Here is a 57,671-nt window from a genome sequence, read left to right as displayed (position 1 = left end):
CACGCAAGAACATGGACATCCTCGGGCTGGGAATGGCCGACGGTTGCGAATTGCGAATACACCCCACCGGTAAAGCGGTAGTGAGGATTTCGGTTCAGACTCAAGGGCAAGGGCACGAAACGACGTTTGCTCAGATCGTGGCTGAAGAGCTTGGGATTCCGCCGGACGATATCGACGTCGTGCACGGCGATACCGACAACACTCCATTCGGGCTGGGCACCTACGGCAGTCGATCAACGCCGGTTTCCGGTGCCGCCGCTGCGCTGGTTGCACGCAAAGTGCGAGACAAAGCCAAGATCATCGCGTCGGGGATGCTCGAGGTGTCGGTCGCGGACCTCGAATGGGAGAAGGGGTCCTTTCATGTGAAAGGCGATCCGTCGGCAGCGGTCACCATCGCGGAAATCGCGATGCGGGCACACGGTGCCGGCGATCTTCCCGAGGGGATCGAAGGCGGTCTCGAAGCTCAAATCTGTTACAACCCGGAGAATCTCACCTATCCCTATGGTGCCTACTTCTGTGTAGTCGACATCGACCCGGGTACCGCGCAGGTGACTGTTCGCAGATTCCTCGCGGTGGACGACTGCGGAACCCGGATCAATCCGATGATCATCGAGGGCCAGGTGCACGGCGGTATCGTCGACGGTATCGGCATGGCGTTGATGGAGATCATCAGCTTCGACGAGGACGGCAACTGCCTCGGCGGCTCCCTCATGGACTACCTCATCCCGACAGCGATGGAAGTACCCAACCTCGAAACCGGGTTCACCGTGACCCCGTCGCCCCACCATCCCATCGGTGCCAAGGGAATTGGGGAAAGCGCAACCGTCGGCTCGCCGCCGGCCATCGTGAATGCGGTGGTCGACGCGTTGAAGCCCTTCGGGATTCGGCACGCGGACATGCCGTTGACACCGTCGCGGGTGTGGGAAGCGATGAATGGTCGAGGTAGGCCACCTATCTGAGAAAGGCTGGATCTGAGAAAGGGTTGGGCAATGAACGGCACCACTCACGACGTGCGATTGCGCGCCGAGCAATTGATCGGTGAGCGGCGCCCCTTTGTGACCGCAACCGTCGTCCGGGCCCAGCAACCCACGTCGGCACATCCCGGAGATACGGCAATAGTGTTCTCGGACGGAACAATCGAAGGATTTGTCGGCGGGCAATGTGCTCAGAATTCGGTACGCGAAGCAGCGAGAGGTGCTTTGGGCAGCGGTGAAAGTGTGCTGCTGCGAGTACTTCCCGATGGAGCGCCGCCATTTCCGAAAACCAGCGGTGCCGACGTGGTGGTCAACTCGTGTCTGTCCGGTGGCGCGATGGAAATATTCTTGGAACCCACGCTGCCGGCACATGTGCTGTCTCTGTACGGCGATACCCCGATCGCGGATGCGGTGGTCGAGTTTGCCCGTGTGCTTGACCTCGACGTTGTGCGGAGTTCTGCGGCGGAAGCCGTGACTGAGGATGCAACAGCCGTGATTATCGCAAGCCTCGGCGGCGAAGAGGCACTGACGATCCGCGCTGCGCTCGATGCCGGAGTGCAGTACATCGGCCTGGTCGCAAGCCGAGTGCGGGGCGCCGCGGTGCTCGAACAACTGGAGTTGACGGATTCGGAGCGAGCGCGAGTTCACACCCCGGTCGGGATGTACATCGGCGCCAAAACGCCAGCAGAGATCGCACTTTCCATCGTTGTCGACGTGGTCCGCGCTATCCGTCTCGATGGTGTGAGTGTTGCGCGGAATGACCCGGTGGCGAAGACGGCCCTCGATCCGATCTGTGGAATGACTGTCACCATCACTGCTGACACACCACATCTCGAGGATGACGGCGTCGACGTGTGGTTCTGTTCACCGGGTTGTCGGCATAAGTACGAGAAGACATGAGCGGCGAATTCTCCGATGTCGCGGAGTTGATCCGCCGCTTCGACGCATATGACTATCTCTTGGATGTGGGCACGGCAACGGCGTTGTATCTTGCTCTGGAACTGGGGCGGCCACTGCTGCTGGAAGGTGAGCCGGGTGTGGGGAAGACCACTGCGGCAAAGGCTTTGGCGCTCTCGCTCGATGCGCCGCTGATCAGGTTGCAGTGCTACGAAGGGCTCAGCGCCAACGAAGCTCTCTACGACTGGAACTACCAACGTCAGCTGCTGGCGATCAAACTGTCCGAAGCGCGTGGGGATGCGCTCGACGAAGCCGATCTGTTTACCGAGGAGTTTTTGCAGGAACGCCCGATTCTGCGATGTGTGCGGCACCGCGGGCCGGCAGCTCCTGTGCTGCTCGTCGACGAAATCGACCGTGCGGACGACGAATTCGAGGCGTTGCTCCTCGAGTTTCTGGGTGAATCGGCCGTCACGGTTCCCGAACTGGGCACGTTCACAGCCATGCGCCCTCCGGTAGTGGTCTTGACGTCGAACCGCAGCCGCGATCTCCATGACGCGCTCCGGCGGCGTTGCCTCTACCACTGGATCGACTATCCCGAGCCGGAGCGTGCGGTTGCGATCGTACGACGCATGGTGCCGTCGGCGAACCTGGCATTGATCGAGCACGCCACCGCGTTTGTCGGACAGATTCGAGGTGCCGATCTCGACAAGGCGCCGGGCGTCGCCGAAACCATCGACTGGGTATCGGCTCTTGTGACTTTGGGGGTGGCTGATCTGGTTCGGGAGGACGTCGTTGTCAGCTTGGGTGCATTGGCAAAAACTCCGGACGATCGCGCGGTACTGCGCGGCGAGTTGATGAAAGGGCCACCATGAAGATCGCACACGAATTCACCGTCACCGCACCCGTCGAGGAGGCGTGGACAACCCTCACCGACCTCGAAGGAATCGCGCCGCTCCTGCCAGGCGCTCAGATGACCGGACGCGAGGGAGACGATTTCCTGGGCACCGTGACAGTCAAAGTGGGTCCGGTGCTCAGCGAATTTGCCGGCCGCGCAACATTCGTGGAGAGGGACGAAAAAACACACAAGGCTGTGATCAATGCCCGCGGCCGTGACAAGCGCGGATCCGGAAATGCGAGCGCCACCATCACCGCGCAGCTACATCCCGAAGGAGCGCAGACACGAGTGAGTGTGGACACCGATGTGAAGATCGTCGGAAAACTGGCGCAGTTCGGCAGTTCCATGATCACGCAGGTATCGGAGAAGTTGATGGGGGAGTTCGCGGAATCGTTGGAAGAGAAACTAGCCGGACCGGCACAAGCTGTGGAAACACCGAATGCCGAACCTCTCGACTTAGTCGAACTTGCCGGCGGGTCCGTCGCGAAACGTGCTCTGCCACTTCTTGTTGCGGTGGCTGCGGCGATCGTCGTGTTTGTGCTGCTGCGTCGCCGAAGCAGATGATTCCTGACGCGGGCGCGACTTTATTGCGCGGTGTGGATGTTGCTGCCTTCGCGACCGCATTGGTCGACCTGTTGCGTCGGCACGGAGTTGGAGTGTCGGCCGTCGGGGCTGCCAACTTCAGTGAAGCCGTGCATGTCCACTCGCCACGCACCCGGACACAGTTGTACTGGACCGCGCGGATAACTCTGATCAACCGTCAGGAAGATCTCGAGGTTTTCGACGCGCAGTTCGAGCGAGTTTTTGTCGGTGCGACTCTGGGCGTGGACCCGATTGCGAGGCGGGTGGGCAGTGACCGCACGGTCGGCGACGCGACTCTTCCTGTTGCTGGTGTTTCTAGTGGGGGCGCGGACATCATCGACGTGCCGTGGATCGGGCGTGCGACGTCGAGTGGGCGAGAAGCCGTGCCGGACCAGGTTCGGCCGGGTCTACTACTCCCGAGCGCCCTTGCCGGGAAATCCGAGGAGCCTTTTGCTCAGTTGAGCCCGAGCGATCTTGCACTCCTCGGGCAGTGGATCGAACAAGCGGAGTCGGACTGGCCACGGCGCCGCCGGAGAAGACGCAGACTCGGCCGGCGCGGAACCGTCGACCTGCGCGCAAGTATGAGTATCGCGAGGCGCACCGGATTCGAATTTGTTCGCCTCGCCCGTGCCCGCCCACAGCAGCGGCCCCGCACGATTGTGGTGCTGTGCGACGTCAGTCGCTCGATGCACGGATACGCGGACATGTACTTGCATTTGATGCGAGTCGCCGCCCGGCGCGGCGACGCCGAAGTTTTTGCATTCTCGACCACGTTGACCCGGCTCACTCCGATCCTGGCGCATCGAAGCGCCGACGCGGCCATCGCCGAAGCCAATAATCGAGTTGTCGATCGGTACGGCGGCACCCACATCGGAACATCTGTTGCGTCACTGCTCGCCTCACATCACGGACACACCTTGAGAGGGGCGGTAGTCGTCATCGCCTCCGACGGTTGGGATAGTGACGATCCCGACATTCTCGTGCGCGCTCTGGCCCGAGTCCAGCGCCGCGCCCACCGGGTCGTGTGGCTCAATCCGCGTGCAGGTGCGACCGGGTTCGAACCCCTGACCGGTTCCATGGCAGCGGCCTTGCCCTACTGCGACACCGTGCTCCCGGCTGATCGATTGACCGCTCTGCGGGCCTTGTTCACGACCATCTCCGACGCACAGTAGTAGGTGGATTGTCGTCGACGATCCCATAGGTCCTACCCTGGTAGCTATGGCTACACCCGACCTTGCGCAGACGCAGTCCCCTCCACAAACGAGCGTCCGCGCTTCTTCGACCGCAATCTTTGTGGTCTGTGGACTGATTGCCGGGATGGTCGCAGCTCTCGTCGTCGGGTTTTCCGCATCTCAGGCGTTGACCCTGCTCGGCATTCCCGACCCCGGCGCGATCACGACATATGGGCTGCCCGCAGTTCGCGCTGTTGCCGAGGTTGCCGCTGTCATCGCGATCGGCTCCCTCCTGTTAGCGGCGTTTTTCGTGCCACCACAAAAGTCCGGTGTGCTCGACGTCGACGGCTATCGTGCGGTCCGGACGGCATCGCACGCCGCGATCGTGTGGGCGGCATGTTCGCTGGTGCTGATCCCGCTGACGCTCTCCGATACGTCGGGTCAGCCGTTCTCCGAAGCGATCAAACCGGCAAATCTGTGGTCCGGACTCGATCAGGTGGAAATCGCCGGTGCCTGGCGCTGGACAGCCGTCATTGCTGTGGTCCTGGCAATTCTGGCTCGGCTGACACTGCGCTGGTGGTGGACGCCGTTGCTGCTGGTGGTCGGCCTGCTCGGCCTTATGCCCCTCGCTCTCACCGGCCACTCGTCGTCGGGGGGCTCGCACGACATTGCTACCAACAGCCTGATCTTGCACCTCGTTGCGGCGTCGCTGTGGGCTGGTGGATTGTTTGCGCTCCTGGCTCACGCTCGCCGCGGCGGTGACCACACGGACGTCGCTGCTCAGCGCTTTTCGACGGTCGCCACCATTTGTTTTGTCGTCATGGGTTTCAGTGGTGTCATCAACGCGATTGTGCGTCTCCCACTCGACGACCTGTTCACGACGACGTACGGTCGCCTGATCGTCGCGAAGATCGTTGCGCTGATCGTCCTCGGATTCTTCGGGTGGTTGCAGCGCAGTCGCGCGTTGCCTGCGCTCGCCGAGAACCCGAACTCCCGCTCGGCGCTGATCCGTTTTGCCGGCGGCGAAGGCATCATCTTTGCTGCCACCATCGGGCTGGCAATCGGCCTAGGCCGCACACCGCCGCCTCCGCCGACGAGCATCCCGACCATTCCCGAGGTCGAACTCGGCTACAATCTGCCGGACCCGCCGTCGTTCATGGCATTCGTGACCGAGTGGCGTTTCGATTTGATGTTCGGCACAGCCGCGATCGTCGCTGCGGTTCTGTATTTTCTCGGCCTGCGCAAGCTGTCGAAGCGTGGCGATTCCTGGCCCGTCGGCCGCACTATCTCCTGGATGATCGGATGCGCGGTCCTGCTGATCGCGACCTCGTCGGGCGTGGGCAAATACGCGACCGCGGTGTTCAGCGTTCACATGGCCGGACACATGGCGCTGTCGATGCTGGCGCCGGTTCTGCTGGTTTTGGGCGCGCCCATCACGTTGGCGTTGCGCGCTCTCGAACCCGCGGGCAAGGACGGTGTACCCGGCATTCGTGAGTGGATTCTCGTTGCCCTGCACAGTCCGTTCTCGCGATTCATCACTCACCCGATTGTTGCTGCGGTTCTCTTTGTCGGCGGCTTCTACGTGCTCTACCTCGGCGGTATCTACGGAGCCACGGTCGATTCGCACAGCGCGCACCTGCTGATGAACCTGCACTTCATTCTCAGCGGCTATCTCTTCTACTGGGTGGCGATCGGTGTCGACCCGTCGCCGCGCCAACTCCAACCCGTGACCAAACTGGCCATGGTCTTCGGCTCGCTCCCGTTCCATGCGTTCTTCGGTATCGCCTTGATGAGTACCACCACGATCATGGGCGGCGAGTTCTTCCGTTCACTTGGCTTGGGCTGGAACGACGATCTTCTCGGCGATCAGAAATTGGGCGGCAGTATCGCCTGGGCTACGGGTGAGATCCCGCTGATGGTGGTCATGCTCGCCCTGCTGGTGCAGTGGTCACGCTCCGACCGGAAAACGGCCGTGCGAACGGACCGCGCAGCCGAACGCGATCACGACGCAGACCTGGCCGCGCACAATGCGATGTTTGCCGAACTTGCCAGGCGCGACCGTGAGGGCTGGGACCCGCGCTGATCCCTCAGGATTGCGCGACCACGGCTGCGACGAGGCCGTGAACCGAAGCGGCGAGGCGTTCGGTTTGTCGCGTTCGGATGTGGTGAAGGACGACGTCGGGGTTGAGAACGCTCAGTAGCACTCTGGACATCACCACGGCGTCAACATCAGGTGTGGCCACTTTGAGCAACTCGGTGATGTGACGATGCCAGAAGGCATTGATTTCTTCGGCTTGTGAATCGGTGGTGGCGTTGTCGTACGCAATCATCAGTTCGACGTTGTCGACGATCAGCCGGAACATCGCGTCGAAAAAAGCAAGCAATCTGTCGGACGCGGGTGCACCTGGTCCCAGTGGCGGGTCGCCTTCGTTGACCGCGTCGCGCAGAGTCTGAGCGCGCTCGAGAACCAGCGCTCGCATCAATCCCGCACGACTTCCGAATCGATGGAAGATCGTGCCCTTGCCGACCCCTGCCGCTGTGGCTATCTGGTCGATGGAGACGTGTTCGGCCCCGAACTGCGCGAGTAGTGACTCTGTCACGTCGAGAATCGCTCGACGATTTCGAGCTGCATCGCTGCGCTCCCGTTTCAATTCGTGACCCATGAGCACGCCTTTGATTGACAAGTTGACCGGCGGTCCATATGTTACAGGAACCCGTAAGTTGACCGTCGGTCATGTTGTTGGGATTGGAAAGGGACGCACAGATGCCGCATTTTCCGAAGCCGCCCGAGGGAAGTTGGACTGAGCATTTCGGCTTGGATACCGGGCCGATTACGTTCGAGGATTCGATCAGCCCCGAGTATTTCGAAGTCGAGCGCGAAGCCGTCTTCGGCCACACCTGGCTCAACGTAGGTCGAGTCGAGCAGGCGCCTGTTCCCGGAAGTTACTTCATCCGGGTGATCGACGCAGTCCGCGCGTCAGTAGTCGTTACTCGCGGCGCCGACGAGTCCGTGACTGCCTGGTCGAGTGCCGGGAACGGCTTGGTTCCGCTGCAGGTCGATGTGTGGGAAGGGTTCGTATTCGTCAATTTCGATGATACAAACACGATTTCGCTGGATGACTACCTCGGAAAGTTCGCTGCCGGCATGACGGGCTATCCGTTTGGCCGGATGACTCAGGTCTACAAGTATCAGGCGCACGTGCGCAGCAACTGGAAGCTCTATATCGACGCATTCGCCGAGTTCTATCACGCGCCGATCCTTCATTCGAAGCAGTACGTGTCCGACGAGTCGAACAAGCTCAAGAGCTACGGCTTCGAGGCGCTCGCGTACGACATCGACGGCCCACACGGAATGGTGTCTTCGTGGGGAGGCATGGCTCCGCCGAAGGATCCGATGATGGTGAAACCGACGGAGCGACTGTTGCGTAGTGGCAACTTCGGTCCATGGGACAAACCCGATTTCCCCGAACTTGCCACGCTGCCAACCGGACTCAATCCGACGAAGCATAAATCCTGGGGTCTCGACTCCTACGTCCTGTTCCCGAATTTCATGATCGTGGTGTGGGAACCCGGGTGGTACCTCACCTACCACTACTGGCCAACCGCCTACAACGAGCACACCTTTGAAGGCACGCTGTACATGCCGCCACCGAAGAACGCCACCGAGCGTATGCGGCAGGAAATGGCTGCGGTCACCTTCAAGGAGTTCGGTCTCCAGGACTGCAACACGCTCGAAGCTACGCAGACAATGCTCGAGTCGAGAGCTGTATCGCATTTTCTACTGTGCGATCAGGAAGTGCTGGTCCGTCACCTGCACACCGCCTCGCAGCGGTTTGTCGACGAGATTTTGCTACGTACGTAACTCGCCACGGAGTAAAAGGAATCAGGAGAAAAACAGATGCCCAACACTTTGCCCGTTGCCTTCGCGGATCTCGAACCCTTCGCGGAGTGGGCACTGCCCACCGAAGCTGAGCGTTATGCAAAGCGCTTGTCCAGCAACATGACCGAACTGCAGACGTTCTACGACGCAGCCTTGCCTCGATTGTTGGACGCGGGGAGTTATCTCGACGAGTTCCCGCTCGATGCTTTGCCTGACGACGCCTATCGGCTACTGCAACTGTGTTATTCGCTGATCAACGTGTCGTTTCCCATCGAGGCCTGGTCGCAACCGAGGGTGCCGGATACCGGCGCATCAACCATGGATGCGATCTTCGAGCCGGTGCCCTGATGACAAAGACTGCTGTCATTACCGGAGGGGCTTCGGGAATAGGTCAGGCCATCGCTCGGCGTCTGGACTCCGACGGCTATCAGGTTGCCACCATCGATTGGACGCCAAGTGACTCCGAGAATGCCCACACCGCAGACGTCACCAGTCGCGAGCAGGTCGATGCGGCAATGGCCGCGATTCGCGAACGGCTCGGTCCGATCACTGTTCTCGTCAATGCGGCAGGCATCGTCGGAAACGGCCGCTTTGTCGACATCGACTTCGACGAATGGCAGAAGGTCATCGGAGTCAGCTTGAACGGGACCTATCACTGCACCCAGGCGGCGCTGCCCGACATGATCGCGGGAAAGTGGGGCCGGATCGTCAATATCTCTTCTTCCAGTGCACATTCGGGTCAGCCATACATGGCGCACTACGTTGCGGCGAAGTCCGCGGTCAACGGGCTGACAAAATCTTTGGCCCTCGAATTCGGTCCATTGGGTATCACGGTGAACGCAGTGCCACCCGGATTCGTCGACACTCCGTTGCTGCGACGCGACGAGGAACTCAATCGACTCGGTGGAAGCGTCGATGACCATATCTTGACGACGCCGGTCCGTCGGGTCGGCAAGCCCGAAGACATCGCGGCGGCCTGTGCCTTCCTGATCTCGGACGACGCCAGCTACATCACCGGGCAGATCCTCGGGGTCAATGGCGGCCGTAACACCTAGCACCACACACCGACACTGCCCGGACCAACTGGTCCGGGCAGTGCTGTTTTTCCACAGGCACTGTGTTCATCCCCAGGTTCATTTTGATTGTGACGGCAATCCTGGTTTCGATTCAGAATCTTTTAGGTGGGATTCAGTGGGCAAAGAGATTCAAGGGGGATCAAACATGTACGAGACATCTGCAACGGTTGTCGGCACCGTCATCACCAATCCGGTGAAGCGGCAAACCACCAATGGCGAAGAGGTGCTGAGCTTTCGGATGGCCAGCAACGCACGACGCAAGGATGCGGTGACCGGGGAATGGACCGATGGCGCGACGCTCTACCTCACGGTCACGTGTTGGCGACGGCTGGTCACCGGCGTCGGAGCATCCATCATGAAGGGTGATCCGGTGATGGCGACGGGGGAGTTGCGCACAAACGAATACACAACGAAGGAGGGCATTGCTCGTTCCGATCTGGAAATGAGAGCAACTGCAGTAGGGCCCGATCTTGCCCGGTGCATCGCAAAGATCGAGCGGCACAGCAAACCCGTGTCAGGGGACGAACCGACAGAGACAGAGACTGCGGCGGCGTAGGTTTAGGCACGCGTTTTCGGGCAGTCGCGGGGGCGGACGTGGTCGTGCCCCGCGTCTACTCGCTCGAGCAGTTCGGTGAGAACGACCCGTTCTGTGTCGTCGAGGTCGTCGAAGATATCCGAGGATTCTCGCCGTTGCGCCCGGGCGACCTCGGCTGCCAGGGCAGCGCCGGCATCGGTGAGCTCGAGGAGCACTGCTCGTCGGTCATGGGGGTCGGGAGTGCGCTTGACCCATCCCGCCGCTTCGAGGGAATCCACGACATCCGTGGCGGAGCGGGGAACGATGCGCAGCTTTTCCGCGAGAAAGCCCAATCGGACCGGTTCGCCTACTCGGGTGAGCACTCTCAGAGCACGACTCTGTGACGGGGAGAGTCCGAATGGCTCGAGGGCCGCGACCTGGCGTCGTCGAATGGTTCGCGCCACGGACAACACGACATCGGTGAGTTCGCGCTCTCGGGAATGCATGGCGTCAGTCTAGCGTTGTTGGTGTCAGCCTCATAGTGAGGTAACCTCATCAATATGAAATTAAGGTGAGAAAGCCTCCAGGAGGTAAACGTGAAACCAGATCACATCAGAGATTTCGAAAATTCCGCTGTCGAGACCACTCCGGCGGACCCCGTATCACCACGACGTGTCCTCGAGCTGTTCACGCCGTATCGGACACAGATCGCCATCGTCACGGCGGTCATCACGCTCAGTGCCATTGTGGCCTTGGGTAGCCCACTGCTCCTGCGCGAAATGCTCGACAAGGCAATCCCGGACAAGGACCTCGGACTGGTCAGCATCCTGGCAATCGGCATGATCGCGATTGCCGTGATCACCAGTTGTCTCGGTGTTGTGCAGACGTGGATGTCCAACAGCATCGGCCAGAAACTGATGCACCAACTGCGTGTCCGGGTGTACACGCACCTGCAGAATCAGTCGCTGGGGTTCTTCGCGAGAACCAGGACCGGTGAGGTGCAGTCACGTATCGCCAACGATATCGGCGGAATGCAATCGGTTGTCACCAACACCGCCACGTCGATTGCGCAGAACGCGACCACCGTTGCAGCGACGATAGTTGCGCTCTTCCTGCTCGACTGGCGACTGGCGATCTTCTCGCTGGCGATCCTGCCGGTGTTCATTCGGATCGCCCGCAAGATCGGTAACGAGCGCCGCAAGATCTCAGGCAAGCGGCAGAAGTTGCTCAGCGATCTGTCCGTTCAAGTTGAGGAATCACTCTCGGTCAGCGGCATTCTGCTGGGAAAGACAACCGGTGCGAAGTCCGCGTTGACCGACCGCTTCGCCGAACGCTCGGCCGAGGTCGCCGACGTCGAACTCCGAGCGATGATGGCCGGTAAGTGGCGCATGGCGTCGATGTCGATCACGTTTGCGGCCATGCCGGCACTGGTCTACTGGTTTGCGGGATTCACGCTCGACCACGGCAACACCATCACCGTCGGCACGCTGGTCGCGTTCACGACCTTGCAGACTCAGTTGTTCCGGCCCACCATGATGCTGCTCAACACGGGCGTCGAGGTGCAGAGTTCCATGGCATTGTTCAGTCGCGTGTTCGAGTACCTGGACCTGCCGATCGACATCGCTGATCCGGAAGAGTCGAAGGAGTTCGACGTATCGGCACTGTCGGGCGAACTGCGATTCGATCGTGTCGACTTCTCATATCCGGGAACAGAGCGCAAGACTCTCGACAACATCGACCTCACAGTCCCGGCCGGCGGAACACTGGCGCTTGTCGGCTCCACCGGTTCTGGCAAGACCACCCTTGGTTACCTGGCCGCGCGGCTGTACGACCCGACGGCAGGATCGGTCAGGATCGACGACGTCGATCTGCGGGACCTCGATCTGGCGACGGTGTCCGACCTGGTGGGTGTGGTGTCTCAGGAGACATACTTGTTCCACACGACGATTCGCGAGAATCTGCGGTTCGCAAAGCCGGATGCAACCGATGAGGAGATCGAGCAAGCTGCGCGGATCGCCCAGATTCACGAGTTCATCTCCGGCCTGGATGACGGTTACGACACCATGGTGGGTGAGCGCGGTTACCGCTTCTCCGGAGGTGAGAAGCAACGCATCGCCATCGCACGGACAGTCCTGCGGAATCCGCCGATTCTCGTTCTCGACGAAGCGACGAGTGCGTTGGACAACCGCACCGAGCGCGCGCTGCAGGACGCACTCGACGAACTGATGGTCGGACGCACCACTTTGGTTGTGGCGCACAGGCTTTCCACGGTCCGTGACGCGGATCTGATCGCTGTTCTGGATCAGGGTGTTGTCGTCGAGAAGGGCACACACGACCAACTGGTGCAACAAGGCGGACGGTACGCGCAGCTTCTCGCAGCTTCTTCCAGCGAAGCCTTGGAACTGCCGACCGAACTGCAGAGCGTGTGAACCCGTCGACGCAATGTGGGTAATGCGACAAACACCGATAGGCTGGCGGTCATGGCTGAGTTCATTTACACGATGAAGAAGGTGCGCAAGGCGCACGGTGACAAGGTCATCCTCGATGACGTCACGATGAGCTTTTACCCCGGCGCGAAGATCGGTGTCGTCGGACCAAATGGCGCTGGTAAGTCCAGCATCCTCAAGATCATGGCCGGGCTGGATCAGCCGGGCAACGGCGAGGCCTTCCTCGCCCCCGGCGCATCCGTCGGCATCCTCATGCAGGAGCCGCAGCTCGACGAGACCAAGACCGTTCGCGAGAACGTCGAAGAAGGCCTCGGCGAGACCATGGTTCAGCTCAAGCGATACAACGAGATCGCCGAGCTCATGGCTACGGACTACTCCGACGAGCTCATGGAAGAGATGGGTGAGCTTCAGGAGAAGCTCGACCATGCTGACGCCTGGGAGATCGACTCCCAGCTCGAGCAGGCCATGGACGCGCTTCGTTGCCCGCCGCCGGAAGATATGGTCACCCACCTCTCCGGTGGTGAGAAGCGTCGCGTCGCGCTGTGCAAGCTGTTGCTGAGCAAGCCCGACCTCCTGCTCCTCGATGAGCCCACCAACCACCTCGACGCCGAGTCGGTTCTGTGGTTGGAGCAGCACCTCGCTGCATACCCCGGCGCTATCCTCGCCGTCACCCACGATCGCTACTTCCTCGATCACGTGGCGCAGTGGATCTGTGAGGTCGACCGCGGTCGCCTCTACCCGTACGAGGGCAACTACTCCACCTACCTGGAGCAGAAGGCCGCACGCCTCGAGGTTGCCGGCAAGAAGGACCAAAAGCTGCAGAAGCGCCTCAAGGACGAACTCGCGTGGGTTCGTTCCGGTGCCAAGGCTCGTCAGGCCAAGAACAAGGCTCGTCTCGATCGCTACGAGGAAATGGCGAACGAGGCCGAGAAGACCCGCAAGCTCGACTTCGACGAGATCCAGATCCCGGCACCGCCGCGTCTCGGTGACGTCGTCGTCGAGGTCAAGAACCTCGACAAGGGCTTCGACGGCCGTGTCCTGATCAAGGACCTTTCGTTCACCCTGCCGCGCAACGGCATCGTCGGCGTCATCGGCCCCAACGGTGTCGGTAAGACGACGCTGTTCAAGACCATCGTCGGCCTCGAAGAGCCAGACGCCGGTGAGGTCAAGATCGGTCAGACGGTCAAGCTGAGCTACGTCGACCAGAACCGATCCGGCATCGACCCGAAGAAGACGGTCTGGGAGACCGTGTCCGACGGGCTCGATTTCATCGTTGTCGGTCAGACCGAATTCCCGTCGCGTGCGTACATCAGCTCGTTCGGATTCAAGGGCCACGATCAGCAGAAGCCGGCCGGAGTTCTCTCCGGTGGTGAGCGCAACCGCCTCAACCTGGCGATGACGCTCAAGCAGGGCGGCAACCTGATCCTGCTCGATGAGCCCACCAACGACCTCGACGTCGAAACCCTCGGTTCGCTGGAGAACGCTCTCGAAGAGTTCCCCGGCTGCGCCGTCGTGATCTCGCACGATCGCTGGTTCCTGGACCGCACGTGTACTCACATCCTCGCGTGGGAAGGCGGCTTCGGCGACAACGAAGCTGCGTGGTACTGGTACGAAGGCAACTTCGAAGGCTACGAGGCGAACAAGGTCGAGCGTCTCGGCCCCGACGCCGCGCGTCCGCACCGCGTCACGCACCGCAAGCTCACGAGGGACTGATCGGTGTCGGACGTATTCACGTGTGAGGTTCAGGTTCGGTGGGGTGATTCCGACCGGTTGGGTCACGTCAACAACACCAGGTATGCCGAGTACATGCAGGAAGCTCGCATTCAGTTCCTGACGTCGAAGCTTGCCGCCCATGGTGGCCGTCCGGGATACGTCGTTGTCCGGAAGATGTCCATCGAGTTCCTCAAGCCGGTGACGGATCGTTCGGGTCCTTTGAATGTCGAGATCTTCACGACTCATGTCGGGACTTCCTCGTTCACGGTCCGGCACGTCGTCCGCGACAACACCGGTGCGGAGTGCGCATCCGGTGACGCATTGATGGTCGGATTCGACACTGTGTCCGAAAAGTCCAGACCCCTCGCCGACAGCGAGCGTTTGGTGCTGGAAGCAGCGCTTGTTCCGGCGTAGTTCACCCTAGGTAGCGGTCACCGCGGCTAGTCTCGAGCATGAGATTGGCCGCGGTGATCAGAACCCACAGGATGTGAGCCAGGAATGACCGACCGAGCACCACACAATTCCGAAAGCCTCGACGAAGCGACGTTACTCACGCGCCTTCGCGAGGCTTTTTTCACACATATCGACGAGGGTGACAGCGGCGATGTGATCAACGGCCGATCCAATCGCGTACTGAAAGCGCATCTCGAACTCGGGCGCACTCGGGTGCCGGGCACGGCGGTGTGGCGGGTCTATCGTCCCTGGGATCCGGCGAAGTTGGGTGCGGCGATCCAGATCGTCAACGACGACATGTCGCTGTTGGTCGAATCCATCACCGCGCTGCTCAATCGCCTAGGTGTGGGTATCAGTCAGTACGCCCATCCGATCCTTCGAGCGGATCGGGACAATTCGGGCAATTTGAAGTCTTTGGGAGACACCGGTATCCAGGAATCCTGGATGCACGTGCAGTTGGACGCGGCAGCGCAGGATTTCGAACTCGACGCCATCGAAGAACACCTGGGCAAGGTGTTGGCCGATGTCCGCGTCGTCGCCGACGACACCCCGTCCATGACTGCCCTGCAATTGAGTATCGCCGACGAACTCGAGGCGTCGGCAGCCTCGGCTACCGGCCGCGTCTCGTCGGAAGAATTCTCCGACACGGCAGGCCTCCTGCGGTGGATGGCTGCCGGCAACTATGCCGTGCTCGGCTATCGACGGTTCGTCGGCACTGCAGACGGCTCCCGCACGGTGGACGGCAGTGGACTCGGTGTGCTCCGATCCGACGCCGTCACCGACGGTCCGATGAGCCTGCCGCCGGTTGCCGATCTCCCGGATCGGCCGCTGCTCGTCCTGACCCAGGGGTCGTTCCCCGCCACCGTTCACCGCGCCGTGTATCCGTACTTCGTCGGGGTGTCGATACTCGACGACGACGGAAACATCGTGGGGGAGCACAGGTTCCTCGGCGTCTTCACCGTGGTGGCCCTCCACGAAAACGTTCTTGCCATTCCGCTGATCGAGCGCCGGGTGCGCGAGGTGATCAGCCGCGCCGGTGTCGACCTCGATTCGTATTCCGGCCAGGCGATGCTCGAGGTCATTCAGTCCTTCCCCCGCACGGAGTTGTTTTCCAGCGACACCGACACCTTGTTCGAGACTGTTCACGCGGTGCACAGCATCGGCCTGCGTCGTCAGGTGCGGCTGTTCGTTCGCGAAGACACGTTCGGTCGGTTTGTCTCCTGCCTGGTGTACCTGCCACGCGACCGCTACACAACGCGTGTCCGGTTGGCGATGCAGCACACGCTCTGGAGTGAATTCGGTCCAGGCACAGTGGATTACACAGCCAGGGTGAGTGAGAACGACCTTGCTTTGCTGCATGTGACGATCCGGCGTGAGCCTGGCAGCGCACCGATTCGACTCGATGTGTCCGAAGAAAACCGTGAACGCGTTCAGGCGCTGCTGACCGAAGTCAGTCGTAGTTGGGACGACCGCATCACCGATCTCGTCCGTGAGCGCTCCGACCTCGATCTGGAATTGGTGCAGCGGTACATCCGGGTTCTTCCCGACGGATACAAGGAGGACTTCGAGCCCTCTCGCGCGTTGTCCGATATCTCTCGGCTCGAAGCGTTGGCTCCCGGTTCGATCGACGTGTTGCTCTATCGCGGTGAGGATTCCGAACCAGGTCAGTGGCGGTTCACGCTGTTTGTCGGCGGCGACGCCATTTCGCTGAGCCAGGTTCTCCCGGTACTGCAGTCGCTCGGTGTCGAGGTGCTCGACGAACGGCCACACGTGGTCCAGCGACTCGACGGGGTGAAGTGCTGGATCTACGATTTCGGGTTGTCTGTACCGGCGGAATTGCGGGCATCCGTGCAGCCGGATCTCGACACCCAAGTGCCACTCGAAACCAGCACGGTAGCGCTGACCGAGGTGCAGAAGCGGTTCACCGCGGCGTTCGGTGCCGTGTGGTTCGGGCGCGCCGAGGCTGACCGGTTCAACGAACTTGTACTGCGGGCAGGATTGACGTGGCGGCAGGCAGTCATCCTGCGGGCTTACGCAAAATACTTGCGGCAGGCTACTTTTCCGTACAGTCAGTTTCATATCGAGGGGATCGCACTGTCGCACCCGCGGACTGCGGCGGCGCTGGTGGAACTTTTCGAAGCGAAGTTCGATCCGAACTTGACTGGTGGGAAGCGTATCGAGGAGTTGGAGGCGCAACTGCGGGCCTCGATCGACGAAGTTCTCAGCCTCGATGCCGACCGCATCCTGCGGGGAATGTTCTCGCTGGTGAAGGCAACGCTGCGCACCAACTTCTATGTCCTGGATACGGATGGGCGCTCGCGCGGGTATCTGTCGATCAAGCTTGATCCTTCTCGGATCAGTGAATTGCCGAAGCCCAGGCCGGCTTTCGAGATCTTTGTGTACTCGCCGGAGGTTGAGGGAGTGCACCTGCGGTTCGGCGCGGTGGCCCGTGGTGGTCTGCGGTGGTCGGACCGTCGGGAAGATTTCCGGACCGAAGTGCTTGGCCTCGTGAAGGCGCAGGCGGTCAAGAACGCGGTCATCGTCCCCGTTGGTGCCAAGGGCGGATTTGTCGTGAAGAACCCGCCGGTCCCGACCGGAGATCCGGCAACCGATCGCAGTGCCACACTCGAATCCGGCAAAGCCTGCTACCGGACTTTCATCTCGGGTCTGCTCGACATCACGGACAACGTTCATCCTGAGACCGGGGAAGTGGTGACGCCGGATCGGGTCGTGCGACTCGACGACGAGGATCGATACCTTGTCGTCGCCGCGGACAAGGGGACGGCATCATTCTCGGACCTGGCGAATTCCGTTGCTGCGCAGTACAACTTCTGGCTCGGCGACGCATTTGCCTCGGGTGGTTCGGTGGGATACGACCACAAGGGAATGGGGATCACCGCTCGCGGCGCGTGGGAAAGCGTCAAGCGGCACTTCCGGGAAATCGGTGTCGACACGCAGTCCGAGGACTTCACCGTAGTCGGAGTCGGGGACATGAGCGGCGACGTATTCGGAAACGGTATGTTGCTGAGCCGTCACATCCGACTGGTCGGGGCATTCGATCACCGGCACATCTTCCTCGACCCCAACCCGGATGCCGCGCGATCATTTGTCGAGCGTGGCCGACTCTTCGAACTTCCGCGATCGTCGTGGGCGGATTACGACGCCAGCCTGATCAGCGACGGCGGCGGTGTGTGGGACCGTACCGTCAAGTCCGTCCCCATCGCCGAAAGTGTGCGCGTTGCCCTGGGGTTGGACGAGGGAGTCACCAAACTCTCGCCGCCCGAATTGATGCGCGCAATCCTGTCCGCACCGGTAGATCTGCTGTGGAACGGCGGCATCGGTACCTATATCAAGGCGTCGGCCGAAACCAACGCGCAGGTCGGCGACAAGAGCAACGATGCGGTCCGTGTCGACGGCGCTGACCTACGGGTCAAGGTGGTCGGCGAGGGCGGCAATCTCGGTGTGACGGCGCTGGGGCGAATCGAGTTCAGTGCCAACGGCGGACACATCAATACCGACGCGATCGACAACTCGGCGGGTGTGGACTGCTCCGACCACGAGGTCAATATCAAGATCCTGCTCGACACGTTGGTTCGCTCGGGCGCGCTCCCCGCAGATGAGCGGAACCCGTTGTTGGCCTTGATGACCGACGATGTTGCGCGCCTCGTTCTGGCGGACAACATCGCCCAGAATGCTCTGCTGGGTATTTCGCGGGTCACGGCCCCGCAAATGCTTGCCGTCCACCGGCGGCAGATCAGCGATCTGAGCGCTACACGCGGACTCGATCGCGCACTGGAGGCGCTACCGACTAACAAGGAGATCGATCGGCGCCTGTCTATCGGATCCGGTTTGACGTCACCGGAATTGGCGACTCTCACCGCGCATGTGAAGCTCGCGCTCAAGGACGATCTGCTCGCCACGGAGTTGCCGGACAACGAGTACTTCGCGCAACAGATTCCCGGATATTTCCCGAATGCCGTGCGCGATCGGTTTGCCGCGCAGATCAAGGACCACCCACTGCGCCGACAGATCGTGGCGACCATGCTGGTCAACGAGGTCATCGACAACGGCGGAATCACCTACGCGTACCGGCTTGCGGAGGAAACCGGCGCCAGCAGTACGGATTCGATTCGGGCGTACGCAGCCGTCCGTGAGGTGTTTGCGCTCGACGACGTGTGGGGGCGGATTCGTTCGGCCGGACTCGCAGCTGATCTCGAGAACGATCTGATCGTGGAAACGTGCAGACTCCTCGACCGAGCCTCGCGGTGGTTTCTCGCCAATCGGCCACAGCCCATCGCGGTGGGGGCAGAAGTGTCTCGCTACTCCGCGGCCTACCGGTCGACGGCACCCCTTGTTCCCGATTTGCTTGCCGGCCATCAATTGACGGATCTGCTTTCCCGGGCCCAATCAGTCATCGACCGTGGGGCCCCCGAAGCTCTGGCGCTCGAAGTCTTCCGGCTCCTGGACGTGTACTGCCTCCTCGACATCGCGGATATCGCCGACATCGCCGAGCACGACATCGCGGAAGTCGCGCAGCTCTACTACGCGCTTGACGCGCATCTCGGAATCGACTGGCTGCTCACGGCCGTGTCCGGACTCGAGCGTGGGGATCGCTGGCATTCACTGGCCCGGCTGGCGTTGCGTGACGATCTGTACAGCTCGTTGCGGCAGCTCACGATGGAAGTGCTCGTCGGCGGTGAGCCGGGAGAATCGCCGCAGGAAAAGATCGACGAATGGGAAGCGACCAACGCGTCGAGGCTGAGCCGGGCGAGGGCCGCTCTCGGTGAGATCTTCGAGTCTGGGACGCTTGACCTCGCGACGCTCTCGGTAGCGGCGCGGCAGGTTCGCAGCATGGTGCGCAGCATGGGCACCCGATCGGAGGTAGGGCGTTGAGCGAAGGATTTCATGCCGACGTGGCGGTTCGATGGTCCGACATGGACGTCTTCCAACACGTCAACCATGCGCGCATGGTGACACTGCTCGAAGAAGCTCGGATTCCGTGGCTGTTCCACGACGGATGTCCGACGGTGTCATTGCGTGACGGTGCGGTTGTCGCGGATCTGCATGTGCGGTATCGGGGGCAGCTGCGGCACGACGATTCACCGCTCGACGTGTTGATGTGGGTGGAAAAGATTCGAGCCGTGGACTTTACGATCGGATACGAGGTGCGCCCCAAGTCGGCGGGACTCTCGGTCGCGCCGTCCATCGTCGCGTCGACGCAGATCGCGGCGTTCGATATCGATACGCAACGACTGCGGCGGCTCAGTGGTCCCGAGCGTGGGTACCTGGAGCGTTGGCAGCGTGCATGAGCGAATGCTGACCGTGCCCGATGAAGCCGAGCGCAAGAACTTGGCCGGCTTCATCGGGCACGCGTTGCGGTTGGACGAATCGGCCGTCATCAGGATGCGTCGACGCGGCCCGGATCACGTGAGTGTGTGGGCAGCAACAGGGTTCGACGCCCTGGCGACGCGCACTATCGTCGGTACCGTCAATCCCGACGACACCTCGGCGGCCGGGGATACCTTGTTGGCTGCACTGTCCCACGCATCCGGTGAACTGATCGATCCGGGATTCTCGATGGACTCGGCGTGGCGTGGAGCGCTGCCGCCGGCCGAAGGATTCGAGCACCTCGACGATGTCCCGGCGCACGTCTTGATCGAATTGGCCCAGCGCGGAAATGCTTTGGCGCAGGAGCACGGCAGCAGTTCGGGACCGCCCGTCTCGTTGCTCGATCAAGAGGTGCTCGAGGTCAGTGGGCCGAGCATCACGGCCGGGATCTCGATGCGGGCGATATTTGCGCTGACCGCAATGGGATTCGTCGATGTGAACCGAATCAATGAGACGGAGTTGGTGCGGGTTCGGGCCAGTAGATCGTGGATTCGTCTCGACGCGCGCTTCGGTTCGATCTATCGCCACCGCGGCGGGTCGATTCCGCTGATGGTGGCTCGCTAGCTAGCTGTTACGCAGTGTCCCTGCCGTCAACAAGCCGAGGGCCGCGAGGACGGTGGCCATGCCGAGCATGGCCACTGTGGTGATGGTCTCGCCGAGAACCACTGCGCCGAGAATAGCTGCGACTACCGGCTCGAGCAGCGTCAGCGTTGCGACGGTTGCCGGGTTGAGGTGTCGCAGTGCCGCAGCGAAGAGCAGGTAGGCCAACACGGTCGGAACCACAACGAGGTACACCACCGCGGTTGCCCCGGCGCCGGTATCGAGCCCACCTGGCCACTGCCAGATCAGGATCGGTAGTAGGAGGATCCCACCGATGCCGAACATCTGACCCATCGCGCCCTGCGTGGACACTACCGCCGTGATCATGTGTGCGCCGGCAACGGTGTAGATCGCGTAGCCCAGTCCGGCGATGAGTGCCGGCACCGCGCCACCAAGTACTGCAGTACGCCGGTGAACGCCGGACCTGATCCCAGTGCGATCATCGTGCCTGCCGCAACTCCCGCCGCCTGCACTCCGGTGAAGAACCCCAATTGATATGCGGCGACACCGAATCCGCCCGTGAGCGCGGATCGGCTGGTCGAGCGAGTGAACCCGAGGCCGCCGCGCGCGTACGCAAACACCGCGAGGATCAGGCCAGCGAGAACCACCCGCGCGGAACCGACGGCCAGGGGATCGAGGTCGTATCCGAGGCTTTCCGAGGCCAAGGCCTGTGCGGTTCCGGTGGTTCCGAACAGCACGGCCGCGGCTACAACGGCCAGGACCGATCCCCGGTGAGTTGAGGTCCGACTCAGATCAGCCACGCAGCGGTGTTGACGGGCAACAGACCGTCGACCAGGGGAGCGCTGCTGAGGATAACGTCGCCGGCGGGCAGGGAAATAGGCACATCCGACGTGTTGAGGGCACAGATCAGACCGCCCCGTCGACGAAACGCCAGGCACCCGGGAGGGCTCCCGTACCAGTCGATATCCGCACCCGAGATCTCCGGCCGGGACGAACGCAATTCGAGGGCGCTGCGGTACAGCGAGAGCATCGAATCGACGTCCTCGAGTTGAGCCTCGACGGTCAGCGTCGACCACTCGGGCGGCATCGGTAACCACGTGCTCGAGGCGGTGGTGAAGCCGAAGGGCGGAGCGGCTCCTTCCCACGGCAACGGCACTCGGCATCCGTCGCGACCACGCTCGGCGTGACCGGAGCGTTCCCACACCGGATCCTGCAGGGCATCGTCGGGAAGATCGACGTTTGGCAGTCCGAGTTCGGCGCCGTTGTAGATGAAGGCGGCACCGGGCAGTGCAAGCTCGACCAAGGCCATCGCCCGTGCGCGCAGAGTTCCGATCTGGCCTCCGCCGTAGCGGGTGACCTCACGTTCGACATCGTGATTGGAGAGCGTCCACGTGGGAACACCGCCGACCTCGGCTACGGCGGCGAGGGAGTTCTCCACCGCTGCCCGCACGGATTCCGCCGCGAACTCGGTTTCTGCCAACCGGAAGTTGAATCCGAGGTGAAGCTCGTCCGGACGGATGTACTCACCGAAGCGCTCGTTGTCGCGAACCCAGATCTCTCCCACGGTCATAGCCTCGGGGAATTCGTTCATGACCTTGCGGATTCCGCGGTGGATCTGGTGGACCTCCGGATTGTTGAATCGCGGGTCGTCGTCGTCGTTGCGCATGAGCTCGTTGAGATCCCAGTCATGGTCCGGCAAACCCTCCGGCTTGGCCATTCCGTGGGCGACATCGATCCGAAATCCGTCGATACCCCGGCTGAGCCAGAAGCGCAGAGTCTTGGCCAGATCCTCGAAAACCTCCGGGTTGTCCCAGTTCAGATCGGGCTGTTCCTTCGCGAAGATGTGGAGGTACCACTGCCCAGGGTTTCCGTCGGCATCGGTGATGCGGGTCCAGGCCGGGCCGCCGAAGATGCTTGGCCAGTTGTTGGGTGGTTCGGTGCCGTTCTCACCCTTGCCGTCGCGGAAGATGTAGCGGGATCGTTCCGGGGAACCTGGTGCCGAGTCCAGCGCAGCTTGGAACCATTCGTGCTGGTCGCTGGTGTGGTTGGGGACCAAGTCCATCGTGATCTTGATATCGCGCTCATGTGCGGCGCTGATCAGTGAATCCATCGCGGCAATGTCGCCGAACAGGGGATCGATGTCACGCGGGTCGGAGACGTCGTACCCGTGATCGGCCATCGGCGAGCGCATGACCGGACTCAACCAGAGGGCGTCGACGCCCAGCAGTTCCAGGTACCCGAGTTTGTCCTCGATTCCGCCGAGGTCACCGATGCCGTCGCCGTTGGAATCGGCAAAAGATCGCGGATAGATCTGGTAGAAAACTGCCTCGTTCCACCAAGGCGGAGTGGACGGGTTGGTAACGGTCGAATCCGCGGGGCTACTCACAAGTTCTCATAGTGCCAAACCTCGAGCACTCGCACGACTTGGACACGGCTGTTTGGTGGTTCTTTACCTCACCTTGGTGTACTTTCCAGGAGCGAAGACTCTGCCGTCGGCAATCTTTGCGCTACCGATTTCTCGAGGGGGGAAAATCATGAGTTTGTCGGCAATCGAAGCAGTGAGTCTGGACCAACTTCCGTTGAACGACGATCCGATCAACGCGGACTGGATCATTTCCGGGGATCCGGTCGCCCGCGCCGCGCAATGGTCTGCCAGCAAGGACGGCACCACGACAACGCACGTGTGGGACTGCACCAAAGGGCGGTTCCGGTGGTACTTCAGCGCCGACGAGATCGTTCAGATCCTCGAAGGATCGGTGACGGTCGAGTCCGCGGGGGTCGAGAAGCGCACTCTGTCTGTCGGTGACGCCGCGCTCTTCCGCGCCGGCAGTTGGTCGGAATGGCACGTCGAGGATTACGTCCGCAAACACGCGATTCTGAGCGTGCCGCTACACCCGAGCGTGTCGTTCGGTGTTCGGGCTGTCCGCAAGCTCGGACGAATGGTCAGACGCTAGCGGTTCAGATGGCGGAATTGACCATGGACGCTGCAGCAATCTCCATGTAATCGATCAACTGTTGGCGATGTGCGGCGTCCAAGGTCTTCTCGTCGATGGACGCGATCGCAACGTGCATGCAGCGTAGCCACGCGTCCCGCTCGATCGGGCCGATCACGAACGGATTGTGCCGCATCCGCAAGCGAGGGTGTCCGCGCTCGTCGGAGTAGGTGTGCGGGCCGCCCCAGTACTGCTCGAGAAACATCCGCATGCGGCGCTCGGCTGGACCGAGATCCTCTTCCGGATACAGCGGGCGAACAACCTCGTCCCTTGCGACTTCCTCGTAAAACCGCGCGGTGAGCTTGTGAAACGTCTCGGCTCCGCCGACGGCGTCGTAGAAGGTCTGCTGTACGTCATTCATGGCGTGTTCCATTGTGCCTGATGGCGGGCGTGGTCGGTTTCCGGGTCGACCGGAGGTCCGTTCACCCGAAATTCACCGGCAATCCGAGCAATTTTGTGCGAAATGGGAGTGCGTAACCGGAATATCCGTGGTCAACTTGGGGGCAGTCTCCCGGAGGTCGTATGAAGAACCGACACGCTGCACGAAATCACCGACAACTTCAGCCCGCTGGCGGCCGTGGTGCCATCGCTCGCGCAGACGCGCGGCATGAGCACGCGTCAGGGGCTGTTCTGGAAGTTGTTCCTGACGGATTCGGTCAGACCACCGAGTTCGCCACGGATCACGTGGTCCCCGAGTGGATCAAACGCCGAGTGCTACTACTCAATGTCACCTACGAACCGCTGACGGCCCTGCCGGCACGACGGGCCGTGGTCTTGATGGCCTGCGGTAAAGCCGACACGGTTCACGAAGACGAATTCGGACCCATAGTCCACTCTGCGGACTGGTCGGTGCAGGTGCCATCGGTCATTCGCCTACGAACTTATGTGCGCGTCCCGTACCGCGCCCGTATTCCCATGACCCGCGCGGCACTGATGCATCGTGACCATTTCCGATGTGCGTACTGCGGCGCAAAGGCCGAGACCATCGATCACGTGGTACCGCGCAGTCGCGGCGGCGGGCATTCATGGGAGAACTGTGTAGCGTGCTGCGCGCCGTGCAACCACCGCAAAGCCGACAAGATGCTCAGCGAACTGGGGTGGACACTGCGCGCGGAATTGGTTCCGCCCTCCGGTCCGCACTGGCGATTGCTGGCCGCAACCAAGGAACTGCACCCGTCGTGGGTGCCGTATCTCGGTGTCGGTGCCGCCTGACTCGAACTGCCCGGAACAAATTGCTCGATAATTTGTGGCCCTGACGCTGTCCTTCCTGGCGTTCTGGGCTACGTTATCTGGTGTGAGCATTCTCGAGGTAGTACTGATATACGTTGGGATCCCGGCCCTGATCACCGCCTTCTTCGCGGGTGCGTCCTTCCTCGGGAAGAAGACGCCGGGTCCGGTTCCGCCGGCGTTCCATCTGGGTGAGTCGTGGGATCACGCCCCCATCCTGTGGAGTGCTGTCGACGAAGTGACCGTTCGCGGCGGTCACCACGGCAGCGCACACGCGATCGAAGCCGGCTCGGCTGATCTGATTGGAGGAACCGCAAGTGGCAAGTGGTGATCATTCGACAGCGGTCGCAGTAGCGCCCGAAAACCTGCCCGTTGGCAGCGTCATCACGACCAGTGGCCGTATCTCCGGCGTGCATCGTGTGGGAGAGCCGTTCGTTGACGACCTTCCGTTCACGACCAAGGACCTGGTAGCCCTCGACGTCGCGCTGACCGAGGCCACCCGTTCCACCAAGGTGCGTTTCAATGCGTACGTCGGCGACCTGGGCGCAGACCCGGCCGCCGGTGCCGACGCACTGTTCCCGACCACACCTGAGGCGGAGCGTTCGGTTCTCATCGCCGTATCGCCCAACCAGCGTGTCGTCGAGGTCCGCAGTGGCCGCGTCGTTGCCGATCGGGTCACCGACCGCGTTGCGCAGCTCGGCGCAACCGCAGCGGTGAGCTCCATCAGTGAAGGAAACCTGATCGACGGACTGATCAGCGGAATCCGTGTCATGGCAGCAGCAATCTCTGCGCCGTAGTTCCTCTGCGCCGTAGTTCGCAGTCCTTGCAGTAAGGCCGGTGCCCGCCTCGATTTCCTCGAGGCGGGCACCGGCCTTGTGTATCAGCTTGCGTCGAACTTTCGGGCGGTGAGCGATCGAACTACACCGGCCTGGCCCTCTACGACAAGGCGACGCAGCGCGGGAGGAATGTCGCCCTCGAGGAAACGATCAGCCGCTGCGACGGACTCTTCACTGACCGACCACGACGGGTACAGACCGACGACGACGGTCTGCGCTACCTCACTCGAGCGGCGTTCCCACACGCCGGCGATGTCGTCGAAATAGCGCGAGACAAACGGTTCGAGGAGATCGTCCTGTCCTTCGCGGGCGAAACCACCGATGATGGACCGCGCCGTGATGTTGGGCACCGAATCGTCGCCGACCACCTTTGCCCACACCTGCTCCTTCACCGCAGCTTGCGGTCGACCGGCAGCTGCGGCAGCGGCCTGCCTGGCACCTGCCGCAGTCGGGTCGCGCAAGGCCTCGGCGTCGATGAACGGGGTCTCCAGCCCCTCGGCATCCACTTCGCCTGCCGCGGCGAGAGCTCCGACAATGCGCCACCGCAGATCGGTGTCGACAACCAGACCGTCGAGGCCGACGGTCGCGGGGTCGGCGTCGAGCAATTCGTTCAGGACCTCGGTGTGCCACGGGGAGAGTGCAACTCCGGTGAGCGCGTTGACAAATGCGAGTTGGTGATCGGAACCGGCCTCGGCTTCGCGGGCAAGTTCGAGAAGCCGGTTGGCGAAGTCCGCCCAGCCTTCGGCTGCAGCCCAGACCGGATCGGCGTAGCTTCCGATGGCGGTCTGTGCTTGGAGCAGGAGGCGTTGAACCACACCGACCTCGGTTTCGGCGCTGATGCCTCGCTGAACCAGAGCGACAAAATCGCGGGCCTTGAGTTCGGCCTGACGAGTCATCTCCCACGCTGCGGACCAGACCAGAGTGCGGGGGAGTGATTCGGCGATGTCGCCGACGCGCTCGATTGCCGTCGAGAGGGACTGCGGATCGAGTCGCACCGAGCAGTACGTCAGGTCGTCGTCGTTGAGCAGAATCAATTGACCGCGATGAACTCCGAGAAGCTCAGGAACATCGGTGGTTTCGGCGGCGTCGAGATCGAGTTCGACGCGGCGGCTCCGCACGAGCTTGCCGTCGACGTCGTCGTAGATGCCGACCGCGATGCGATGAACACGTCGCTCACCGGCGCCGGGAGCTGCGCCGTCCTGCAACACGGCAAAACGGGTGAACTTTCCGTCTGCGTCGACGTCGAAGTCAGGGCGCAGGATGTTGAGGCCGGTGGTCTTGAGCCACTGGGTTCCCCAGTCGGAAAGGTCGCGGCCGGAGGACTTTTCGAGAGCGCCGAGGAGGTCGTCGAAGGTGGCGTTGCCGAATGCGTGCTCACGGAAGTACTCCCGCAGTCCTGCGAGGAAGGGGTCGAGGCCGACGTAGGCCACCAATTGCTTGAGAACGCTGGCGCCCTTGGCATACGTGATGCCGTCGAAGTTGACCTCGACTGCCGCCAGGTCCGGGATGTCGGCGGCGATGGGGTGAGTGGACGGCAACTGGTCCTGACGGTAAGCCCACGACTTCTCGACGTTGGCAAAGGTTGTCCAGGCGTTCTTGTACTCGGTGGCCTCGGTCTGGCAGAGCACAGACGCGAAAGTCGCAAAGGATTCGTTGAGCCACAGGTCGTCCCACCACGTCATGGTGACGAGGTCGCCGAACCACATGTGGGCCATTTCGTGAAGCACGGTTTCGGAACGACGCTCGTACGAGTAGCGAGTGACCTTGGACCGGAAGACGTAGTCCTCCAGGAACGTCACCGCTCCCGCGTTCTCCATCGCGCCTGCGTTGAACTCCGGGACGAACAACTGGTCGTACTTCCCGAAGGCATACGGCACACCGAAGTTGCGGTGGTAGAAATCGAAGCCCTGCTTGGTTTCGGTGAACAGGCGCTCTTCGTCCATGAACTCGGCAAGCGAAGCGCGGCAGAAGATTCCGAGGGGGATGTTGCCGTGCTCGTCGGAGTAGTTGTCGGTCCACACGGCGTACGGGCCGGCGATGAGCGCAACGAGGTACGTGCTCATCTTCGGTGTTGTGCGGAAGACATGCTTGCCGGGATCGGCGGCCAGGGACTCTACGACGGCGGAGTTGGAGATGACCTTCCACGAGGTCGGCGCAGTGACACGGACATCGAACGTCGCCTTGAGATCCGGCTGATCGAAACACGCGAACATGCGCTTGGCGTCGGCGGTCTCGAACTGCGAGTACAGGTACACGGCGCTGTCCGTCGGGTCGACGAAGCGGTGCAGACCCTCTCCGGTGTGCGAGTACACACAGTCGGCCTCGACCACCAGTTCGTTGCTCGCGGCGAGGTCCGTCAAGGCTATTCCGGTGGCCTCGTCGTAGTCGGAAATATCGATCGGGGTGCCGTTGAGCACTGCGGAATGAACTCGGGCAGCGATGATGTCGATGAAACTGCTCGAGCCGGCGGTGGCCGAGAAGGTCACGGTGGTCTTGGAGAAGAACGTCTCCTCACCAGGGGCATCACTGCCGTCGGTGAGATCGAGTTCGATCAGGTAGTTGTCGACGGTCAGCAGCGCTGACCGTTCGGCTGCCGTCTCGCGTGTCAGGTTCGGTGCGGCCACGAAGATCTCCTCGTCGATGGTGTGGATCTTTATGAGTCCATCCCATCACGGCGGGGACTACTTCGTGATCGCGGACGCCTCCGTCAATGGAACCGAGGGATCTGCCAGGCGCTTCGGATCCACCGGTGCACTCGACGCCACCAACTCCTTGATTGCGTCACCGGCATCCCAGATGTTGACGTTCATTCCCGCCAGAACCTTGTTGTCGCCGTCGAGCCAGAAGGCCAGGAACTCGCGGTTGTCGACGTCACCGCGGGTGACCACGGAGACGTAGCTGCCATGCGGAGCGTGCCCGACGTACTCCATTCCGAGGTCGTACTGGTCGGTGAAGAAATACGGCATCCGCACGTACTCGGCCGGTTTGCCGAGCATGGTGTCCGCGGCTGTCGCCGGTTGGTTGAGAGCATTTGCCCAGTGCTCCACCCGGATTCGCGCGTTCAGGATCGGGTGCGTCGCCGCCGCGATATCGCCGATCGCCACGACGTCTGGGTCGCTGCTCTGCAGACCCGCGTCGACGAGGACTCCGCCGTCGACCTCGATACCGGCGGCCGTGGCCAACTCGGTGTTGGGGAGGGCGCCCACAGCGATCAGGACGGCGTCGGCGGGAACTACGCTGCCGTCGGCCAGGGTGACGCCGGAAGCAACTCCGTCTGTCACCGCGATGGACTTCACGTCGGTGCTCGTTCGTAGGTCAACGCCGTTCGCGCGGTGCAGTGCCGCAAACACTTCGCCCATCTCCGGCCCCAGCGTTGCTTCGAGGGGAAGACTCGCATGCTCGAGGATCGTCACCCCGACACCGAATCCGCGCGCGGACGCGGCGATTTCCAGGCCGATCCAGCCGGCGCCCACCACAACCAGTTTCTTGTCCGCGGACAGAGCCTTCAGCAGCGACGACGCCTGGTCGATGGTGCGGATGTAGTGCACGCCGTCGGCGTCCGCCCCTGGAATGTCGAGTCGCCGAGAACGCGAACCGGTGGCGAGCGCCAGTTTGTCGTACGAGAGCGTGGAACCGTCGGGGAGAGTCACGGTGTGCGCAACGGGGTCGAAAGCGGTTGCGGTTGTTCCGGGCCGCAGGTCCACGTGCTGATCGCGGAACCATTCACCGTCGTGGACCGTGAATTCCGGGAGGGTCTTCTTGCCCGCAAAGAACTCCTTGGACAGCGGTGGACGCTCGTACGGCAGATGGTCCTCTTCGCTCAGAAGGACGATGTCTCCGTCGAAGTCCCGCTCTCGCAGGGCCTCCGCAGTTTTTGCTCCGGCCAAGCCGCCGCCGATGATGACGAATCTCCGATTTGCGCTCATGGTTGAACCACTCCTTCGCACTCGTGTTCTTTCGACATTACTGGTGAGAGAAGGTGGTTCGGGAGTATGTGGGAAGGATTGGTGGGGGATGATTGTTGCCATGGCGGGGTACGCAATTTTTCGTTCCCGCTAGGACCGTGACCGATAGGGAGTTGTTTACGTGAGTGCAGTCGAGAACAAGAGTGCCGACCGAGCTGATTTCTGGTTCGATCCTCTGTGCCCGTGGTGCTGGATCACCTCGCGGTGGATCCTCGAAGCGCAGCAGGTGCGCAACATCGACGCGAAATTCCACGTCATGAGCCTGGCCGTCCTCAACGAAGGACGTGACCTGCCCGAGGAGTACCGCGAGATGATGACCAAGGCATGGGGACCGGTGCGCGTCGCAATCGCCGCTGCGAAGCTGAAGGGCGACGACATCCTGCTGCCGCTGTACACGGCCATGGGAACCAAGATCCACAACGAAGGCAACAAGGACTTTGCCGACGTCATCAAGCGTTCACTCGACGAGGTCGGACTCCCGGCTGAACTTGCCGACGCAGCCGAGTCGACCGAGTACGACGAAGCCCTGCGTGAGAGCCATCATCACGGCATGGACGCGGTTGGCCCCGACGTCGGAACTCCCACCATCCACGTCAACGGCGTTGCCTTCTTCGGCCCGGTTCTCTCGCGCATCCCGCGCGGCGAGGACGCAGGACGAGTGTGGGACGGCGCAGTTGCGCTGGCGAGCTACCCGCACTTCTTCGAACTCAAGCGCACGCGCAACGAAGACCCCCAGTTCGACTGAGTCCAGCAGTGTGAGGGCCGGGTGCGCGCCGGGGGATGAGCCTGAGAGAATTGTCCCCATGCGCGTATACCTGGGTGCCGACCATGCCGGATTCGAACGTAAGAACGAGATCATCGAACATCTCACAGCCAATGGCCACGAGGCCATCGACTGTGGTGCTCACGAGTACGACGCCGTGGACGACTACCCGGCATTCTGCATCGAGGCAGCCAAGCGGGTAGTCGCCGACGAGGGAAGCCTGGGCATCGTCCTCGGCGGAAGCGGCAACGGCGAGCAGATCGCCGCGAACAAGGTTCCCGGCGCCAGGTGCGCTTTGGCGTGGAGCGTCGAAACCGCCAAGCTGGCCCGCGAGCACAACAAGGCACAGCTCATCGGCATCGGTGGACGCATGCATTCCCTCGAGGAATCGCTTGCCATCGTCGACGCCTTCCTTGCCACCGAGTGGTCAGGCGAAGAGCGTCACCAGCGCCGCATCGACATCCTCTCGGAGTACGAGAAGACCGGCGTCGCACCGGCATTGCCGCAGGCCTGATCGAGAAGTAGTCCCGTGCCAGAAGGTCATACCCTGCATCGACTGGCACGGTTGCATGCCAAGAAGTTTGTCGGTTCACCAGTGCGCGTACTCAGCCCGCAGGGGCGATTTGCCACGGACGCGGCTCTGGTGGACGGGCATGTACTCACGTCGTCGGATGCCTGGGGCAAACACCTGTGGCACACATACGACAATGGTCTGATCGTCCACGTACACCTCGGTTTGTACGGAAAGTTCACCGACAGTGCCCTCCCGATGGAAGAACCGGTGGGGCAGGTCCGGATGCGAATGGTCGGTGCCGGCTTCGGCACCGACCTTCGTGGTCCCACCGCCTGTGAAGTCTTGCTGCCGCCGCAAGTAGCCGCTATCGAAGCCAGGCTCGGCCCCGATCCACTGCGCCGCGACGCGGATCCGCAGAAGGCGTGGGCGCGAATCTCGAAGTCCAAGACGGCAATCGGCGCACTGCTCATGGACCAGGCAGTGCTGGCCGGGGTCGGCAACGTCTACCGCGCCGAATTGCTGTTCCGTCACGGCATCAACCCCGAACGCCCCGGCAACCTCGTCACCCACGACGAATGGGCTGCCATGTGGGCGGACCTCGTCGAACTCATGAAGGTCGGCGTGCGTCGCGGAAAAATGCACGTCGTGCGCGCCGAGCACGACAACGGCGATCCGGCCTACGCCAAGGATCGCCCACGCACCTACGTCTACCGGCGCGCGGGATCACCCTGCCGGGTCTGCGGGTCACCGGTCCTGCATTCCGTCATGAAGGCACGAAACCTGTTCTGGTGCCCGGTGTGTCAGGCTGTGTAGACGACCTTGCGGTCTAGAAGTCCATGCCGCCGAAGTCCATCCCGCCTCCGTCGCCGAATCCGCTGTCGCCGAATCCGCTGTCACCTGAGTCGTAGCCCTGGTCGCCTTGGTCGTAGCTCTGATCGCCGGCGTCGCCTTGGCTTTGATCACCTGCATCTGCGCCTTGATCTGCGTCGGTATCACCGCCCGCTGCGAAAGCCTCTGCGCCGTAAGGAACTCCGGCCATCCCGGAGAACATGGTCGAGAACAGCATCATCGAACCCAGGCCCCAGGCGCCTGCGACGAGGGCGGGCTTCCACCACGGCTCGGAGTACCAACCGGCCGGAACGGGCCGGCCGGCGACGCGACCGCCGGGGTAGTAGTTGGGGGTACGCGACGACGGGGTAGGCGATGCCGCGACCTTGCGGCCCTCGAACTCGACCTCGCGGGACTCGGTCACCGCGCCGGCGGCTTTCTGGCCGTCGATGGTGGGAACGTCAGGACCCGGATCCATTCCCATGGCGACTCGTGCCGCGCGAATGTAGTAAAGCCCTTCCAGCGCAGTCTGTTTCGCGAGACGCGCTTGAACCGGGGTAGCTGCCTGATCGATCTGCGAGCCCGCCGCTGTGTAGCGCTCGGCTGCGTCGGCGAGTGCTTGCCGTGACGGTTCGTCGGTGCCGGTGAGGTTGTACACCTGACCGCCGAGACGCTCGATTGCCTGCCTGGCATCAGCTTTGGCGTCGTCGAGTTGTGTCGCGCTGTGGGTGGAACCGCGTTGCTGGCTCTTCATGACCAGGAACACGACAACAGCCAGAACGACGAGAATGAGAAGAATCGTGGTCACGGGTGGCCTCCGAGCAGTATCGATCCGGACAACTCCAGGATACGGATCGCTGCAACAAAAAATCCGCACCGGCGAGGCCGATGCGGATCTTTGTGGAAGTTTCCCTCCGATGGAGGGGATGACGGGAATCGAACCCGCGTGATCAGTTTGGAAGACTGAGGCTCTACCATTGAGCTACATCCCCGTGCACACGCGAACTCGGGATCGCCGTGTTCGTCGTCTGCGATTCGAAACTGTACCCAATGCGGGTGCGGATTTCATAATCGGGGGGCCGAAAGCCTTCTCACCAGGGGAATCTCCGGCGAGGGTGTAGTCGAGGGGTCGGTCGCGCCGGTGCGGCCGGAGTTTCGAGCCGGATGCAGGCTGCACGTGCTTACGGCTATCCGTGTACAAATGGTGGGCGGGTTCGTGAGAGAGTAGTGAGCGCGATAAGGTTTGGCGCAGTCGCAAGTACGCGGCTGTTTTCGCGAGCGTGTTCGTAAGAAGCATGTTTGCGAGTAACGGGATGTAGCGCAGCTTGGTAGCGCATCCGCTTTGGGAGCGGAGGGTCGCAGGTTCAAATCCTGTCATCCCGACAAGTACGTATACGAGACTCCACTACTGCACACGCAGGAGTGGAGTGTCGTGCAAGACCACACGAGCAAGACCGAAAACCTGCAGTAAGCCAGTTATGAGCAAGACCAGACGAAGGAGCGAAGTTTCGTGAAGAGCACCGTCGAGCAGCTCAGCCCGACGCGAGTCCGTATCAACGTTGAGGTGCCCTTCGCGGAACTCAAGCCTGATTTCGACAAGGCCTACAAGGCCCTCGCGCAGCAGATTCGTCTCCCAGGCTTCCGTCCGGGCAAGGCCCCGGCCCGCCTCCTCGAGGCACGCGTCGGTCGCGCCGCTGTGCTCGAGCAGGTCATCAACGACGCTCTGCCGTCGCGTTACTCCGAGGCGGTCACCAGCGCCGGCGTCAAGGCACTCGGCCAGCCCGAGATCGAGGTCACGAAGCTCGAAGACGGCGACGTCCTCGAATTCGCTGCCGAGGTCGACGTGCGCCCCGAGATCGAACTCCCGGATTTCAGCTCCATCAACGTCACGGTCGATCCGATCGAGATCACCGATGAGGCCATCGAAGAGCAGCTGCTCTCGCTGCGTCAGCGTTTCGGCACCCTCACGGGCGTCGACCGTGCAGTCGAGGACGGCGACTTCGTCTCCATCGACCTGTCGGCCACCGTCGACGGCGAGAACGTTGCCGAGGCTACCGCCAGCGGACTGTCGCACGAGGTCGGTTCGGGCCAGCTCATCGAGGGCCTCGACGAAGCCATCATCGGCCTGAAGGCGGGGGAGTCCAAGGACTTCACGTCGACTCTGGTCGCCGGTGAATTCGCAGGCAAGGAAGCCGTTGTCACCGTGACCGTTCAGACGGTCAAGGAGCGCGAGCTTCCGGACGAGGACGACGAGTTCGCTCAGCTCGCCAGCGAGTTCGACACCCTCGACGAACTGAAGGCAGACCTCCGCGAGCGCGTCGGACGCGTCCGCAAGGTCGAGCAGGCCGGCCAGATCCGCGACAAGGTTCTCGAGCAGCTGCTCGAGACGGTCGAGGTTCCGCTGCCCGAGGCCATCGTCAAGGCTGAGGTCGACGCTGCGCTGCACGACGCCGTTCACGGTCTCGATCACGACGAAGAGGCTCTGAACAAGGCTCTCGAAGAGCAGGGCAGCAGCCGCGAAGAGTTCGACAAGGACACGTTGGAGGCCGCTGAGCGCTCCGTCAAGACTCAGCTCCTGCTCGACTCCATCGCGGACGCCAACGACGTCACCGTCGGTCAGGACGAGCTCACCGAGCGCATCCTGTTCCAGGCACAGCGTTACGGCATGGCTCCTGAGCAGTTCATCCAGCAGATCCAGCAGGCCAACCAGCTTGGTGCGATGTTCGCCGATGTCCGTCGCGGCAAGGCTCTCGCAGCCGTCGTCGAGGCTGCCGGCGTCACCGACAGCAGCGGCGCTGCTGTCGACACCGCTGAGCTTTTCGGTAACGGCAAGGCTGACGAGGACGCAGAGGCGTCTGATTCTGCCGAGAGCGAAGACAAGTAAAAAAGCAGGTTATCGGGTGTTTTCACCGCGATCGGCTGCAATGAGTTTTCCGCTTTGAGCGAAGTAGGGCGGCACCGGGACTCCGGTGCCGCCCTACTTGGTTAGTGTCTGTGTCAGCAATTCGTATTTGGCAAAGAAGATCCACATAGAAGGCAGGTACCGTGACTTCCAATCACCTGGAGACTTTGCAGAGTCCCGCCATGACTTCAGCCACCGCTGGGTTGAACCTCAGCGACTCGGTATACGAGCGCTTGCTCCGTGAGCGCATTATTTTCCTCGGCACCCAGGTCGACGACGACATCGCAAACAAGCTGTGCGCGCAGATCCTGCTTCTCTCGGCCGAGGACCCGACGCGAGACATCTCGCTCTACATCAACTCGCCTGGTGGATCCGTCACCGCCGGTATGGCGATTTTCGACACCATGCAGTTCGCGGAGTGCGACATCGCGACGTTCGGCATGGGTCTCGCCGCGTCGATGGGGCAGTTCCTGCTCTCGGCAGGCACCAAGGGCAAGCGTTACGCCCTGCCGCACGCCCGCATCATGATGCACCAGCCGTCCGCCGGTATCGGTGGTAGCGCCAGCGACATCGCCATCATGGCCGAGCAGTTCAAGCACACCAAGCGTGAAATGGCCGAGCTGATCGCTCAGCACACCGGTCAGACGGTCGAGCAGATCACCGCTGACTCGGACCGTGACCGTTGGTTCACGGCGAAGGAAGCCCTCGAGTACGGCTTCGTCGACCATGTCGTCTCTCGTGCGAATCAGGCCGGCGGCACCGGCAACTGAGTCGGTTGATCCGTCCTATTGCTGCCCAATTCATACTTTGGAGAACTGATGACAAACCTTTTCGGAGCTAACTCGCTGGGCGGCCAGGCGCCGTCGGGCCCGCAGTCGCGCTACATCCTGCCCCAGTTCACGGAGCAGACCAGCTACGGCGTCAAGACGTCCGACCCGTACAACAAGCTTTTCGAGGAGCGCATCATCTTCCTCGGCTCGCAGGTCGACGACGTGTCCGCGAACGACCTCATGGCACAGCTGTTGGTTCTGGAATCGCAGGATCCGGACCGCGACATCACGATGTACATCAATTCGCCCGGTGGTTCGTTCACCGCGCTGATGGCGATCTACGACACGATGCAGTACGTGCGTGCAGACATCTCCACCGTCTGCCTCGGCCAGGCCGCGTCGGCTGCTGCTGTTCTGCTCGCCGGCGGTACGCCGGGTAAGCGTTTTGCGCTCCCCAACTCGCGCATCCTGATTCACCAGCCGGCCACCGGCGGTATCCAGGGCCAGGTTTCCGATCTGGAGATCCAGGCAGCCGAGATCGAGCGTATGCGTCGTCTCATGGAGAACACGTTGGCTCTGCACACCGGCAAGGATCCGCAGACGATCCGCGTCGACACCGATCGTGACAAGATCCTCACGGCCGAGCAGGCCAAGGAATACGGCATCATCGACGACGTTCTGGCGTACCGGAAGCTCAGCGCACAGAAGTAGTCGTTTTCCGCCTCGTGTCGACCACCGAAATTCGGTGCGCGACGCGAGGCGGATCGGTCGGGAAGTGCCAGGTGGAAGACATGCCTGAACTATTTCCCCGACAATATTCTTGATAATCCGTCGACGAATCGCCGACAACAGGTCGACCGTGGTTCGGAACAACGGGTACCGTCACATCACGGGCTGGTTCTGGATCTGCGTTCTGGCGAGTGCACGTACACGAAGGAAGTAGGGACCTCACGAGATGGCACGCATCGGCGACGGCGGGGATCTGCTCAAGTGTTCTTTCTGCGGTAAGAGCCAGAAGCAGGTCAAGAAACTCATTGCAGGACCCGGGGTGTACATCTGCGACGAGTGCATCGACCTCTGCAACGAGATCATCGAGGAAGAACTGGCCGAGTCGAGTGAGGTCAAACTCGACGAGCTGCCGAAGCCCGCGGAGATCCGCGATTTCCTCGAGAACTACGTCATCGGTCAGGACTCCGCCAAGCGGACGCTCGCAGTGGCTGTGTACAACCACTACAAGCGTATTCAAGCCGGCGACAAGGGCCGCGATGCCCGCGGCGAAACCGTCGAACTCGCAAAATCCAACATCTTGATGCTCGGCCCCACCGGCTGCGGTAAGACGTATCTCGCGCAGACCTTGGCGAAGATGCTCAACGTTCCGTTCGCGATTGCGGACGCAACGGCCCTGACCGAGGCGGGTTACGTCGGTGAAGACGTCGAGAACATTCTGCTCAAGCTGATTCAGGCTGCGGATTACGACGTCAAACGCGCCGAGACCGGCATCATCTACATCGACGAGGTCGACAAGATCGCTCGCAAGAGCGAGAACCCGTCGATCACCCGGGACGTCTCCGGTGAGGGTGTTCAGCAGGCTCTGCTCAAAATTCTCGAAGGCACGCAGGCCAGCGTTCCGCCGCAGGGTGGGCGCAAGCATCCGCATCAGGAATTCATCCAGATCGACACCACGAATGTGCTGTTCATCGTTGCCGGTGCGTTTGCCGGCCTCGAACGCATCGTGTCCGATCGGGTAGGCAAGCGCGGTATCGGCTTTGGTGCCGAGGTGCGCTCCAAGGCAGAACTCGACACCGTCGATCGTTTTGCCGAGGTCATGCCGGAAGATCTGATCAAGTTCGGTCTGATTCCCGAGTTCATCGGCCGTTTGCCGATGATCGCGTCGGTCACCAATCTCGACAAGGCGTCGCTCGTCCAGATTCTGTCCGAGCCCAAGAACGCTCTGGTGAAGCAGTACCGTCGACTGTTCGACATGGACGGCGTGGAACTCGAGTTCACCGAGGAAGCCCTCGACGCGATTGCCGATCAGGCCATCCTCCGTGGCACCGGTGCCCGTGGACTGCGCGCCATCATGGAAGAAGTTCTTCTCCCCGTGATGTACGACATCCCCAGTCGCGACGACGTCGAGAAGGTTGTGGTGACCGCCGAGACCGTCATCGACAACGTTCTGCCGACTATCGTCCCGCGTAAGCCGGAGCGCGGCGAACGCCGCGACAAGACGGCTTAACATCAAAACAACTGTGGCCCGGCATCTCTCGCGAGATGCCGGGCCACAGTTGTTTGTGGGGTGTTCGGCTAGATCGGGTTGCCGAGTTCCTTGAGCGGGGTGCGGAAGGTTTCCTTGGCGGTGAAGGCTGAGATCGCACAGATGACGCAGGCGACCGAGGTCAGAATTGCGACGGGCATCCAATGGGTCTTGTCGCCGCCCATCAGAGCGTTGCCGATGGCGGGTGCAAAGCCGGCGAGCGCAAATCCGACCTGGGTTCCGATTGCGATACCCGAGTAGCGGACCTTGGTGTTGAACATCTCGGAGTAGAACGACGGCCAGATGGCGTTGGGTGCCGCGTAGAAGACGGACATCAAGCCGATTGCCGCAAGGAAGATGAGCGGAACGTTTCCACTGGCGATCGCACCGAAGTAGACGTAGATGAAGACCGCGCTGCCCAGGGCGCCACCGACGAAGAGCGGTCGACGGCCGATTCGGTCGGACAATATCGCCCAGGCAGGCTGGCTGATCAGTGCGACAGCGTTTGCGGCAATGGCAACCCACAGCATCGTGGACTTGGGGATTCCCACTTCTTCAGTGGTAGCGAAGGCAAGACCGAACACGGAGAAGATGGTCGACACGACGGCGATGAAGGCGCAGCAGATGACGCGGACCAGATTTGCGCTGTGTGTGCGAAGCAGGTCGGCGACGGGGAGCTTCGCAACGGCCTTGGATTCCTGCTGCTCGATGAACTCTTCGGGCTCTTCGAGCTTGAGTCGCATGATGTAGGCGGCAATGAGAACGATCAGGCTGCCCCAGAACGGGATTCGCCAACCCCAGGTGTAGAGAATGTCGTCGGGCAGCGCCGCGATGGGGAGGAATACCAGGCTGGCGAGGATGAATCCGGCTTGAGTGCCGTTGAGCGTCCAGCTGCAGAAGAAGGCGCGTCGGCCTTCCGGTGCGTGTTCGAGAGTGAGTGAGCTCGCGCCACTCTGCTCGCCGGCCGCGGAGATGCCCTGGGCGATGCGCATCAGCACGAGCAGTATCGGCGCGAACACTCCGATCGAGTCGGCGCTCGGGATGCATCCGATGAAGAAGGTGGCTGCGCCCATCATGATGAGTGTCAGCAGCATGATCTTCTTGCGGCCGACGCGGTCGCCGAAGTGTCCGAGAACCACGGCGCCGACGGGACGCGCGATATAGGCAACTCCGAATGTCGCGAGGGAGAGCAGTGCCGCGTGCCCGCTGTCGGGGAAGAACACCGTCGGGAAGATGAGTGCGGCGGCTGATGCGTAGATGTAGAAGTCGTAGTACTCGAGCATGCTGCCGAGGAACGACGACGTAGCGGCGCGTTTGACCTTGGTGGTGTCTGTTGTGGGCAAGTGCCCTGCCTCAGGTCCCGACGGTGTGACCGTGCTAGCTGACATGCTCATCTCCTGGTGGAAGCGAAAGTGGAGGGCTCTACATCCGCGACGTGGTGTTCGGCGTACTTGTTCGTACTTTGAACGTTTGTGCGGAGAGCGATACACAGAATGTAACTGACGCCACACCGACTACACAAGATTATTAACCAAATAGTTCATAAAAATCTAGCTACGTTTCGGTTGGTTATCGAAACCCCAGTTCAGAGAGCTATGGCTGAGGCCGCTGTGTGGCCGCAACCAGTTCGGCTACCTGCTCCTGCGTGATGCCGAGGCCGAAGGCCGCGAGTTTGCCGAGCGGCATGGAACCGGCCATGGCCATCAGTTCGGGCGCTATCGGCGGGGAATCTTCGGTGGCGGCAGCGGCCATCGCGGCGCCGAGAACTGGGCCTCCGACCGGATGTGCGAACCACTCGGCGATGGTCGACATGGCGTTCAGGGGGCGAGGTCCGATGTTTCCCGGCAGGGTGATCCTGTCCGTGGTTGCAATGTCGCGCGAGGAGAAGCCGACGCGAACGTCGTAGTCACCGGCTTCGACGGCCCAGTCCTGGTCCTTGGCGGACCAGTAGGAAAATGCGCGCGGGTCGAGTGTGATCGTCGTGGTTGTCGATTGCCCGGCTTCGAGGTGGACTTTGGCAAAGCCCTTCAGCTCTTGGGTAGGGCGGTCGACGGCAGAGCCCGCGTCGTGGACGTATACCTGGACAACCGTGCTGCCGGCTCGATCACCGGTGTTGAGCACGGTCACCGTGATCTCGGCAGAATTTTCTCCAGCGGTGATTGCGGTGTCGGTGACGGCAAAGGTGGTGTAGCTTCGCCCGAAGCCGAAGGGGTAGGCAACGTCGTGGTCGACGGAGTCGTAGTAGCGGTACCCCACATACAAACCTTCCCCGTATCGCACGTGTTGCGCAGATCCCGGGAAATGAAGGTAAGACGGGTTGTCTTGCAGCCGAAGGGGAATCGTCTCGGTGAGGTGGCCGGACGGGTTGACGAGACCGAACAGGATGTCGGCGATCGCCGACCCGCCTGCCTGGCCGAGAAGCCATCCTTCGAGGATGGCGGCGGCGTACATGCGCCACGGGTTGATCGAGACGACGCCACCGTTGGACAAGACCACGACGGTGTTCGGATTGGCGCTGTGCACTGCTTTCAGCAGGGCGATCTGGTCGGCGGGCAAGTCGATGTCCGAGCGGTCGAACCCCTCGGATTCGGTGGCTGACGGGAGGCCGAGAAAGAGGACGGCCACGTCGGACCTGCGGGCAGCGTCGACGGCTTCGGTGACTTTGTCGCTGTCCGGGGTGCCGTCGAAGGTGAATCCCGGAGCGAAGGTCACGCGGTCGGAACCCGCGATGGCCAGGATTGCGTCCAGCGCATTGTCGAGGGTGGTCGGTACTACCTGCGAACTGCCGGCCCCCTGGTACCGCGGACTGCAAGCGAACTCGCCGATGACCGCGACGGTCTGCCCTCCCGGAGTCAGGGGGAGGATCTCACCGTCGTTTTCGAGGAGGACCGCGGATTCGGCGGCAGCGGTCCGGGCGAGTTCATGGTGATTCGCAGCGTCGTAGGTGTGGCCATCGATCCGAGCGCCGGCGGTACGGTCGACCAGCGTCGCCACCCGCTCGGCAGCTGTGGTCACGACGGATTCGTCGAGGTGGCCGTTGCGCACGGCGTCGACGATCTGTCCGTCGGCGCCCGAGGGCGGCATCTCCAAATCCAGACCGGCGGCAATCGCCGCAACCCGGTCGTTCACGGCTCCCCAATCGGAAACGACAAGGCCGTCGAATCCCCACTGCTCGCGCAGAACTTCGGTGAGCAGCCAATGGTTCTGGCTCGCGTAGACGCCGTTGATCTTGTTGTACGAGCACATCACCGTGGTGGGCGCTGCCGTGGTGACCGCGTACTCGAATCCAGCGAGGTAGATCTCCCGCAGGGTTCGCTCGTCGATATCGGCGCTGACCCGCATGCGGTCGTGTTCTTGGTTGTTGGCGGCAAAATGCTTGAGCGACGTACCGACGCCGCGGGACTGAATACCGATGATCAGTGCGGCAGCAACGCGGCCGGATACGAAGGGATCCTCGGAGACGTACTCGAAGTTCCGCCCGCACAAGGGGGATCGTTTGATGTTGATACCGGGGCCGAGAAGGACCGAGACCTGCTCGGCTTTGGCTTCGTCGCCCAGCGCTTCGCCGACGCGGCGGATGAGGTCGAGATTCCAGGACGAACCGAGTCCGACGGCGGGCGGGAAACACGTGGCCGGGATGCTCTGACCGAGCCCGAGCGCGTCACCGCCCTCCGGTTGTTTGCGAACGCCGTGCGGGCCGTCGGTCAGCAGTATCGACGGAATTCCGGCGACAGCCTGGCTGTGCCAGAAATCCGATCCCGAGGTCAAGGAAGCCTTGTCCTCGAGTGAAAGTCCGTGCGCGCTGTTCTCGGTCACGTGTGTCCTCCCGGTTGCGAGTGCTCCGAAGTCAATTAGTTGGTAGTCGGTCAGGCGGGGGTAGGCGCCGTCAGGAAAGCGACGACCATGTCGCCGAGCATGGTTCGCAGGTGCTCGCGATGCGTCGGGGCGATGAGGTCGCGGTCGAAGAGTGCTTTGAATGTGTAGCGGTTGGCGATGCGGAAGACGCAGAAACTGCTGATCAGCATGTGCACGTCGAGAGCGTCGACGTCGTCTCGGAACGTGCCGGCCTTCTGGCCGTCGAGGAGGATCTGTGACACCAGGTCCGCGGCGGGAGCGCCGAGTCCGCTGAGCACTTCGGACTTCTCGATGTACTCGCCGCGCAGCATGTTCTCGTTGGCCACCAGGCGAATGAAGTTCGGGTGCTGCTCGTGGTGATCGAAGGTGAGTTCTGCAAGTGCGCGAACAGCTGCCGTCGGATCAAGGCCCTCGAGATCGAGTTCACGCTCCTGTGCCCGGATCACGCTGTACGCGTGTTCCAGAACCGACTTGTACAGCCCTTCCTTGTCGGTGAAGTAGTAGTAGATCATGCGTTTTGTGGTGTGAGTCTTGGTGGCGATCTCGTCCACGCGGGCTCCGGCGAAACCCTTGTCGGCAAACTCCTCGGTCGCGACGGCGATGATGTTCACTCGGGTGAGATCGCTGTTTCGACGTCGTTTCTCGGGCTTGGATGCCAGTGCATTCGCGGAGTGCTCGGAGACCATGGACCTCACTCTATCTGCGACGGAGTTGGGTGAGTTCCTTGTCGAGTGCGCGTCGGAGGAGTAGTGTCCGATAAATTAACTCACTAGTTCGTACATTAGCTTCGAGGTGACCCGATGGCAGTATCAAGACCGATCCTGGTTCTCAACGGACCCAATCTCAATCTGTTGGGGCAGCGCCAACCGGAGTTCTACGGTCGGGACACCCTTGATGACGTAGTTGCCCGCTGTGAGGTCGCGGCCGCAAACTTCGGTGCCGTCGTCGAGGCAAAGCAATCGAATCACGAGGGTCAGCTCATCGACTGGATCCACGAGGCGCGCGGAAGAGTTGCCGGCATCGTGATCAATCCCGGCGGCTATTCGCACACGTCGGTCGCCTTGCGGGATGCGCTGGTCACGCTGGAAGCTCCCGTTGTCGAGGTCCATATCAGTAACATTCACAGTCGTGAAGGCTTCCGTCAGCACTCGTACGTGTCCGGAATTGCAGACGCCGTCATCTGCGGACTGGGGATCGACGGATACAGCGCCGCAGTCGAGTTCGTGTGCGTCCGAGGAGAAGAGAACTGATGAGCGAGACAATTCTCTGTGGCCTTATCGGCACAGGAATCGGTGCGTCCTTGACACCGATCATGCACGAGGAGGAGGGACGGGCGCAGTCTCTGCCGTACGTCTACCGCATCCTCGATCTCGACGTGATGGGGCTGGCGCCGTCGGATATCGGTGAACTGCTCACCTACGCCAAGCGTTTCGGCTTCCGTGGCCTCAACATCACCCACCCATGCAAGCAGCTGGTGATCGAGCATCTCGACGAATTGTCGGCTGACGCAGCAAAACTCGGAGCCGTCAATACGGTTCTCTTCGAGGGCGGCAAAGCGATCGGTCATAACACCGACTGGTCCGGCTTCGGACGTAACTTCGACACGGGACTCCCCGGCGCGAAGCTGGACCGGGTGGTCCAGCTCGGTGCAGGCGGCGCGGGTGCTGCCGTTGCGTATGCGGCGCTGACGCGCGGAGCTCGCGTGCTGACATTGGTGGATTCGAGTCTTGCTCGGGCGCAGGAACTTGCGCGGACGTTGGCAGTGCAGTTTCCCACTCAGAGCGTGGTAGCGAAGCACACCGACGACCTGGCCGATGCACTCGCCGGCGCCGACGGGTTGATTCATGCCACCCCGATGGGAATGGCCGCGCACCCCGGTATGGCGTTCTCCCCGGATCTTCTGCGCCCGGACCTGTGGGTTGCGGAGATCGTGTACCGCCCCCTCGAAACAGAGCTCCTTCGCCAGGCGCGCTTGATCGGTGCCCCGACGCTCAGTGGCGGCGGGATGACCGTTTTCCAAGCCGTCGACGCCTTCCGGATCTTCACCGGTATCGAGCCGGACAGTGATCGGATGCTCGCCCACATGACTGCCCTTGTCCAGGGCGAGCAGGCGGCGGTAGCCCGATGAACACGCCGGTTCGAACGTCGATAGCAACCGTGTCACTCAGTGGCACCCTCGAAGAAAAGCTGGTTGCGATTTCCGCGGCGGGCTTCGACGGTTTTGAGGTGTTCGAGCCGGATTTTGTCGCCTCGCCGTGGTCGCCGAAGGAACTGCGCACGCGGGCCGCGGATCTGGGGCTGACCCTGGATCTGTATCAACCGTTTCGTGATTTCGATTCCCGGAGCGAGGATCAATTCGCCCGGAATCTTGTTCGGGCGCAGCGCAAGTTCGAGCTCATGGAAGAGCTGGGCTGCGAAACACTGCTTGTGTGTTCCTCGCCGTTGCCGACGGCAAGCCATGACGACGGTCAGTTGGTCGAACAATTCTCGGCGCTGGCAGAGCTGGCGTCCGAGCACGGCAAGAAGGTGGCGTACGAGGCGCTGGCCTGGGGCGGACACGTCAATACTTACCGGCATGCGTGGAAGATCGTCGAGGAAGTCGATCACCCGTCACTCGGAACCTGCTTGGACAGCTTCCACATCCTGTCCCGCGGTGACGATCCCGCTGGAATCCGGGATATCCCCGGTGAGAAGATATTCTTCCTGCAGTTGGCCGACGCACCGTTCATGGCGATGGACATCCTTCAGTGGAGCAGGCATCACCGAAACTTCCCGGGGCAGGGCAGCTTCGACCTGAGCACTTTTGCCGGGCACGTCCACGCCGCCGGCTACACGGGACCGTGGTCACTCGAAATCTTCAACGACGTGTTTCGTCGGGCCGACACACAGCGAACGGCAGTCGACGCCCACCGGTCGCTGCTCCACTTGGAGGAGCAGGTGTCCGCCGCCGTGTCGGTCGGGGATGGACCCGAGTTGTTCACGGCACCGGAGCGGACTCCGCTCGAAGGTATCGTCTCGCTGCGCGTCGCGGCCGGACCGGCCAAGCAGGATCAGCTTCACACGATGCTGTCTTCGGTGGGCTTTCACCTGGTCGGACGCCATCGTGATCACGATCTGCAGTTGTGGCGCCACGGCCTTCTGACCATCGCCGTCGACGCGACGGCTGGGACGGTGTGGAGCGCGCCCGGTCTCCCGGCCGACCTGCCGGTTCTCACTCAGATCGGTATCCGCGCAACTGAACCCGAGGTGTGGGGCCGGCGAGCACTCGCGCTGGAGGTGCCGGTCGAACAGGTGCGGTTGCCAGGTTCGGCGGACGAGAATGCCGAAGTTCCGGACGTCGTCCGCCTGAAGGTCACCGACGCGACGTCGATCGACCTACGCGGCCCAGGCAGTGCGGCGGCGTGGGAATCGGCGTTCGACATCTACCCGCTCTCGGCCGCCCGCAACCGCGCGGAGGCGTCGGTGCTCACGGGCATCGACCATGTTGCCCTTGCCGTCCCGGCCGAGAGTTGGGACTCCGTCATGCTGCTCCTGCGGTCTGTCTTCGAGATGCATCCGCACGAGGGGCTGGATGTCACCGATTCTGTGGGACTCATGCGGAGCCAGGCGCTCACCCTCGTTCAGGACGGTTCGGGAAACACTCTGCGTATCTCGCTGAACATGGTGGACGGCAGCCGAAGTGGGTTGCCCACCGTGCGCCGCGGCGGCGTCAGCCACGTTGCCTTCTCGTGTGAGAATATTTTTGCCGCGGCAGCCACCATGGCGGACTGGGGCTATGCGCCGCTTCCCATATCGCCGAATTACTACGAAGATCTCGAAGCGCGCTTCGGTCTCAATGCCGAACTGCTCGACCGTATGCGCGGCGCGGGAATCCTCTACGACGCGGATGCTCACGGCGAGTTCTTCCACCTGTTCACCCCGACCGTCGGCGCCGACCTGTTCTTCGAGGTCGTTCAACGCGTGGGTGGGTACGAGGGTTACGGCGAGGTCAACTCCGCTGTGCGACTGTCGGCTCAGCTGCGCGCGGAGTAGCGACGACCTCGATTCGGTGCGGGTGGGAGTAGACGTTCATCGAATCGCCGCGGATGAAACCGGCAAGCGTCAGTCCCGACTCCTTTGCCAGTTCCACGGCAAGTGACGACGGAGCCGAGACGGCACCGAGGATCGGAATGCCGGCCATGACGGCCTTCTGGACGAGTTCGAACGACGCCCTGCCGCTGACGATCAAGATCGTGTCGTACAGGGGTACTCGGCCGTCGGTGATGGCCCAGCCGATCACCTTGTCTACCGCATTGTGACGGCCGACGTCCTCGCGGAGAGCAAGCAGTTCGCCTGTGGTGGTGAACAATCCGGCTGCGTGCAAGCCGCCGGTGGTCTCGAAGATGCGCTGTCGTCGTCGAAGCGTGAGCGGCATTGACGACAGCGTGGTCGAGCGGACGGTGGTGGTGTCGCCGACCAACGGGTGCTTGGTGGTTGTCCGGACGGCGTCGAGTGAGGTTTTGCCGCACACTCCGCACGCGGAACTGACGACGGTGTTGCGGTCGGTGGTGTGGTCGGGCAACGGCACTCCGGGAGCCAGAGCGATGTCGAGGACGTTGTACGTGTTTGCACCGGTCTCGTCGACGCCGTCGCAGTAGCGAACGATGCTGACATCGTCACGGGTGGCGATGACGCCCTCGCTGAGAAGAAATCCGTGCACGAGGTCGACGTCGTTGCCCGGTGTTCGCATCGTCACCGCCAGCACCTGGCCGCCGACCCTCATTTCGAGTGGTTCCTCGACGGCAAGTGTGTCGGGGCGGGTGAGCACTCGATCGCCCGAGATTCGAACGACCGGTGTTCGTGCGGTGACTCGTCCCATCTCATGCGCCTGATGCTTCGAGTCGAACGGTGACGGCCTTCGAGACCGGCGTGTTCGACTTGGCTGCAACGTGTTCGAGGGGAACGAGCGGATTTGTCTCCGGGTAGTACGCCGCAGCATTGCCACGCGGCGTGTCGTAGGAGACGATGCGGAATTCCGTGACCCGCCGCTCTTCCAGTGTGCCGTCAGGTGTTGTCCACTCGGACACGATGTCGACGAGATCGCCGTCGCGGAATCCGAGTGCGGTGATGTCGTCGGCGTTGACGAGAATGACCTTGCGGCCGCCCTTGATCCCGCGGTAACGATCGTCGAGGCCGTAGATCGTGGTGTTGTACTGGTCGTGGCTTCGCATGGTCTGCAGAATCAATCGGCCGCTAGGGGTGGGCAGCCACTTCAGTTCGTTGACGCCGAAGTTGGCTTTGCCGGTGTGCGTGTGGAATTCGCGCGAATCGCGCGGCGGGTGTGGCAATTGGAATCCGTCGGGTTGGCGGACGCGGGTGTTGTAGTTCTCGCAGCCCGGCACGACGCGTGAGATGGAGTCGCGGATCAGGTCGTAGTTTCCCTCGAAGGCGGACCAGCGTACGGAGTGATCACTGCCGAGGAGTTCGCGGGCGAGTTGGCAGATGATGGCGACTTCACTGCGCAGGTATGGGCTGACCGGGTTCAGTCGCCCGCGCGAGAGGTGCACCATCGACATGGAATCCTCCACGGATACCAGCTGTTTGCCGCCGGCTTGGACGTCGAGGTCGGTGCGGCCCAAGGTGGGGAGGATGATCGCGGTTTGCCCGTGGACAACGTGGCTGCGGTTCAGTTTGGTGGAGACCTGAACGGTGAGTTCGCATTGGCGCAGCGCGGTTTCGGTGGCCGCGGTATCGGGACTGGCCTGGATGAAGTTGCCGCCCATCGCCATGAAGAAGCTTGCCTTGCCTGCGTTCATGGCCCGGATCGCGTCGACGGTGTCCCAGCCGTGCTTTCGCGGCGCCGTGATCTTGAACTCGGTGTCGAGAGCGGCCAGGAATTCTTCCGGCATCTTTTCCCAGATGCCCATCGTGCGATCGCCCTGGACATTGGAGTGCCCGCGAACGGGGCAGACACCGGCGCCTGGCTTGCCCATCATTCCGCGCATCAGCAGGAGATTGACGGCTTCCTCGATGGTCGCGACTCCGTGTGCCTGCTGAGTCAGACCCATCGCCCAGCAGATGACGGTGCGTTCGGAACGAGCGAGGGCCGACGCTGTTTCGGTCAGTTGCGCCATCGTCAGCCCGGTTGCTTCGAGAACGGTGTCGAGATCAACAGCGCGAACGTTCTTTTCGTAGTCGTCCCAGCCCGCGCAGTACGTGTCGACGAATGCGCGGTCGACGACCGTGCCCGGGTTGCGGTCCTCTTCCTCGAGGAGAAGTCTGCCGAGTCCCTGGAACAACGCCATGTCGCCGCCGAGACGAATCTGCAGGAATTCGTCCGCGATGTCGACACCGTGACCGACCACGCCGGAGACCTTCTGCGGATCCTTGAAGCGTCGCAGTCCGGCCTCGGGAAGCGGGTTGACTGCGATGATCTTGGCGCCGTTGCCTTTTGCCTTCTCGAGTGTCGAGAGCATTCGAGGGTGATTGGTGCCCGGGTTTTGCCCGGCGATGAGTATGAGGTCGGCGTTCTCGAGGTCGGGAACCGTCACGGAGCCCTTGCCGATGCCGATCGACGCGGTGAGGGCGCTGCCCGATGATTCGTGACACATATTCGAGCAGTCCGGCATGTTGTTCGTGCCGTAGCTGCGAATCATCAACTGGTACAGGAACGCGGCCTCGTTGGAGGTGCGACCGGACGTGTAGAACACGGCTTCGTCAGGGGAGGTGAGGGAAGTCAGGTGATCGGCGATCAGCGCGTAGGCGCCTTCCCAATCGATGGGTTGGTAGTGCGTCGCACCGGGAGTGAGCACCATCGGGTGCGTCAGACGTCCTTGCTGACCGAGCCAGAAGTCGGTCTTGCCGTCGAGTTCCGCGATCGAGTGCTCGGCGAAGAACTCCGGTGTGACGGTGCGCAGAGTCGCTTCCTCGGCAACGGCCTTTGCGCCGTTCTCGCAGAACTCGGCAGGCTTGCGGTGACCTGGAGTTTCGGGCCACGCGCAACCGGGGCAGTCGAAACCGTGGCGTTGATTGAGCCTGGCCAAGGTGCGCGCGGTCCGGAGAGCGCCCATCTGTTCGACACCACGTTGCAACGAGACGAGGACAGCGGGAACGCCCGCGGCGTAATCCTTCGGGTGCGTGACCTCGAGGTCGGATTCGTCGATGTCCTTGATGGGGCCCTTGCGCGTCATGCCTCCATACTCTCCCGAATGCGACGGGTATGCCATGAAAGCGGAAATGTGTGTCGCGGCGCCTTGCCGGTACGCTCGCACGATGGGTGTGAACGTGCGGCCGGCTGAAACCGCAGATATTCCAGCACTTGCAGAAGTCCTCGCAGACGCGTTCGAGGATGACCCGCTGATGGTGTGGATACTGCCCGACGAGGAATCTCGCCGCGCGCGGTTGGCACGTTTGTTTGCCGCCGAAGTTCGCTATCACCACCTGGCCGGAGGTGGGTCGGAAGTAGCGGTCGACGAGAACGGCGTGATCGGGGGAGCGGCACTCTGGGATCCGCCGGGGCGATGGAAGCAGTCGACGTGGGAGTCCGTGATCAGTTTTCCGGCGGTGGTGCGCGCATTGGGAACCCGCATGATGGTGGGTGCCGAAGTGGGTGGGGTCCTCGAGAAGGCTCACCCACAGACGCCGCACTGGTATCTCGCCACCATTGGTACCGGAGCGCAGGCGCGCGGCGGCGGGTACGGCAAGGCGCTGCTGAACTCGAGGCTCGATCGGTGCGATCGCGATCGGATACCGGCTTATCTCGAATCCAGTAAGAAGGAGAACATCCCGTACTACAACCGTTTCGGGTTCGTAGTGACCGATGAAATCGTGATACCTGATGGAGGACCTACCGTCTATCCGATGTTGCGGGGGCCGAAGTGATGTTGCCTGAACTGCACGGCGGTACGCCGTTCGACGAGTTGGACGATTACATCGCCTTGCCGAGACTGTCGGGTCTGGCACTCTCGGTGGACGGATCGAGGCTGATCTGTGGGCGCGCGGTTCTCGACGACACCGGTACCGAATACGTATCGTCGCTGTGGGAATTCGATCCGCAAGGCCGTCGGCAGGCCAGGCGATTGACCTGGGGCACAACCAGCGAGTCCGGTGCCACGTTTGCTTTCGACGGCGACATCCTCTTCACCGCAACACGTTCCGTGCCGGGGGAGGACTCGCCGCAACCGGCACTGTGGCGGTTACCTGCCGACGGTGGTGAGGCGAGCGTGGTGTGCCGTCGCGGCAGCGGCGTGTCTTCGGTGACGGCCGCGCGGTCGGCCCCGACCTTTGTTGCGCACACCCCGGTGATGGCGTCGGCGCGTGGGCTGGAGCACGACGACGAGATCCGCGCGGCCCGCAAGGACGGCAAGGTCACGGCGATGCTCCACACCGGTTATCCGGTGCGGCACTGGGATCACGATCTGGGGCCGGATCAACCGCATCTTGTTGTCGGGGAATCCGATTCGGAGGGTGCTGTTGTTCTGCGCGACGTGACACCGAGCGCCGGTGCGGCACTGCGCGAGGGTTCGATGTCGATCAGCGCTGACGGTTTGTTTGTCGTGTCCACGTGGGCCGTGGGAGATTCCGGCGCTGCCCGTCGCTCGACCATCGTGCGGATCGACACGGTGAGTGGGGATCGAGCCACACTGGTGGACGATGCCGAGGCCGACGTGCACAGTCCGTCCGTATCTCCGGACGGCACTCGCGTCGCGTTCATTCGCGAAACTCTCACAACTCCGGATCATGCGCCACGAGTGTCCTTGGGGCTCTACGATTTCCGAACGGGCGCCGTAACCGCTGTTGCCGACGGCTGGGATCGCTGGCCGACGTCGCTCGCGTGGCTCTCGGACGGATCGGGCTTGGTCGTCACTGCCGACGATGGCGGTCGCGGGCCCGTCTTCACCATCGATCTGTGGGGTCAGCCTGTGCGGCTGACCAAGGATGCTGCCGCCTACACCGACATTCGAGTGTCTGCGGAGGGTGAGTTCCTCTACGCGCTGCGCGCATCGTACGAGGCTCCGCCGCACGTGGTGCGTATTGCTCTTCGCTCGGGTGAGGTATTGCCGTTGCGCGGGCCTGACGCGTTGCCGGAACTGCCCGGCACCCTGACGGAGATCAGCGCCAGGGCGCAGGACGGGACACAGGTTCGGAGTTGGTTGGCGTTGCCGACCGGTGCTGCTGCTCATGCGCCGGTGCCGTTGTTGTTGTGGGTGCACGGTGGTCCGTTGAATTCGTGGAACACGTGGTCGTGGCGGTGGAACCCCTGGCTGTTGGTGGCAAAGGGGTACGCGGTGCTGTTGCCGGACCCGGCCTTGTCCACGGGATACGGCCAGGACTTCGTGCAGCGGGGGTGGGGCCAGTGGGGCAAAGCTCCCTTCACCGACTTGATGGCTGTGACCGACGCCGCCGTGGCACTTCCCGAGATCGATCCGAACCGCACCGGCGCAATGGGCGGTTCATTCGGTGGCTACATGGCGAATTGGATTGCCGGCCATACCGACAGGTTCGACGCGATTGTCACCCACGCGAGCCTGTGGGCGCTGGATCAATTCGGTCCGACGACGGATTCGGCGTGGTATTGGCAACGGGAAATGTCACCGGAAATGGCCGTCGACAACTCACCGCACCTCTACGTGGCGGATATCAACACCCCGATGTTGGTGATTCACGGCGACAAGGACTACCGCGTTCCGATCGGTGAGGGGCTGCGCCTTTGGTACGAACTTCTTGCGGAGTCCGGATTGCCTGCCGACGCTGACGGAAAGACCGATCATCGGTTCCTCTACTTCCCGGACGAGAACCACTGGGTCCTCAAACCGACGCACACCAAGATTTGGTACGAGGTGGTGATCGCTTTCCTGTCCGAGCACATCCTGGGTGAGGACGTCTCCCTGCCGGAGATACTCGGCTGATCAGGACTGTCGGCGCCTCACATCGCGGCAAACGTCGCCGTGAGGAAAGAGTGATTGACCCGCAACGTCGGACACGAAGGCCCGAAACATCGGCATCCGATGATCAATATCGACCTTGATTCTCGGTCGAAGGGATGCAAGGAACGATGGGCGCTCAACTCGGTACTACTCAGCTCGGAACCACTAGTGTCGACACACTCTGCGCATACTGCGGAGTGGGTTGCGGTCTGGTGCTCGACATCATCACCGATCCGGAAACGGGACGTAGGAAAGCGGCACAGTCGTCGGGTCTGAAGACTCACCCCACGAATTTCGGGCGGTTGTGCACCAAGGGCAGCACAACTGCGGACATGTTGGCCGGACCTGGGCGCATGGAGTCCGCATACCTACGGCCCAGTCGCGGCGGTGCGATCGAGGCAGCGGACATCGATGCTGTGATCACCGAGACGGCGAACCGTCTGCGCGCGATGGTCGACGAGCATGGCCCGGATGCCGTTGCGTTGTACGTGTCGGGGCAGATGTCCCTCGAAGCCCAGTACCTGTCGAACAAACTGGCCAAGGGATTCATCGGAACCAATCAGATCGAATCCAATTCTCGGCTGTGCATGGCCAGTGCCGGCACCGGTTACAAGCAGTCCCTGGGCGCCGACGGACCGCCCGGTTCCTACCAGGACTTCGAACACGCAGATGTGTTCTTCGTGATCGGCGCGAACATGGCGGACTGCCATCCGATCCTGTTCCTGCGGATGATGGAACGCGTCAAGGCGGGCGCGACATTGATCGTCGTCGACCCTCGACGCAACGCCACTGCCGACAAGGCAGACCTGTTTCTTCAGATTGCACCAGGCACGGATCTTGCGCTGCTCAACGGACTGCTGCACCTCCTGGTCGAGGACGGTCGCACCGATCCCGAGTTCATCGCCGAGTTCACCGAAGGCTGGGAGGTCATGCCCAGCTTCCTCGCGGAGTACACGCCGGACAAGGTCGCTGAGATCACCGGTATTCCCGAGGCGGACATCCGCGCCGCCGCCCGGTTCATCGGTGAGGCCGGCAACTGGATGAGCTGCTGGACAATGGGTTTGAATCAGAGTACCCACGGAACGTGGAACACCAACGCCATCTGCAACCTGCATCTCGCCACCGGCGCGATCTGCAAAACCGGTAGTGGCCCGTTCTCGCTGACCGGTCAGCCGAACGCCATGGGTGGCCGCGAAATGGGATACATGGGGCCAGGTTTGCCTGGTCAGCGTGCGGTGATGTTCGACGGCGACCGTGAATTCGTCGAGGACCGGTGGGGCATCCCACACGGGTCGCTGCGCACGGACGTCGGCGGTGGAACCATCGACATGTTCACCCGGATGGCGGCCGGAGAGATCAAGGCGTGCTGGATTATCTGCACCAATCCCGTTGCAACGGTGGCCAATCGAAAGACGGTGCTCGCCGGCCTGGAGCAAGCTGAGCTTGTCATCGCACAGGACGCATTCCTCGGCACCGAAACGAACGAATACGCCGACGTTCTGCTCCCGGCGTCGTTGTGGACCGAATCCGACGGAGTGATGATCAACTCCGAACGCAACCTGACGCTCTTTCAGCAGGCGTTGGACCCGGTCGGCCAAGCATTACCGGATTGGCAGATCATCGCCAGGATCGCGTGCGAGATGGGTTATGCCGACGCATTCACCTATACGTGTGCAGAGGACGTGTTCGAGGAGATCAAGCAGTTCTGGAATCCGAAGACCGGTTACGACCTGAGGGGCGTGACGTACGAGCGCCTCCGCAAGAACTCGATCCAGTGGCCCTGCCCACCTAACAGTGATCAGGACCGCCACCCCATTCGATACCTCAATGACGGTGTCAGTCAGCAATTGCTTGTCCGGGACGACGGCAGTACTCCGCGCCTCGCGTTCCCTACCGCCAGTGGCCGCGCGTCGTTCTTCGCCCGGCCACACATGCTGCCCGCCGAAATGCCCGACGACGACTACCCGTTCCTGCTCAACACCGGACGTCTGGCACATCAGTGGCACACCATGACCAAAACCGGCAAGGTCGCCAAACTCAACAAACTCAACCCCGGCCCATTTGTCGAAATGCATCCCGACGACGCCGCTCGGTTCGGTATCGCCGACAAGGACGCGATCGAGGTTGCCTCACGCCGCGGCCGCGCGGTGCTGCCCGCTCTGGTCACCGACCGGGTGCGCCCGGGGAACTGCTTTGCGCCATTTCACTGGAACGACGCATTCGGTGAATACCTGACCATCAACGCCGTCACCAACGATGCAATCGATCCGGCGTCGCAGCAACCGGAGTTCAAGGCCTGCGCTGTCACCTTGACCAAGGTCGCCGTCAGAGCGCCGGAAGCTACTCCCGTCGAGAGGACAACGCACGTGTCGAGGGTCGACGTTCTCGCTGATGTCTTCGGTCAAACCGATGCGCCTGCACCAGCATTCGATCCACTCGAACAGCAGTATCTCGCCGGACTTCTCGCCGCGCTGCGATCGGATGCCGACCGTACGCCTGGGGTTCCGACCTTGCCACCGACTGCGCCCTTCGATTCGGGCAAGCGGATGTGGGTCGACGGTGTCCTGGCCGGCTTGTACTCACGATCTCTCGTTTCGGGTGGCCCCCCGAAGCCCGACGCGCAGCGGGAACAGATCGTTGTGCTCTGGGCGTCGCAAACCGGCAACGCCGAGGAATTTGCCGCAGCCTGTGCGACTCGGTTGGGGGGAGTCGGCTTGCCGGTGCGGGTATACGGGATGGATGAGTTCTCGGTCGCCGATCTTGCGGACACTCGTGAACTGCTGCTGATCACCAGCACGACCGGCGACGGAGATCCGCCGGACAACGGCAGCGGATTGTGGGACGCGTTGACCGGGGACGAAGCGCCTTCGCTAGCCGGGACCCGCTATTCCGTCATCGCTTTCGGTGACTCCAACTACGACGACTTCTGTGGTCACGGGCGCAAACTCGACGCTCGGCTCGCGGAACTCGGCGCAACCCGCATCGTCGATCGTGTCGATTGTGAACCGGACTACGAGGACGATGCTGCCGGTTGGTTGGACGCAGTCGCGACTGCAGTGGGGGACGTGACTGCAGTAGGAGATCAGCCCAGCCCCGTTGTGGTCGGATCGTCTCGTGTGAGTTCACCGCCGGACAGTTCGCGCCAGTACAGCAAGAAATCTCCACTGATCACCAGCCTGACCCGAAATGTTGTTCTCAATCGCCCGGGTTCGACAAAAGATGTGCGCCAGTTGGGCTTTCATCTGCCGGAGGGCACCGTCAGTTACGAGGCCGGCGACGCACTGGGTGTCTGGCCCCGCAACAGCACTCCGATCGTGGACGAGTGGCTCTCGGTTTCCGGTCTCGACGGCGAGAGCACAGTCGAACTGGGGGAGTACGGCGCGATGACGCTGCGTACCGCGCTCTCCGAACGCCTCGAGATCACGCGCGTCAACAGTGATCTACTCCGATTCGTGCATCAGCGAACCCGGGACACTGACCTGGCGGAACTGCTGAAGCCGGAGAACAAGGCCGTGCTCAAGGATTGGTCGTGGGGCAGGCAATCCGTCGACGTGTTGGCCCAGTCTCCGGTTCGGGCTTCCGTCGACGACTGGCTCGGTGTGCTCAAACCTCTTCAACCGCGGCTGTATTCGATTTCGTCGAGCCCGAAGGAGAATCCCAACGAGGTGCAGCTGACTGTCTCCGCCGTCCGGTACAACGTTGTGGGCGTCCCGCGGCGCGGGGTGTGCTCGACGTACCTGGCCGATTACGCCGGTAGTGACGACATCGGCATCTACGTGCAAAAATCCAGTCATTTCCGGCCGCCGTCGGATCCTGCGGCTCCCATGATCATGGTGGGGCCGGGCACTGGCATCGCGCCCTTCCGAGCGTTCCTGCACGAACGGCGAGCATTGGGGCATACCGGACCGAACTGGCTGTTCTTCGGGGAACAGCACGCCGCTACCGACTTCTACTACCGCGAAGAAATCGAAGAGCTCCGCAGAGACGGATTCCTCACAGAACTCGACGTCGCGTTCTCCCGGGACCAATCGGAGAAGATTTACGTCCAGGACCGAATGCGTGAGCGGGGTGCGCTGCTGTGGGAGTGGCTGCAGAACGGCGCACACTTCTACGTGTGTGGTGACGCGGAGCGGATGGCCAAGGATGTCGACGGCGCCTTGAGCGGTGTGGTCGCACAATACGGAAAGCTTGCACCCCGTAGCGCCGAGGCATACGTCAAGGCACTGGCAGCGGAGAAACGCTACGTACGTGACGTCTACTGATTTACGAAGCCTCAGTTGCGGCGGTAAGAGGTGCAAATTCACGCTGGACGGGGGAGTCATTAGGATCAAGGCGTGACCAGTGCAGCTCCAGAGAACCCGCAGACCCCCGCCGACGCCCTCCCCAAAAGCTGGGACCCCAGTGCTGTAGAGGCTGATTTGTATCAGGGCTGGGTGGATGCGGGTTACTTCCGCGCCGACGCCACCAGCGACAAGCCCGGATACTCGATCGTGCTTCCGCCGCCGAACGTGACCGGCAGCCTGCACATGGGCCATGCGCTCGATCACACCCTCATGGATGTGCTGAGCCGCCGCAAGCGGATGCAGGGCTTCGAAGTTCTGTGGCTGCCGGGCATGGACCACGCCGGTATCGCAACGCAGTCCGTCGTCGAGAAGCAGCTGGCAGCAGAGGGCACCAAGAAGGAAGACCTGGGCCGCGAAGCCTTCATCGAAAAGGTCTGGGAGTGGAAGCGCGAATCCGGTGGCACCATCGGCGGCCAGATGCGCCGCATCGGTGACGGTGTCGACTGGAGCCGCGAGCGCTTCACGATGGACGAGAACCTCTCGCGTGCGGTGCAGACCGTGTTCAAGCGCATGTTCGACGAGGGCCTGATCTACCGCGCCGAGCGTCTGGTCAACTGGTCGCCCGTGCTGCAGACCGCGATCTCCGACATCGAGGTCAAGTTCGAGGACGTCGAAGGTGAGCTCGTTTCCCTTCGCTACGGTTCACTGGACGACAGCGAGCCGCACGTGATTGTCGCCACTACCCGTGTGGAGACGATGCTCGGTGATACCGCGGTGGCGGTTCATCCCGACGACGAGCGCTACAAGCACCTGCTCGGAACCACGCTCGAGCACCCGTTCACGGGCCGTCAGATCCCGATCATCGCGGACGACTACGTCGACCCCGAGTTCGGAACCGGCGCAGTCAAGATCACGCCGGCTCACGACCCCAATGACTTCGAGATGGGCGTGCGGCACAACCTGCCCATGCCCACCATCATGGACAAGACCGGCAAGATCGCCGACACCGGAACACAATTCGACGGCATGGACCGCTTCGAAGCGCGCGTCAAGGTTCGCGAAGCTCTTGCCGAGCAGGGGCGCGTCGTCGCCGAGAAGCGCCCGTACCTGCACAGCGTCGGACACTCCGAGCGCAGTGGTGAAGCCATCGAGCCGCGCCTGTCGCTGCAGTGGTGGGTCAAGGTCGAAAGCCTAGCCAAGGCTGCCGGTGACGCAGTCCGTAACGGCGATACCGTCATTCATCCGGCCAGCCAGGAGCCACGTTGGTTCGACTGGGTCGACAACATGCACGACTGGTGCATCTCGCGTCAGCTGTGGTGGGGTCACCGCATCCCCGTCTGGTACGGCCCCGAGGGTGAAGTTGCCAGCTTCGGTCCTGACGAGACGGCACCAGAAGGCTGGGTCCAGGACCCTGACGTTCTCGACACGTGGTTCTCGTCCGGTCTGTGGCCCTTCTCGACCATGGGATGGCCGGAGAGCACCGCCGAACTCGAAAAGTTCTACCCCACGAGCGTTTTGGTGACGGGTTACGACATCCTGTTCTTCTGGGTTGCTCGCATGATGATGTTCGGCACGTATGTCTCCGAAGACGAGTCGATCACTGCCGGAGCCGGCAAAACGGGCCCGCAAGTTCCGTTCAAGGACGTGTTCCTGCACGGGTTGGTCCGTGACCAGTTCGGCAAGAAGATGTCGAAGTCGCGTGGCAACGGTATCGACCCGCTGGATTGGGTCGAGCGTTTCGGTGCCGACGCCCTGCGGTTCACGCTCGCCCGCGGTGCAAACCCCGGCAGTGACCTCTCCGTCGGTGAGGATTCCGCACAGTCCTCGCGCAACTTCGCTACAAAGCTGTTCAATGCCACCAAGTTTGCACTCATGAATGGCGCTGCACCGGCACCGCTGCCGGCGCGCAGTGAGCTTACCGACGCCGACCGGTGGATTCTCGATCGCCTGGATACCGTTGCAGCCGAGGCCGATTCGGCGTTCGATCGCTACGAGTTCAGCAAGGCGTGCGAAGGCCTGTTCCA

At 62.2% G+C, this 57,671-nt stretch carries 48 protein-coding genes and 2 tRNA genes (2 of these 50 cut by a window edge); 35 read left to right on the top strand and 15 right to left on the bottom strand.

What is annotated here, in order from left to right:
• The 6 genes in view from FEZ60_RS18860 to FEZ60_RS18835 are tightly spaced (at most 46 nt apart) and all read left to right on the top strand, a layout consistent with a single transcriptional unit that may run on beyond the window.
• Positions 1 to 959: the 3' portion of an aerobic carbon-monoxide dehydrogenase large subunit gene (locus FEZ60_RS18860; RefSeq protein WP_172936725.1), read on the top strand. It extends 1,429 nt beyond the left edge of the window; the window shows 959 of its 2,388 coding nt (coding positions 1,430–2,388); its start codon lies beyond the left edge, outside the window; its stop codon occupies positions 957 to 959.
• A gap of 30 nt (positions 960 to 989) precedes the next feature.
• Positions 990 to 1,874, top strand: coding sequence for an XdhC family protein (locus FEZ60_RS18855; protein ID WP_172936724.1), 885 nt, complete (start codon positions 990 to 992; stop codon positions 1,872 to 1,874).
• Complete coding sequence (locus FEZ60_RS18850; RefSeq protein ID WP_033232804.1) at positions 1,871 to 2,743, top strand: MoxR family ATPase; 873 nt, start codon at positions 1,871 to 1,873, stop codon at positions 2,741 to 2,743. Before FEZ60_RS18855 ends, FEZ60_RS18850 begins: the two co-directional genes overlap by 4 nt.
• Positions 2,740 to 3,330 carry an SRPBCC family protein gene (locus FEZ60_RS18845; RefSeq protein ID WP_172936723.1) on the top strand — a complete coding sequence of 197 codons (591 nt, stop codon included), beginning with the start codon at positions 2,740 to 2,742 and terminating at the stop codon, positions 3,328 to 3,330. Before FEZ60_RS18850 ends, FEZ60_RS18845 begins: the two co-directional genes overlap by 4 nt.
• The gene (locus FEZ60_RS18840) at positions 3,327 to 4,520 is read left to right on the top strand and encodes a VWA domain-containing protein (RefSeq protein WP_172936722.1); all 1,194 of its coding nucleotides are present in this window, start codon (positions 3,327 to 3,329) and stop codon (positions 4,518 to 4,520) included. The genes FEZ60_RS18845 and FEZ60_RS18840 overlap by 4 nt, the downstream gene beginning before the upstream one ends.
• A gap of 46 nt (positions 4,521 to 4,566) precedes the next feature.
• Complete coding sequence (locus tag FEZ60_RS18835; RefSeq protein ID WP_045066920.1) at positions 4,567 to 6,603, top strand: cytochrome c oxidase assembly protein; 2,037 nt, start codon at positions 4,567 to 4,569, stop codon at positions 6,601 to 6,603.
• A 4-nt stretch (positions 6,604 to 6,607) separates the two neighbouring features.
• On the opposite strand, the gene FEZ60_RS18830 is transcribed toward FEZ60_RS18835, so the two are convergent.
• Complete coding sequence (locus FEZ60_RS18830; protein WP_172936721.1) at positions 6,608 to 7,183, bottom strand: TetR/AcrR family transcriptional regulator; 576 nt, start codon at positions 7,181 to 7,183, stop codon at positions 6,608 to 6,610.
• A gap of 101 nt (positions 7,184 to 7,284) precedes the next feature.
• On the opposite strand from FEZ60_RS18830, the gene FEZ60_RS18825 reads away from it, so the two are divergent.
• The 4 genes from FEZ60_RS18825 to FEZ60_RS18810 all read left to right on the top strand — a co-directional run bounded on the left by FEZ60_RS18825 (position 7,285) and on the right by FEZ60_RS18810 (position 10,032).
• Entirely contained in the window at positions 7,285 to 8,382 is a 1,098-nt protein-coding gene (locus FEZ60_RS18825; protein ID WP_033232814.1) for an SRPBCC family protein, read from the top strand.
• Between the two features lie 36 nt (positions 8,383 to 8,418).
• Positions 8,419 to 8,748 carry a hypothetical protein gene (locus FEZ60_RS18820; protein WP_092808716.1) on the top strand — a complete coding sequence of 110 codons (330 nt, stop codon included), beginning with the start codon at positions 8,419 to 8,421 and terminating at the stop codon, positions 8,746 to 8,748.
• Positions 8,748 to 9,455, top strand: coding sequence for an SDR family NAD(P)-dependent oxidoreductase (locus FEZ60_RS18815; RefSeq protein WP_033232818.1), 708 nt, complete (start codon positions 8,748 to 8,750; stop codon positions 9,453 to 9,455). Before FEZ60_RS18820 ends, FEZ60_RS18815 begins: the two co-directional genes overlap by 1 nt.
• A gap of 166 nt (positions 9,456 to 9,621) precedes the next feature.
• On the top strand, positions 9,622 to 10,032 hold the full coding sequence (locus FEZ60_RS18810; protein WP_033232820.1) for a single-stranded DNA-binding protein: 411 nt from the start codon (positions 9,622 to 9,624) through the stop codon (positions 10,030 to 10,032).
• Positions 10,033 to 10,034: 2 nt separating this feature from the next.
• Here the strand turns inward: FEZ60_RS18810 and FEZ60_RS18805 are convergent, their stop codons facing one another.
• The gene (locus FEZ60_RS18805; RefSeq protein ID WP_172936720.1) at positions 10,035 to 10,496 is read right to left on the bottom strand and encodes a MarR family transcriptional regulator; all 462 of its coding nucleotides are present in this window, start codon (positions 10,494 to 10,496) and stop codon (positions 10,035 to 10,037) included.
• 90 nt (positions 10,497 to 10,586) lie between these two features.
• Here FEZ60_RS18805 and FEZ60_RS18800 point away from each other — a divergent pair, with 90 nt between their 5' ends.
• The 6 genes from FEZ60_RS18800 to FEZ60_RS18775 all read left to right on the top strand — a co-directional run bounded on the left by FEZ60_RS18800 (position 10,587) and on the right by FEZ60_RS18775 (position 20,555).
• A complete protein-coding gene (locus tag FEZ60_RS18800) occupies positions 10,587 to 12,419 on the top strand; it encodes an ABC transporter ATP-binding protein (RefSeq protein ID WP_172936719.1) in 1,833 nt (610 codons plus the stop codon).
• 51 nt (positions 12,420 to 12,470) lie between these two features.
• Complete coding sequence (ettA, locus tag FEZ60_RS18795; protein WP_033232826.1) at positions 12,471 to 14,150, top strand: energy-dependent translational throttle protein EttA; 1,680 nt, start codon at positions 12,471 to 12,473, stop codon at positions 14,148 to 14,150.
• A gap of 3 nt (positions 14,151 to 14,153) precedes the next feature.
• On the top strand, positions 14,154 to 14,564 hold the full coding sequence (locus FEZ60_RS18790; protein WP_033232828.1) for an acyl-CoA thioesterase: 411 nt from the start codon (positions 14,154 to 14,156) through the stop codon (positions 14,562 to 14,564).
• Positions 14,565 to 14,648: 84 nt separating this feature from the next.
• Entirely contained in the window at positions 14,649 to 19,496 is a 4,848-nt protein-coding gene (locus FEZ60_RS18785; protein ID WP_172936718.1) for an NAD-glutamate dehydrogenase, read from the top strand.
• Complete coding sequence (locus FEZ60_RS18780) at positions 19,493 to 19,912, top strand: thioesterase family protein (protein ID WP_033232832.1); 420 nt, start codon at positions 19,493 to 19,495, stop codon at positions 19,910 to 19,912. Before FEZ60_RS18785 ends, FEZ60_RS18780 begins: the two co-directional genes overlap by 4 nt.
• Entirely contained in the window at positions 19,905 to 20,555 is a 651-nt protein-coding gene (locus FEZ60_RS18775) for a hypothetical protein (protein ID WP_033232834.1), read from the top strand. Before FEZ60_RS18780 ends, FEZ60_RS18775 begins: the two co-directional genes overlap by 8 nt.
• On the opposite strand, the gene FEZ60_RS32565 is transcribed toward FEZ60_RS18775, so the two are convergent.
• Genes FEZ60_RS32565 through FEZ60_RS18765 form a run of 3 tightly spaced genes read right to left on the bottom strand, consistent with a single transcriptional unit; the run spans position 20,556 to position 22,938 of the window.
• Positions 20,556 to 20,975, bottom strand: coding sequence for a DMT family transporter (locus FEZ60_RS32565; protein WP_346343385.1), 420 nt, complete (start codon positions 20,973 to 20,975; stop codon positions 20,556 to 20,558).
• Entirely contained in the window at positions 20,915 to 21,352 is a 438-nt protein-coding gene (locus FEZ60_RS32560; protein ID WP_230590054.1) for an EamA family transporter, read from the bottom strand. Before FEZ60_RS32560 ends, FEZ60_RS32565 begins: the two co-directional genes overlap by 61 nt.
• On the bottom strand, positions 21,340 to 22,938 hold the full coding sequence (locus tag FEZ60_RS18765; RefSeq protein WP_033232836.1) for a glycoside hydrolase family 13 protein: 1,599 nt from the start codon (positions 22,936 to 22,938) through the stop codon (positions 21,340 to 21,342). The genes FEZ60_RS32560 and FEZ60_RS18765 overlap by 13 nt, the downstream gene beginning before the upstream one ends.
• A 148-nt stretch (positions 22,939 to 23,086) precedes the next feature.
• Between FEZ60_RS18765 and FEZ60_RS18760 the strand changes: the two genes are divergently transcribed.
• A complete protein-coding gene (locus FEZ60_RS18760; protein WP_033232838.1) occupies positions 23,087 to 23,506 on the top strand; it encodes a cupin domain-containing protein in 420 nt (139 codons plus the stop codon).
• 4 nt (positions 23,507 to 23,510) lie between these two features.
• Here the strand turns inward: FEZ60_RS18760 and FEZ60_RS18755 are convergent, their stop codons facing one another.
• Positions 23,511 to 23,906 (bottom strand): globin, encoded by a 396-nt coding sequence (locus FEZ60_RS18755; RefSeq protein WP_172936717.1) that lies wholly within the window; start codon positions 23,904 to 23,906, stop codon positions 23,511 to 23,513.
• 161 nt (positions 23,907 to 24,067) lie between these two features.
• Here FEZ60_RS18755 and FEZ60_RS18750 point away from each other — a divergent pair, with 161 nt between their 5' ends.
• The 3 genes from FEZ60_RS18750 to FEZ60_RS18740 all read left to right on the top strand — a co-directional run bounded on the left by FEZ60_RS18750 (position 24,068) and on the right by FEZ60_RS18740 (position 25,569).
• Entirely contained in the window at positions 24,068 to 24,757 is a 690-nt protein-coding gene (locus FEZ60_RS18750; protein WP_172936716.1) for an HNH endonuclease, read from the top strand.
• A gap of 82 nt (positions 24,758 to 24,839) precedes the next feature.
• Positions 24,840 to 25,103 carry a hypothetical protein gene (locus FEZ60_RS18745; RefSeq protein WP_033233164.1) on the top strand — a complete coding sequence of 88 codons (264 nt, stop codon included), beginning with the start codon at positions 24,840 to 24,842 and terminating at the stop codon, positions 25,101 to 25,103.
• The gene (locus tag FEZ60_RS18740; protein ID WP_033232840.1) at positions 25,090 to 25,569 is read left to right on the top strand and encodes a DUF5130 family protein; all 480 of its coding nucleotides are present in this window, start codon (positions 25,090 to 25,092) and stop codon (positions 25,567 to 25,569) included. The genes FEZ60_RS18745 and FEZ60_RS18740 overlap by 14 nt, the downstream gene beginning before the upstream one ends.
• 83 nt (positions 25,570 to 25,652) lie before the next feature.
• Here FEZ60_RS18740 and pepN read toward each other — a convergent pair whose 3' ends face one another.
• Both pepN and FEZ60_RS18730 read right to left on the bottom strand, forming a co-directional pair.
• A complete protein-coding gene (gene pepN, locus FEZ60_RS18735; RefSeq protein WP_172936715.1) occupies positions 25,653 to 28,232 on the bottom strand; it encodes an aminopeptidase N in 2,580 nt (859 codons plus the stop codon).
• A gap of 57 nt (positions 28,233 to 28,289) precedes the next feature.
• On the bottom strand, positions 28,290 to 29,534 hold the full coding sequence (locus FEZ60_RS18730) for an FAD-dependent oxidoreductase (protein WP_095885895.1): 1,245 nt from the start codon (positions 29,532 to 29,534) through the stop codon (positions 28,290 to 28,292).
• Positions 29,535 to 29,694: 160 nt separating this feature from the next.
• Between FEZ60_RS18730 and FEZ60_RS18725 the strand changes: the two genes are divergently transcribed.
• From FEZ60_RS18725 to FEZ60_RS18715, 3 genes are read left to right on the top strand one after another with little or no spacing between them, the layout of a single operon-like run.
• Positions 29,695 to 30,318 carry a DsbA family protein gene (locus tag FEZ60_RS18725; protein ID WP_033232846.1) on the top strand — a complete coding sequence of 208 codons (624 nt, stop codon included), beginning with the start codon at positions 29,695 to 29,697 and terminating at the stop codon, positions 30,316 to 30,318.
• Between the two features lie 58 nt (positions 30,319 to 30,376).
• Complete coding sequence (locus FEZ60_RS18720; protein ID WP_033232848.1) at positions 30,377 to 30,850, top strand: ribose-5-phosphate isomerase; 474 nt, start codon at positions 30,377 to 30,379, stop codon at positions 30,848 to 30,850.
• 15 nt (positions 30,851 to 30,865) lie between these two features.
• On the top strand, positions 30,866 to 31,663 hold the full coding sequence (locus FEZ60_RS18715; protein ID WP_172936714.1) for an Fpg/Nei family DNA glycosylase: 798 nt from the start codon (positions 30,866 to 30,868) through the stop codon (positions 31,661 to 31,663).
• Positions 31,664 to 31,676: 13 nt separating this feature from the next.
• Here the strand turns inward: FEZ60_RS18715 and FEZ60_RS18710 are convergent, their stop codons facing one another.
• Entirely contained in the window at positions 31,677 to 32,432 is a 756-nt protein-coding gene (locus tag FEZ60_RS18710; protein WP_045067886.1) for a hypothetical protein, read from the bottom strand.
• Between the two features lie 164 nt (positions 32,433 to 32,596).
• Positions 32,597 to 32,670, bottom strand: a tRNA-Gly gene (locus FEZ60_RS18705).
• Between the two features lie 317 nt (positions 32,671 to 32,987).
• Between FEZ60_RS18705 and FEZ60_RS18700 the strand changes: the two genes are divergently transcribed.
• The 5 genes from FEZ60_RS18700 to clpX all read left to right on the top strand — a co-directional run bounded on the left by FEZ60_RS18700 (position 32,988) and on the right by clpX (position 37,586).
• Positions 32,988 to 33,061 (top strand) — tRNA-Pro (locus FEZ60_RS18700).
• Positions 33,062 to 33,188: 127 nt separating this feature from the next.
• Positions 33,189 to 34,562 carry a trigger factor gene (gene tig, locus FEZ60_RS18695; RefSeq protein ID WP_033232854.1) on the top strand — a complete coding sequence of 458 codons (1,374 nt, stop codon included), beginning with the start codon at positions 33,189 to 33,191 and terminating at the stop codon, positions 34,560 to 34,562.
• A 200-nt stretch (positions 34,563 to 34,762) separates the two neighbouring features.
• Positions 34,763 to 35,350: an ATP-dependent Clp protease proteolytic subunit gene (locus tag FEZ60_RS18690; RefSeq protein ID WP_007730960.1), complete on the top strand. Its 588-nt coding sequence runs from the start codon at positions 34,763 to 34,765 to the stop codon at positions 35,348 to 35,350.
• Between the two features lie 48 nt (positions 35,351 to 35,398).
• A complete protein-coding gene (locus tag FEZ60_RS18685; RefSeq protein ID WP_033232858.1) occupies positions 35,399 to 36,061 on the top strand; it encodes an ATP-dependent Clp protease proteolytic subunit in 663 nt (220 codons plus the stop codon).
• 244 nt (positions 36,062 to 36,305) lie between these two features.
• Entirely contained in the window at positions 36,306 to 37,586 is a 1,281-nt protein-coding gene (gene clpX / locus FEZ60_RS18680) for an ATP-dependent Clp protease ATP-binding subunit ClpX (protein WP_033232860.1), read from the top strand.
• Positions 37,587 to 37,654: 68 nt separating this feature from the next.
• On the opposite strand, the gene FEZ60_RS18675 is transcribed toward clpX, so the two are convergent.
• The 3 genes from FEZ60_RS18675 to FEZ60_RS18665 all read right to left on the bottom strand — a co-directional run bounded on the left by FEZ60_RS18675 (position 37,655) and on the right by FEZ60_RS18665 (position 42,145).
• Entirely contained in the window at positions 37,655 to 38,992 is a 1,338-nt protein-coding gene (locus tag FEZ60_RS18675) for an MFS transporter (RefSeq protein ID WP_033232862.1), read from the bottom strand.
• Positions 38,993 to 39,197: 205 nt separating this feature from the next.
• Positions 39,198 to 41,420, bottom strand: a complete 2,223-nt coding sequence (locus FEZ60_RS18670) for a glycoside hydrolase family 3 C-terminal domain-containing protein (RefSeq protein WP_172936713.1) — start codon at positions 41,418 to 41,420, stop codon at positions 39,198 to 39,200.
• Positions 41,421 to 41,470: 50 nt separating this feature from the next.
• Complete coding sequence (locus FEZ60_RS18665; RefSeq protein WP_051730375.1) at positions 41,471 to 42,145, bottom strand: TetR family transcriptional regulator; 675 nt, start codon at positions 42,143 to 42,145, stop codon at positions 41,471 to 41,473.
• Positions 42,146 to 42,259: 114 nt separating this feature from the next.
• On the opposite strand from FEZ60_RS18665, the gene aroQ reads away from it, so the two are divergent.
• From aroQ to FEZ60_RS18650, 3 genes are read left to right on the top strand one after another with little or no spacing between them, the layout of a single operon-like run.
• Positions 42,260 to 42,709, top strand: coding sequence for a type II 3-dehydroquinate dehydratase (gene aroQ, locus FEZ60_RS18660; RefSeq protein WP_033232866.1), 450 nt, complete (start codon positions 42,260 to 42,262; stop codon positions 42,707 to 42,709).
• Positions 42,709 to 43,587 carry a shikimate dehydrogenase gene (locus tag FEZ60_RS18655; RefSeq protein WP_172936712.1) on the top strand — a complete coding sequence of 293 codons (879 nt, stop codon included), beginning with the start codon at positions 42,709 to 42,711 and terminating at the stop codon, positions 43,585 to 43,587. Before aroQ ends, FEZ60_RS18655 begins: the two co-directional genes overlap by 1 nt.
• Positions 43,584 to 45,491 (top strand): sugar phosphate isomerase/epimerase and 4-hydroxyphenylpyruvate domain-containing protein, encoded by a 1,908-nt coding sequence (locus FEZ60_RS18650; RefSeq protein ID WP_172936711.1) that lies wholly within the window; start codon positions 43,584 to 43,586, stop codon positions 45,489 to 45,491. The genes FEZ60_RS18655 and FEZ60_RS18650 overlap by 4 nt, the downstream gene beginning before the upstream one ends.
• Here FEZ60_RS18650 and fdhD read toward each other — a convergent pair.
• On the bottom strand, positions 45,448 to 46,317 hold the full coding sequence (gene fdhD, locus FEZ60_RS18645; RefSeq protein ID WP_095885898.1) for a formate dehydrogenase accessory sulfurtransferase FdhD: 870 nt from the start codon (positions 46,315 to 46,317) through the stop codon (positions 45,448 to 45,450). The two genes, FEZ60_RS18650 and fdhD, sit on opposite strands and share 44 nt — an antisense overlap.
• Position 46,318: 1 nt before the next feature.
• On the bottom strand, positions 46,319 to 48,628 hold the full coding sequence (locus FEZ60_RS18640; protein WP_172936710.1) for an FdhF/YdeP family oxidoreductase: 2,310 nt from the start codon (positions 48,626 to 48,628) through the stop codon (positions 46,319 to 46,321).
• Between the two features lie 82 nt (positions 48,629 to 48,710).
• On the opposite strand from FEZ60_RS18640, the gene FEZ60_RS18635 reads away from it, so the two are divergent.
• The 4 genes from FEZ60_RS18635 to FEZ60_RS18620 form a co-directional block, all read left to right on the top strand.
• Entirely contained in the window at positions 48,711 to 49,319 is a 609-nt protein-coding gene (locus FEZ60_RS18635) for a GNAT family N-acetyltransferase (RefSeq protein WP_172936709.1), read from the top strand.
• Positions 49,319 to 51,346 carry a S9 family peptidase gene (locus FEZ60_RS18630; protein ID WP_033232878.1) on the top strand — a complete coding sequence of 676 codons (2,028 nt, stop codon included), beginning with the start codon at positions 49,319 to 49,321 and terminating at the stop codon, positions 51,344 to 51,346. Before FEZ60_RS18635 ends, FEZ60_RS18630 begins: the two co-directional genes overlap by 1 nt.
• A gap of 146 nt (positions 51,347 to 51,492) precedes the next feature.
• On the top strand, positions 51,493 to 55,626 hold the full coding sequence (locus FEZ60_RS18625; RefSeq protein WP_172936708.1) for a bifunctional nitrate reductase/sulfite reductase flavoprotein subunit alpha: 4,134 nt from the start codon (positions 51,493 to 51,495) through the stop codon (positions 55,624 to 55,626).
• A gap of 72 nt (positions 55,627 to 55,698) precedes the next feature.
• Positions 55,699 to 57,671 carry the 5' portion of a valine--tRNA ligase gene (locus FEZ60_RS18620; RefSeq protein ID WP_095885900.1) on the top strand. 709 nt of this gene lie beyond the right edge of the window, so 1,973 of the gene's 2,682 nt are visible here — the first part of the coding sequence; its start codon is at positions 55,699 to 55,701; its stop codon lies off the right edge, out of view.

Origin of the sequence: Rhodococcus sp. MS16 (assembly GCF_013277795.1) — a bacterium.
GTDB lineage: Bacteria > Actinomycetota > Actinomycetes > Mycobacteriales > Mycobacteriaceae > Rhodococcus_F > Rhodococcus_F globerula.
This window is presented reverse-complemented; position numbering and strand designations above follow the sequence as displayed.

Excerpts from the sequence above, each read along its gene's own strand:
- ettA (WP_033232826.1), top strand. The coding sequence starts at position 12,471 with ATGGCTGAGTTCATTTACACGATGAAGAAGGTGCGCAAGGCGCACGGT.
- FEZ60_RS18685 (WP_033232858.1), top strand. The coding sequence starts at position 35,399 with ATGACAAACCTTTTCGGAGCTAACTCGCTGGGCGGCCAGGCGCCGTCG.
- FEZ60_RS18675 (WP_033232862.1), bottom strand. The coding sequence starts at position 38,992 with ATGTCAGCTAGCACGGTCACACCGTCGGGACCTGAGGCAGGGCACTTG.
- FEZ60_RS18850 (WP_033232804.1), top strand. The coding sequence starts at position 1,871 with ATGAGCGGCGAATTCTCCGATGTCGCGGAGTTGATCCGCCGCTTCGAC.
- FEZ60_RS18820 (WP_092808716.1), top strand. The coding sequence starts at position 8,419 with ATGCCCAACACTTTGCCCGTTGCCTTCGCGGATCTCGAACCCTTCGCG.
- FEZ60_RS18810 (WP_033232820.1), top strand. The coding sequence starts at position 9,622 with ATGTACGAGACATCTGCAACGGTTGTCGGCACCGTCATCACCAATCCG.
- FEZ60_RS18750 (WP_172936716.1), top strand. The coding sequence starts at position 24,068 with ATGAAGAACCGACACGCTGCACGAAATCACCGACAACTTCAGCCCGCT.
- FEZ60_RS18805 (WP_172936720.1), bottom strand. The coding sequence starts at position 10,496 with ATGCATTCCCGAGAGCGCGAACTCACCGATGTCGTGTTGTCCGTGGCG.
- aroQ (WP_033232866.1), top strand. The coding sequence starts at position 42,260 with ATGGCAGTATCAAGACCGATCCTGGTTCTCAACGGACCCAATCTCAAT.
- FEZ60_RS18760 (WP_033232838.1), top strand. The coding sequence starts at position 23,087 with ATGAGTTTGTCGGCAATCGAAGCAGTGAGTCTGGACCAACTTCCGTTG.
- FEZ60_RS18710 (WP_045067886.1), bottom strand. The coding sequence starts at position 32,432 with ATGAAGAGCCAGCAACGCGGTTCCACCCACAGCGCGACACAACTCGAC.
- FEZ60_RS18625 (WP_172936708.1), top strand. The coding sequence starts at position 51,493 with ATGGGCGCTCAACTCGGTACTACTCAGCTCGGAACCACTAGTGTCGAC.
- FEZ60_RS18650 (WP_172936711.1), top strand. The coding sequence starts at position 43,584 with ATGAACACGCCGGTTCGAACGTCGATAGCAACCGTGTCACTCAGTGGC.
- FEZ60_RS18730 (WP_095885895.1), bottom strand. The coding sequence starts at position 29,534 with ATGAGCGCAAATCGGAGATTCGTCATCATCGGCGGCGGCTTGGCCGGA.
- FEZ60_RS18835 (WP_045066920.1), top strand. The coding sequence starts at position 4,567 with ATGGCTACACCCGACCTTGCGCAGACGCAGTCCCCTCCACAAACGAGC.
- FEZ60_RS18845 (WP_172936723.1), top strand. The coding sequence starts at position 2,740 with ATGAAGATCGCACACGAATTCACCGTCACCGCACCCGTCGAGGAGGCG.
- FEZ60_RS18830 (WP_172936721.1), bottom strand. The coding sequence starts at position 7,183 with ATGGGTCACGAATTGAAACGGGAGCGCAGCGATGCAGCTCGAAATCGT.
- fdhD (WP_095885898.1), bottom strand. The coding sequence starts at position 46,317 with ATGGGACGAGTCACCGCACGAACACCGGTCGTTCGAATCTCGGGCGAT.
- FEZ60_RS18785 (WP_172936718.1), top strand. The coding sequence starts at position 14,649 with ATGACCGACCGAGCACCACACAATTCCGAAAGCCTCGACGAAGCGACG.
- FEZ60_RS18755 (WP_172936717.1), bottom strand. The coding sequence starts at position 23,906 with ATGAATGACGTACAGCAGACCTTCTACGACGCCGTCGGCGGAGCCGAG.
- FEZ60_RS18825 (WP_033232814.1), top strand. The coding sequence starts at position 7,285 with ATGCCGCATTTTCCGAAGCCGCCCGAGGGAAGTTGGACTGAGCATTTC.
- FEZ60_RS18665 (WP_051730375.1), bottom strand. The coding sequence starts at position 42,145 with ATGGTCTCCGAGCACTCCGCGAATGCACTGGCATCCAAGCCCGAGAAA.
- FEZ60_RS18815 (WP_033232818.1), top strand. The coding sequence starts at position 8,748 with ATGACAAAGACTGCTGTCATTACCGGAGGGGCTTCGGGAATAGGTCAG.
- FEZ60_RS18655 (WP_172936712.1), top strand. The coding sequence starts at position 42,709 with ATGAGCGAGACAATTCTCTGTGGCCTTATCGGCACAGGAATCGGTGCG.
- FEZ60_RS18720 (WP_033232848.1), top strand. The coding sequence starts at position 30,377 with ATGCGCGTATACCTGGGTGCCGACCATGCCGGATTCGAACGTAAGAAC.
- clpX (WP_033232860.1), top strand. The coding sequence starts at position 36,306 with ATGGCACGCATCGGCGACGGCGGGGATCTGCTCAAGTGTTCTTTCTGC.
- FEZ60_RS18690 (WP_007730960.1), top strand. The coding sequence starts at position 34,763 with ATGACTTCAGCCACCGCTGGGTTGAACCTCAGCGACTCGGTATACGAG.
- FEZ60_RS18840 (WP_172936722.1), top strand. The coding sequence starts at position 3,327 with ATGATTCCTGACGCGGGCGCGACTTTATTGCGCGGTGTGGATGTTGCT.
- FEZ60_RS18855 (WP_172936724.1), top strand. The coding sequence starts at position 990 with ATGAACGGCACCACTCACGACGTGCGATTGCGCGCCGAGCAATTGATC.
- FEZ60_RS18635 (WP_172936709.1), top strand. The coding sequence starts at position 48,711 with ATGGGTGTGAACGTGCGGCCGGCTGAAACCGCAGATATTCCAGCACTT.
- FEZ60_RS18640 (WP_172936710.1), bottom strand. The coding sequence starts at position 48,628 with ATGACGCGCAAGGGCCCCATCAAGGACATCGACGAATCCGACCTCGAG.
- FEZ60_RS18630 (WP_033232878.1), top strand. The coding sequence starts at position 49,319 with ATGTTGCCTGAACTGCACGGCGGTACGCCGTTCGACGAGTTGGACGAT.